Origin of the sequence: Pseudonocardia sp. NPDC049154, assembly GCF_040648315.1 — a bacterium.
Taxonomy (GTDB): domain Bacteria; phylum Actinomycetota; class Actinomycetes; order Mycobacteriales; family Pseudonocardiaceae; genus Pseudonocardia.
This window is the reverse complement of the sequence record NZ_JBEZDN010000069.1, coordinates 1-42,347: the sequence shown is the minus strand read 5'-3', so window position 1 is coordinate 42,347 and position 42,347 is coordinate 1. Positions and strand designations below refer to the sequence as shown.

The following is a 42,347-nucleotide window of genomic DNA, read 5'->3' as shown; positions in this document are numbered from 1 at the left end:
GAGCCCGAAGATCCCGAAGCCGGCCTCCTTGAGCTGGGCGAGCCCCTCCTCGGCGGTCGCCGAGCGGAGCACCGGCGCGGAGAACGCCACCCCCGCCGAGGCCTTGATCACCAGCGGGTCGATGGCGGGCACGCCCCGCCGGGGGAGGAGAACGCCGTCGAGACCCGCGCCCGTGGCCGTCCGGAGGATCATCCCGACGTTCGACGGGTTGGTGACCCGGTCGAGCACGAGCACCGACGCCGGGCGCCGGGAGCCGAGGTCGCGCAGGAACACCGGCACCGGCGCCATCCGCGGGGCGACGACGTCCGCCAGCACACCCTGGTCGTGCCGCCCGTTTCCCGCCAGCACCTTCACCCGGTGCGCACTCGCCCGCTGCACCGGCACGCCGCGGCGGCGGGCGGCGTCGGTGATGGCGCGCACCGAGTCGCCCCGCGTGCCTTCCGCGATGATCACCTTGTCGACGGCCAGCGAGTCGTCGTCGAGCGCCTCGAGGACGGGCTTGCGGCCGTAGACCGTGATGAAGGAGTCCTTCGGCGAGACCGGCGTTGCCACCCGTGCAGGGTCGCACGCGCACGTAGGATCACGACCATGCCGCCCCGGCTCTCCGCGCTCGACGCGTCGTTCCTGTACCTGGAGCAGGCGACCACGCCGATGCACGTGGGCGGCGTCGCCATCTTCAAGCGCGCCGGCAAGGGCGGGCTCGACTACGAGAAGCTGGTCGGGCTGGTCGAGCAGCGCATCGCGCTCGTGCCGCGCTACCGGCAGAAGGTCAAGCACGTGCCAGGCAACCTCGCCCGGCCGGTGTGGGTCGACGACACCGAGTTCGACGTCGCGTACCACGTCCGGCGCTCCGCCCTGCCCCGTCCGGGCACGGACGAGCAGCTCAGCGAGCTCGTCGCCCGGCTGATGTCCCGGCCGCTGGACCACACCCGGCCGCTGTGGGAGATGTACCTGGTCGAGGGCCTGGAGAAGAACCGGGTCGCCGTCGTCACCAAGACCCACCAGGCCATGGTCGACGGCATCTCGGCGATCGACCTGTCCCAGGTGATCCTGGACGTCTCGCCCGACGCGCGGCCCGGCGTCGAGGAGGTGTGGATGCCGCGGCCGGAGCCGAGCGACCTGCGGCTGATCGCCGAGGCCGTGGGCGACGCCGTCGCCCGCCCCGGCGAGATCGTGGACAACGTCCGCGCGGCCACCGGCGACGCCGTCGCGACCGCCACCAAGCTCGCGGGCATGGCCGGCAAGCTGCTCACCATGGCCCGGACGGCGTCGCGCCCGGCGCCCGGCACCCCGCTCAACGTGCACATCTCCACGCAGCGCCGGTTCGCGATCGCCCGCACGGACCTCGAGGCGTACCGGCGGATCCGCGCCGCCCACGGCTGCACGGTCAACGACGCGGTGCTCAGCGTGGTGTCCGGCGCCCTGCGGAACTGGCTGCTCTCCCGGGGCGAGCCGGTGACGTCCGGGGCGTCGGTGCGCGCGATGGTGCCGATGTCCGTGCGCGGCGAGGCGGACGTGCCCAGCTCGGCGACCTCGGGCTCGCTCGGCAACCGCGTGTCGTCGTTCCTGGTCGACCTGCCGGTGGGCGAGCCCAGCCCGGTCGTGCGGCTGCACCACGTCACGCACGCGATGCGCGAGCACACCTCGACCGGGCAGAACGTCGGCGCCGACACGCTGGTCCGCATCGGCGGCTTCGCCCCGCCGACCCTGCACGCGCTGGGCGCCCGCGCCGCGAGCGGGATCTCCAGGCGGATCTTCAACCTGGTCGTGACGAACGTCCCCGGCCCGCAGTTCCCCCTCTACGCCGCCGGAGCGCGCATGCTGGAGATGTTCCCGGTCGTGCCGCTCGCCAAGGGGCAGGCGCTCGCGATCGGGCTGACCAGTTACGACGGTGGCGTGTACTACGGGTTCAACGGCGACCGGGACGGTATGCCGGACGTCGACGTCCTCGCCGGGCTGGTCGACGAGGCGTTGGACGAGTTGCTGGCCGCGAGCCGCTGAGAGCAGGAGAGAGACCGTGCGGATCTACATCCCCGGGACCTGGCCGATGCTGCGGAAGCTGGTCAAGACCGGACGGTTCGACCCGATCGGGGGGACCGCGTTCGCGCTGACCCCCCGGTTGCGGGAGGCCTACGTGTCCGGCGACGACGAGGAGCTGGAGTACGCCGCGATGGGCGAGGCGGCGCGGGCGTCGCTGCGCCTGCTCGCCGTCGAGTTCGGGCTGGGCGAGGAGACCACCCCGGCCCGGAGGGTGGTGGTGGCCGCCGACCTCGACGACGTCACGCTGCGGCCGGACCTCGACGACGGCGCCGTCCGCATCTCCGGCGCCGTGCCGATGACCGCGATCGCCGCGGTGCACGTCGACGCCGAGGAGGCCGAGCACGCGGTGCGGGAGGCGGCGGCGGCCGTCGACAAGGCGGACCTGGGCGACCTCGACGCCGAGTTCCTCATCGGCGAGGCCGAGGACCACGAGCTCGCGTGGTACTCGCCGGAGGAGATCGCGTTCCTGGTGGACCTCGGCGACCTGTGAGCGGCAACTGCCCCTAGAGGGGCAGTTGCCACTCACGACCCCGGCTGAGCTGGGGAAATGCCGGCGGCGGTCCCGGGGTAGGCGTGAGTTCCAGCCTTTGCCCACGCAGGCGGAGGTTGGCGGCGCAACCGGCGGGGCGCTCTACATCCGGCGGTGCGGCCGGTCACACCCGAGAGCGCACTCGGCACCTCCGGTCGACGGTCTGTGAGGCGCTCGGGCGGGTGTGCCGGACCGTCGACCTCCCGACCGGCCGACGGGGCTCGGCGGCGGCCGGCACAGCCCGAGCTGTGCCGCACACCTCGTCGACGGCATGGACGAGAGTCGTCGAGAGTGTGCGAGGGCACCGCAACGGATGTGCGGCGCTCCGACGGATGTCCGAGCGGCCGGAGCGGGTGTGCCGGCCCCGCCCCCGACCGCTCTCGACCCCGGTCCACGACCCCGCCGACCCCGGCCCGCCGACCCTCGCCGACCCTCGCCGACCCTCGCCGACCTCGCCGACCTCGCCGACCTCGCCGACCTCGCCGACCTCGCCGACCCCGCCGACCCCGGCCCACGACCCCGCCGACCCCAGCCCGCCGACCCCAGCCCGCCGACCCCTGCCCGCGACCCCGGCCCGCGACCCCGCCGCCCCGCCGACCGCGAAGTCGTTGCACGACCCTGCCGACTGCACTCAGGCCCGAGCGCCCCACCCCAGCTCACCCGAGGTCGTGAGTGGCAACTGCCCCTCTAGGAGCAGTTGCCGCTCACGGGTCAGTCGGTGAACCTCGGGGCCCGCTTCTCGAAGGACGCGGTGACCGCCTCGACCTGGTTGGGGCTGCCGATGAGCGCGCCGATCTCGGTCTGCTCGGCGGCGAGCTGGGTGGCGGTGTCGACCCGGCCGGAGCTCTCCAGCAGCCGCTTGGCCGCGCGGACCGCGTGCGGGTTGCGCCCGGCGATCTCGCGGGCCAGCTCCAGGGCCGCCTTGCGCGGGTCGGGGTCGACCCGCGTGGCGAGGCCGAGCGCGACCGCCTCCTCGCCCCGCACCTTCCGGCCCGTGAACGTCAGCTCCTTGGCGACGTCGCGGCCCACCAGCTCGGGCAGCACGTGCGTGCCGGTCATGTCCGGGATCAGGCCCCACTTGACCTCGAGCACCGAGAGCGACGCGTCGGGCGCGACGATCCGGATGTCGGCGCCGAGCGCGACCTGCAGCCCGCCGCCCAGCGCGTTGCCGGTGATCGCGGCGATGACCGGGACCGGCACCTGTGCCCAGACGGCCGCCGCCCGCTGCCCGGTGGCCTTGGCCGGCCCGTCGCCGGGCGGGAGGTCGGCGGTGGCGGAGAGCCGCTGCCCGTCCCGCATCGCCTGGAAGGACCCGAAGTCGAGCCCGGCGCAGAAGTCCGGGCCCTCCCCGGACAGCACGACGGCCCGCAGCCCGGGCTCGGTCCGCAGCCGCTCGCCGGTGGTGACGAGGGCGGCGAACATCGCCGGGTCGAGGGCGTTGCGCTTCTCCGGCCGGGCCAGCCGGACGTCGGCCACCCCGTCCGTGATCTCGACGGTGACCCGCTGCGCGGACGTGTCGGACACCTCGGTCAACTCCTACCTCCCCGTGAACCGGGCCGGCCGCCGCTCGAGGAACGACGCGACCCCCTCGGCATGATCCTCCGACGCGAAGCACTCGGCGAGTGCCTCCCGCGTCGCGGCGACGTGGTCGGCCATCCCGATCCCGGCGCCGTCGAGCACGAGCTTCTTCGTCCGCGCGAGCGCGAACGGCGACGCCGTGGCGATCCGGACCGCCAGCGCCCGCGCCGCCTCCGGGAGCTCCTCGGGCGAGTGCGACGACACCGCGAAGCCCAGCGCGACGGCCTCGTCCGCGCCGAGGTCGTCCCCGGTGTAGAGCAGGCGCAGGGCGGCGGGCGTGCCGATCTGGCGCGGCAGCAGCCACGATCCCGCGCCCGTGTCCGAGACGAGCCCGCGGTGCACGAAGTTCCACCGGAACCGTGCCCGGGTGGAGACGAGCCGCAGGTCGGCCTGCGTGGCGAACTCCGCGCCCATCCCGACGGCCGTCCCGTCGACCGCACAGAGCACCGGTTTGGGGCACTCCATCAGGGCCGGAATCTCCCGGGAGCGGACGGCGCCGCGCTCGTCCGGCGAGCGACCTGCCAGATCGGCCAGGTCGATCCCCGCGCAGAAACTGCCCGGCACGCCCGTGACGAGCAGCACCGTGACCTCGGGATCGTGCCCGGCCTCGTCGATGCGGGCCGTGAACTCCTCCAGCATGGCGTAGGTCATCGCCCCGCGTTTCGCGGGCCGGTCGATCGTCAGCGTGGCGACCCGCTCCGCCACCTCGTACCGGATCTCCTGCATCCGACCCCTTCCCTCGGCGCCCCTGCCGATGCATCCTAGCTGAACGATCGTTAAGGAGGGCCCGTGGATTTCGCACTGCCGGTGGAGCTGACCCAGAAGCTCGACGAGCTCGACGCGTTCATCGAGCGGGAGATCGTCCCGCTGCAGGCGCAGGACGACAACGAGCGTTTCTTCGACCACCGCCGGGAGTGGGCGCGTACCGACTTCGAGGCCGGTGGCACCCCGCGACGGGAGTGGGAGGAGCTGCTGCGCGAGATGCGCCGCCGCGCCGACGCGGCGGGCTGGCTGCGCTACGCGCTGCCCAAGGAGGTGGGCGGGCAGGACGGCAGCAACTTCGACATGGCCGTGATCCGCGAGCATCTCGCGCGCAAGGGCCTCGGGTTGCACAACGACCTGCAGAACGAGTCGAGCGTGGTGGGGAACTTCCCGTTCGCGCACATGCTGCTGGGCTTCGCCACCCCCGAGCAGCTCGACGAGTACATGGAGCCGATGCTCACCGGGAAGGCCCGGATCGGGTTCGGGCTGACCGAGCCCGACCACGGCTCGGACGCGACCTGGATGGAGACCCGCGCGGTCCGCGACGGCGACGACTGGATCATCAACGGCGCCAAGCGGTGGAACTCCGGGATGCACTCGGCCACCCACGACGTCGTGTTCGCCCGCACCTCGGGCAAGGACGGCGACGCCCGCGGGATCACCGCGTTCTTCGTCCCCACGAACAGCCCGGGGTTCTCGGTGGACTTCCACTGGTGGACGCTGAACATGCCCACCGACCACGCCGAGGTGACCATCACCGACGTCCGGGTGCCGAACTCGGCGATCTTCGGCGAGGAGGGCATGGGGCTGGCGGTGGCGCAGACCTTCGTGCACGAGAACCGGATCCGCCAGGCCGCCTCCGGGGTCGGGGCGGGCCAGTTCTGCATCGACCGCGCCGTGGCCTACGCCCGCGAGCGGGTGACGTTCGGGGCGCCGCTGGCCACCCGCCAGGCCATCCAGTGGCCGCTGGTGGAGCTGCAGACCGAGGCCGAGATGCTGCGCGGGCTGGTCCGCAAAACCGCCTGGGAGCTCGACCGGGTGCCGCACATGGAGATCAGCGACAAGGTCTCGATGTGCAACTACCGGGCCAACCGGTTCGTCTGCGAGGCCGCCGACCGGGCCATGCAGGTGCACGGCGGGCTCGGCTACTCCCGGCACACCCCGTTCGAGCACATCTACCGCCACCACCGCCGCTACCGGATCACCGAGGGCGCCGAGGAGATCCAGATGCGCAAGGTCGCCGGCTACCTCTTCGGCTTCGCCGGACCCAACAAGGTGCGCTGATGACGAGGGACTTCAGGGAGCTGGGCAAGCGCCTGTCGAACTGGGGGAGATGGGACCGCGACGGCGTCCGCGACCAGCGCGGCACCACCAACCTCCTCACGCCCGAGCGGGTCGCCGCGGCGGCCGGGCTCGTGCGCGACGGGCGGATCTTCGACCTCGGCATCCCCTTCGGCCGCGGGGGCCCGCAGCCGGGGGGAGGCCGGATCAACCCGATGATCCTGGTGTCGGAGACGGGCGCGGACCAGAGCTACCCGGGCGCCTTCCACTACGCCGACGACTACGTGTTCATGCCGCTGCAGAGCGCCTCCCAGTGGGACGGGCTGGCCCACGTCTTCTACGACGACCAGCTCTACAACGGGTTCCCCGCCTCGTCGGTGAGCCCGCACGGCACCACCGCCAACTCGATCGAGCACCAGGCCAAGGGGATCGCGGGGCGCGGCGTGCTGGTCGACGTCGCCCGCCACCGCGGCGTCGAGTGGCTGGAGGCGGGCGAGGTGATCACCCCGGCCGAGCTCGACGCGGCGATGGCCGCCCAGGGTGTCGCGCTGCAGGGCGGGGACATCCTGCTGGTGCGCACGGGCTGGCGGCGGAAGTTCCTGGTGGAGTCCGACGCCGCCGCGTTCATGGCCGGCGAGCCCGGGCTCGGCCTGGACTGCTGCGAGTGGCTGCACGAGCACGAGGTCGCCGCGGTCTGCTCGGACAACTGGGCGATCGAGGTGCTCCCGGGCGAGCTGCCCGACGAGCAGCTGCCGGTGCACATGGTGCTGATCCGCGACATGGGCATGACGCTCGGCGAGATCCTGGACTTCGAGGAGCTCTCCGCGGACTGCGCCGAGGACGGCCGGTACGACTTCTTCCTCACCGCGCCGCCCATCAAGTTCCAGCGGGCCCTCGGCTCGCCCATCAACCCCCTGGCGATCAAGTGACGCGCGCGGACCTCCTGCGGCACAGCCCGGTAGCCTTCCCGGAACCGCCCGGGACCCCGGACGGACCGGTGAGCTGGGGAGAGATCGATGGCGCGAGCACACCAGCCCGCCACGCGGCCCCCGAACGCGCCGCCGGGCGACGCGGCGATCCTCGAGGCGTCGATCGCGACCATGGCCGAGCACGGCTACCACGGGACGTCGGTGCGGGACATCGCGCTGCGGGCCGGGCTGAGCCCCGCCGCGCTGTACCACCACTTCCCGTCGAAGCAGGCCGTCCTCGCAATGATCATGGAGCGCGGGATCGAGGCACTGCTGACCCGGACCCGCGAGGCGCTGGAACGTGCGGGGGACGAGCCGGTCGACCAGCTGAAGGCGCTGGTCGAGGTCCAGGTGCTCTTCCACCTCGAGGACCAGCGCGGCACCCTGCTGGGCACCAGCGAGCTGCGGGCCCTGGAGGAGCCGGTGCGCACCCCGCACCTGGCCAAGCGGCACGCGCAGCAGCGGATGTTCGACGAGGTGGTGGCCCGGGGCGTCGAGGTCGGGGCCTTCCGCACGCCGCTGCCCAACGAGGCGTCGCGGGCGATCGTCGTGATGTGCACGGGGGTCGCGAGCTGGTTCTCGCCGGAGGGTCCCGCCACGCGGGAGGAGATGGTGGGCCGCTACCAGCGCCTGTCGCTGGACATGGTCGACGCCGTGGACCCCGGTCCCTGGGACGGCCCGCCCGCCTGACGCGCGGGGGGGCGGGATGACCGCCGCGGCGGAGACGCGCCGGCCCACCGGCGACCCGGCCGACCCGGTCGTGCTCGCGGAGCTACTGGCGGCCCGCCTCACCACGGTGCTCGGCGAGCCGGTGGAGGTCGTCGGGCTGCACCGGCTGACCGGCGGGGCGAGCCGCGAGACCTGGTCCTTCACCGCCCGGACCGGCGACGGCGCGCACCGGCTGGTCCTGCGCCGCGACCCGCCCGGGCCGGGCCGGCCGGACGGCATGGCGATGGAGGCGCGCGCGATCGCGGCCGCCGAGCGGGCCGGGGTGCCGGTGCCGCCGCTGGTCGACCACGGCACGGACCCCGCCGTCGTGGGGGCGCCGTACCTGGTCACCCGGCACGTCGACGGGGAGACGCTCGCCCGCCGGCTGCTGCGCGACCCCGAGTACGCGCAGGTCCGCGGCAGCCTGGCGGCCGAGCTGGGCCGCGCGGTCGCCCGGGTGCACGCGATCCCGCCGGCCGACGTCCCGGGGCTGGAGCGCCGGGACCCGCTGGAGCACCTCCGGCAGACCTACGACGAGCTGGGCGAGCCGCTGCCGTCGATCGAGATCGCGCTGCACTGGCTGGAGAAGCACCGCCCGGTCGAGGTCCCCGAGTCGGTCGTGCACGGCGACTTCCGCAACGGGAACATGATCGTCGCGACGGACGGGCTCAAGGCCGTCCTGGACTGGGAGGTCGTGCACCTCGGCGACCCCCGCGAGGACCTCGGCTGGCTGTGCGTGAAGTGCTGGCGGTTCGGCGCCGCGCCCGCCGTGGGCGGGTTCGGCCCACTGGACCAGTTGCTCGACGGGTACGCCGAGGTCGCCGGGCACCGCCCGGATCCCGAGGCGGTGCGCTGGTGGCAGGTGTTCGGCACCGCGCGCTGGGCCGTCGGCTGCCGCGGCATGGCCGAGCGGCACCTCTCCGGTGACGTCCCGTCCGTGGAGCTGGCCGCGATCGGGCGGCGGGTGTGCGAGCAGGAGCACGACCTGTTCCTGGCGCTCGGCCTCCCGGCCGGGGACCTGCCGGGGACACCCGAGGCCCCGCCGTCGGACCTGCACGGCCGGCCCACGAGCCGCGAGCTGCTCGACGCCGTTGCGCTCTACCTGCGCGAGGACGTCATGCCCGGCACGCAGGGGCGGCTGAGCTTCAACGCCCGGGTCGCGGCCAACGTCGTCGACACCGTCGCGCGGGAGCTCGTCCTCGGGCCGGAGCAGGAGCGCCGGCATCGCGAGCGGCTCGCCCGCTTCGGCCGCGCCGACCAGGCCGACCTGGCCGCCGCGATCCGCGCCGGCGTCGTCGACCCGGAGGACCCGACGCTGCTCGCGGCGGTCCGGGCGGCGATCACGGACCGGCTCCTCGTGGCCAACCCGAAGTACCTGTCCCACCCGGGCGAGTGACCCGGCAGTTCCGGCCCGTGCAGTTCTGACCCGTGCAGTTCCCACCCCGTGCGAAGGAGCACGAATGCGGATCGGCGACATCCTGTCCTTCACGGCCGCGCGGCGCGCGGACGAACCGGCCCTGATCTTCGAGGACCGCACCTGGACGTTCGCGGAGCTGGACCGCGACGTCCGCAGGCTGGCGAACGGGCTCACCCGGTACGCCGTCCCCGGGGACCGCATCGCGATCCTCACCGAGAACAACCCGGAGTACATCCAGGCCTACTACGGCGTCCCGGCCGCGGGGATGGCGCTGGTGTTCCTCAACTACCGGCTCAGCCCGCGCGAGGTCGCCCTCAACCTGGACGACTCCACGCCCACGATGCTCATCACCGAGCAGAAGTACCTCGAGACGGCGCGGCAGGCGATGGCCGACGTGCCGTCGATCCGCACCCTGGTGTGCGTGGACGGACCTGCGGACGGGGCGCTGACCTGGGAGGACCTCCTCGGGGACCCGGAGGAACCCCCCGCGGTCGACGAGGACACCCCGGCCTGGTTGATCTACACCTCCGGCACCACCGGCCGGGCCAAGGGCGCGGTGCTGAGCCACCGCAACGTCGTCGCGGCAGTCATGAACTCGTTGATCAGCTGGGAGCACGACCACGACCCCGGGGTGTCGCTGATGCCGTGGCCGCTGTGCCACATCGCGGGCTACGGCGTGCCGATGGCCCACGTCAAGGGCGACTCGATGGTCCTGCTGCGCCGCTACGACGCCGTCGGGTTCCTGGAGGCCGTGCAGACCCACCGGGTCCGCCAGACGTCCGTGGCGCCGACGATGCTCGCGATGCTGCTGCGCCATCCCCGCTTCCGGGAGTTCGACGTCTCGTCCCTGCGGCGGATCAGCTACGGCTCGGCGCCGATGCCCGCCGCGGTGCTGCGCGAGGCGATGGCCGCGTTCCCGGACGTCAGGTGGCAGACCGGGTTCGGCATGACGGAGCTGGCGGGCAACGTCGTCGTGCACGGCTCCGCCGACCACGTGCGGGCGCTGGAGTCCGACGAGTCCCTGCTCACCAGCGTCGGGAAGCCGCAGTGGTTGTCGTCCGTGCGGATCGTCGACGCCGACGGCAACGACACGGCCGTCGACGAGGTCGGCGAGCTGCTCATCCGGGGAGACCAGGTCTGCACCGGGTACTGGAACCGGCCCGAGGCGACCGCGGAGGCCAACCGGGACGGCTGGTTCCACAGCGGCGACCTGGCCCGGCGGGACGCCCGCGGCTACTTCACCATCGTCGACCGCAAGAAGGACATGATCCTCACCGGTGGGGAGAACGTGTACTCCCGCGAGGTCGAGGAGGTCCTGTTCCAGCATCCCGACGTGGCCGCGGCGGCCGTCGTCGGGCAGCCGGACGAGGTGTGGGGCGAGATCGTCGTGGCCGTGCTGGAGGCGCGCGAGGGCCGCACCCCGACACAGGAGGACGTGCGCGAGTTCTGCCGCGGCCACCTGGCCGGGTACAAGATCCCGCGCCGGGTCCTGCTGGTCGACGAGCTGCCGCGGACGACCAGCGGGAAGGTGCGCAAGCCCGACCTGCGCACCCTGGTCCGCGAGTCCGTTGACACCGCGGCGAGCCCTTCCTAACGTGAGCTGAACGATCGTTCAGCGCGATCCGCTCCCGTCTTCCAGCGTCGGAAGGAGAACCGCATGGTCAGCGTCGACCCCACCGCCGACCCCGCTCCCGTGCTCCGCGAGGTGGCCTCCGGGCTGCGCTTCCCGGAGGGGCCGATCGCCCTCGCGGACGGCTCGGTGGTGCTCGTGGAGATCCGTCGGGGCACGCTCTCGCGGGTGTGGCCGGACGGGTCGGTCGACGTCGTCGCCGAGCTGGGCGGCGGCCCCAACGGCGCCGCCGTCGGTCCCGACGGGGCGATCTACGTGTGCAACAACGGCGGCTTCGAGTGGCACGACCGGCCGGAGGGCATCGTCGCGCCCGGGCACCAGCCGGCGGACTACAGCGGCGGCCGCATCCAGCGCGTCACGCTCGACGGCGAGGTGAAGGACCTCTACACCGAGGTCGACGGGCGGCCGCTGCGCGGGCCCAACGACATCGTCTTCGACTCCGCGGGCGGCTTCTGGTTCACCGACCTCGGCAAGAACCGCGGCCGGGAGATGGACGTCGGGCGGCTCTGCTACGCGCTGCCGGACGGGTCGTCGATCACCGAGGTCGTGCACCCGCTCATGACGCCGAACGGGGTCGGGCTGTCCCCGGACGGATCCCGGCTCTACGTCGCCGAGACCCAGACCGGGCGGGTCTGGGAGTGGGAGGTCCTCGGCCCGGCGCGCCTGGGCCCGGCCGGCGGCCCGCCGCGCGGACCGGGTGGGGCGCACCTGCTGCACGGCTTCCCCGGCTACCAGCTGCTCGACTCCCTGGCCGTCGACGGCGCCGGCAACGTCTGCGTCGCCACCCTGGTCACCGGCGCGGTGAGCGTCATCCGCCCGGACGGCACGCTCGAGCAGCAGGTGCCGGTGCCCGAGCCGGACCCGTTCGTCACGAACATCTGCTTCGCCGGCGCCGACTCCCGCACCGCCTACATCACCTCCTCCGGGCGCGGGAAGCTGTACGCGACGGACTGGCCCCACCCCGGCCTCGACCTGGCGTTCCGGGCATGACGATCACGTCGGGCGGGAGCGTGCGGGCCGAGCCCACCGCCGCCCTCACCGCGCCCGGGGCCGAGTTCGCGCTGGTCGACACCGAGGTCCGCGGGATCCCGTGGCGGGTCTACGAGCGCGGCCCCCACACCCTGCGGGAGCTGTTCGAGATCGGCCGGACCTGGGGCGACCGGGTGTTCACGGTGTACCGGGACGAGCACGTCACCTACGCCGAGCACGCCGGGACCGTCGCCGGGCTGGCCCGCCTGCTGCACGACGAGTACGGGCTGCGCCGGGGCGACCGGGTCGCCGTCACGATGCGGAACTACCCGGAGTGGGCGCCCTGGTTCTACGCCTGCGTGGTGTCCGGGCTGGTGTTCGTGCCGCTCAACGCCTGGTGGACCGGACCCGAGCTGCGCTACGCCCTCGGCAACTGCGAGGCCCGGCTCGTGGTCGCCGACGGCGAGCGGTCGGCGATCCTCGAGGGCATCGACCTCCCGATGATCGAGGTGCGGGGGGAGGGCAGGGGCCGGCCGTGGGCCGAGGTCCTGGCCGCCCTGGACCGGGACGCCGCGCTGCCGGACGTCACGATCTCCCCGGACGACGACGCCACGATCCTCTACACCTCCGGCACCACCGGGAAGCCGAAGGGCGCGGTCGGGACGCACCGCAACCACTGCACGAACATCCTCAACACGCTGCTCGGCGCCCGGGTCGCGGCGACGATCGCCAACGGCGGGACCCCGCCGGACCCGGATCCGGCGGCGCCGCAGCCGGGCGCGCTGTGCACGTTCCCGCTGTTCCACATCGCCGGGATCACCAGCCTGACCTACACCCCGCTGACCGGCGGGAAGCTCGTCACGCAGTACCGCTGGGACCCCGTCGAGGCGCTCGAGCTGGTCCGTCGCGAAGCGCTCACGGGCGTGTCGGGGGTGCCGACGGTCGGGCGGCAGCTGGTCGAGCAGGCCGCGCGCGAGGGCGGCGGGCTGCAGACGCTGGCCGCGCTCAGCATGGGCGGGGCGCCGATCCCGCCGGACCTCATCGGGCTGATCGACACCCAGTTCGCCTCGGTGGTGTCCCCGGCCAACGGCTACGGGCTCACCGAGACCACCAGCGCCGTCGTCTCCAACACCGGGCAGGACTACGTGACCCACCCGGACAGCGTCGGCCGGCTCGCGCCGGGCGCCGACATCCGCGTGGTCGACCCCGCGACCGGCGAGGACGCCGAGCCGGAGGGGGTGGGCGAGCTCTGGTTCCGCGGGCCGAACGTGGTGCGCGGGTACTGGAACAACCCGGAGGGCACGGCCGCCGCCTTCACCGACGGCTGGTTCCACACCGGTGACCTGGGGTTCTTCCGCGACGGCTGGGTGTACGTCGTGGACCGGATGAAGGACGTCGTCATCCGCGGCGGCGAGAACATCTACTGCGCGGAGGTCGAGGCCGCGCTGTTCGAGCACCCGGCGGTGGCCGACGTGGCGATCGTCGGCATCCCGCACGAGCGGCTCGGCGAGCAGGCCGTGGCCGTGGTGAACACCCGCACCGACGTCACCGCCGCGGAGCTGCAGCAGCACGTCCGCGAGCGGCTGGCCGAGTTCAAGGTGCCCGAGCACGTCGTGTTCCGCGCGGAGCCGCTGCCGCGCACACCCAGCGGCAAGGTCCTGAAGCGCGAGCTGCGCACGGAGGTGCAGGCATGACCGCGAGCCCGGGGACGGCGCTCACCGACATCCGGTACGAGGAGGACGGGCACGTCGGCGTGCTCACGATCGCCCGGCCGGAGGTGCACAACGCCCTGCGTCGCAGGACGTACGACGAGCTGGAGGACCTCGTCCGCACCACGACCGCCCGGGTCCTGGTGATCACCGGCGAGGGCCGGTCCTTCTGCTCGGGCGACGACGTCCGCGAGCTGATGGGCGGGGGCGACCCGGAGAAGCGTCCGCCCCGGCCCGCGCCGCGGCTCACCCCCGCGGCCGGAGCGCTGCTCACGTCGAACGTCCCGGTGATCGCCGCGGTCAACGGCGCCGCGGTCGGCTGGGGCATGGAGCTGGCGCTGATGGCGGACTTCCGGGTCGCGGCGCGGCGGGCGAAGTTCGGCGAGCTGTTCGTCAAGCGCGGGCTGTGCAGCGACGTCGCCGGCATCGCGCGGCTCGCCCAGCTCGTCGGCCGGGAGAAGGCGGCCGAGCTGCTGTTCACCGGCGAGATCATCGACGCCGAGGAGGCCGGCCGGATCGGGCTGGTCGGCCGCGTCGTCGACGACGAGCAGCTGCTGCCCACCGCCCTGGAGCTGGCCGGGCGGATCGCGGCGAACCCGCCGCTGGCCGTCGGCGCGCTCAAGGCCGGGTTGCGGGAGGCGCTCGACCCGGACTGGACCGATCTGGGCCGCTGGGTGAGCACGCGGCTCGGTGAGCTGTTCGCCACCGAGGACCACCGCGAGGGCGTGCGGTCCTTCCTGGAGAAGCGGGAGCCGAGGTACGTGGGGCGATGACGACGACGAGCACCCTGGCCGGCCTGGACGCGCCGGCCGTCGAGGCGTGGTTGGCCGGCCAGGTCGAGGGTTTCGCCTCGCCGGCGCGGTTCACCCTGGTCGCGGGCGGTCGGTCCAACCTCACCTACCGGATCGACGACGCCGCGGGGCACGCCTACGCGCTGCGCCGCCCACCCCTCGGGGGTGTGCTCAGCACCGCGCACGACATGAGCCGCGAGTGGCGGTTCGTCTCGGCGATGGCGCCGACCGCCGTCCCGGTGGCCCCGCCCCGCGCCTACTGCGCCGACCTGGCGGTCACCGGCGCGGAGTTCTACGTCATGGACTTCGTGGAGGGCACGGTCCTCGCCGACCCGGCCGCCGCGGAGTTCCTCGCACCCGCCGCCCGCGCCCGCGCGGGGGAGCACGTCGTCGAGGTGCTGGCGGCGCTGCACGCGCTCGACCCGGCCGAGGTGGGCCTGGAGGGCTCGCGCAAGGGGTACGCCGAACGGCAGCTCGCGCGGTGGCACCAGCAGATCCGCAACTCCGGGGTCGAGGGCGCCGAGCTGGCGCTGCTCGACGAGATCCACGCCGCCCTCGCCGCGCACGTGCCGCCGCAGTCCCGCGGCATCGTGCACGGCGACTTCCGGCCCGGGAACATGACCTTCGGCCCCGACGGGACGGTCCGGGCGGTCTTCGACTGGGAGCTGTCCACCCTCGGCGACCCGATGGCCGACCTCGGTTACCTGGTCTCGCTGTGGCAGGAACCCGGCGACGAGCTGCCCGAGGGCGCCGATCCCGGGCCCACCACGGTCCCCGGCTTCCCGACCCGGGACGAGCTGGTCGACCGCTACGCCCGGACCACCGGCCGGGACGTGTCGAACCTGCCGTACTGGATCGCCTTCAACCGCTGGCGCTCGGCATGCATCCTCGCTGGCGTGCAGGCCCGTTATCTCGCGGGCGTGATGGCCGACGACGGCTACGCGGACCAGGTCCGGGCCCGCGTCGCCACCGGCCGGCTGCTCGGCGAGTCCGCCAAGGAGGCACTGGTGGCGGCCGGGCTGGGCTGACGGGCCGCGGTCCCGGAAGGCGCTGGGCGGTGCGCCGAGGAGCTGCGTGAACATCGTGGTGAAGGCGCCCGGCCCGGCGTAGCCGAGGTCGGCGGCGATCTCGGCGACGCGGCGGCCCGACTCGCTGCCGACCATCGCGGTCGCCCGCCGGCTGCTGCCGCACGTGCCCCACCGCGTCCACGCCGTCGCCTACGTCGGGCTGCTGATGGTCGCGCTCGTCGCGGTCCCGGTCCGAGACTGGGCGCATGGGCATCGCCGAGGACGGGCAGCGGCTGCGCTTCGACATGTACGGCCGCGCCGTGATCGAGGTCGAGCGGCGGGACGGGCGCTGGGTCGCCACCTACGTGGGCGAGGGCCGCCGGCGCCCCGCCGAGGACGTGCGGATCCCGCCGGAGGCGCTCGCGGAGTCCCTCGCCGACCACCTCGACGTGCTCTTCCACGAGTACGCCCGCCCCGGGACGAGCGTGCGCCGCGTCGGCTGACACCCAGACCGACAGCGGGCCGACAGGAGCCTGACACCGCCCGCATGGACCCTCGTCGCGACCCAGTCACCGAGCCCGGGGAGACCCGATGACGACCGTCCAGCCCGACACCGTCCACGTCCGCAGGACCGCCGAGGGTGAGCACGTGGCCGTGGCCGCGACCCTCGCCGCGGCCTTCCGGGACGATCCGCTCTTCGCCTGGATCCACCCGGACCCGGCGGAGCGGGTGGACCGGACGCAGTTCTTCTTCGACCGCATCGTCGAGGTGCTCGCGCGGCACGACGACACCTGGGCGGCGGAGTCCTCCGGCGAGATCGAGGGGGCCGCCCTCTGGGTGCCGCACGGCAGCCCCCCGATGTCCGAGGCGGAGGGCGAGGCCCTGGGCGCGGCGCTGGCCGAGCGGGCCGGCGACGACGTAGAGCGGCTGTTCGCGCTGATGGCGCTCTCCGAGCAGCACCACCCGCACGAGCCGCACGAGTACCTGTGGTTCCTCGGCGTGCAGCCGGAGCGGCAGGGCCGCGGCGTCGGCGGCGCGACGATGGCGCCCGTCCTCGCCCGCGCCGACCGCGCCGGGCACCGGGTCTACCTGGAGGCCACCAGCACCCGCAGCAAGGCCCTCTACGAGCGGCACGGCTTCGTCGCCGGCACCCCGATCTCCGTCGACGACAGCCCCCCGCTCTGGCCGATGTGGCGCGACCCCCGCTGACCCGGACGAACGGCGCTCTCGTTCACACCGCTGAACGAGCGCGCCGCTCACCGCCTCAGGCCCGCCGGACCAGGATCATCTCCGCGGCGCGCCGGGCGTGCTCCAGCGTGAGCAGGCGCGCCCGTTCGCCCGCGCCCTCGCCGATCGCGGCGGCGATCGCGGCGTGGTCGTCGGCGTTGCGGCTGAGCAGGCGCGGGTCGCCGGAGAGGCCGGTCCACGTGAGGTTGCGCGGCAGCCGGTGGTGCAGGGCGTCGAGGCTGGCGGTGAGCTGCCGGTTGCCCGCCGCCTCGACGACCGTCGCGTGGAACAGCGTGTTCGTCCGGTACCAGAGCTCGCGGGCCTCGTCCTGCGCGCCGGGGTCGCGGGCCAGCGCGACGACCCGGCGGAAGGTCCCGTCCGTCCCGGTCAGGACGTCGAGCTGGGCCTGCGTGATCCGGTCCGCGGCGAGCTGGGCGGCGTGCCCCTCCAGCACCCCGCGGATCTCGAGGGCCTCCGCGATGTCCCGGGTGGACGGCAACGTCACGCGCGCGCCCCGGTGCGCCACCATCTCGACGACGCCGAGGGCCTCGAGCTGGCGCAGGGCCTCGCGGACCGGGGTCCGGCTGACCCCGTACTCCCGGGCCACCTGCTCCTGCCGGATCCAGTCCCCGATCGGGATCTCGCCGCTGCCGATCCGCTCCCGGAGGCGGTCGACGATGTCCCGCACGGAGGCGACGTCGGCGGAACCCCGGGCGGCCACGGCGCGATCGTAACCGCCGGCCGTTCACCGCCCGGCCGCGTAGCCCTGCGCCCCGCGCGGGTTCGCCGCCGCCCCGAGCTCGCCGGTCGCCGGGTCGCGCGTGACGACCGAGAGCCGCCCGAGGGTCCACGGCCCGGACACGGTGACCGCGTGCTCGCGCCTGCGCAGGTCCGCGAGCACCTCCGGTCCGAGCCGCTCCTCGGCGACCAGCCCGGCCGGCGTCCAGGTCCGCGGCCAGAACGATCCGGGGACGGCGGTGGTGTGGAAGGCGGGCGCGTCGATGGCCTCCTGCGGCGGGCGTCCGCCGACGAGCGTGTGCACCAGGTACAGCAGCTGCCACTGGTCCTGCTGGTCCCCGCCGGGCGTGCCCAGCGCGGCGACCGGCGCGCCGTCGCGCAGCAGGAGGGTCGGGCTGAGCGTGGTGCGCGGACGCCGGCCCGGCTCCAGCCGCGACGGCGAGCGCGGGTCCAGCCAGGACATCTGCAGCCGGGTGCCGAGGCAGAAGCCCAGCTCGGGGACGGTGGGGGAGGACTGCAGCCAGCCACCCGAGGGGGTCGCGGACACCATCGTCCCCCACCGGTCGACGACGTCGACGTGGCACGTGTCGCCCCGCGTCTCCCCGTCGCGGGCGACGGTCGGCTCGCCCGTGCCCGCCGCCGCGGCGCCGTCGGCGCGCAGCGGCGGGAGGAACGGCTCCCCGTCGAGCCGGCTCGGCCGGAGCTCGCGCGCGGCGGTCGTGCCGATCAGCGCCGCGCGGGTCCGGGCGTGGCCGGGGTCGAGCAGCCGGTCGAGGAGAGCCGGGTCGGCGGCGGCGCCGTAGTGCGCCTCGCGGTCGGCCAGCGCGAGCTTGAGCGTCTCGACGATCGTGTGCGCGCCCTCGGCCGTCGCCGGGTCCAGCCGGTCGTCGCCGACGTGGTCGAGGATCCCCAGCGCCTGCAGCAGCACCGGTCCCTGGCTCCACGGCCCCGCCTTCGCCACCGTGGTGCCGCGGAAGTCCCGGCACACGGGCTCCTCGGTCGTCGCCCGGAACGCGGCCAGGTCGGCGGCGCGCAGGACGCCGGCGTGGTCGCGGCCGTCGGAGTGCCGGTGCGGCTTCGCCGCGAACTCCTCGAGGGCCTGCGCCACCGTGCCCTCCTGCCAGGCGCGGCGGGCGAGGTCGATGCGACCGCGCCGATCCGGGGCCGTCCGGCCCGCGGCCAGCAGCCCGCGCAAGGTGGCGGCGTACGCCGGGTTGGTGTGCGTCGAGCCGGCCTCCGGTACCCGGCCCTCCGGGAACCAGAGCTCGGCGGACGTGGGCCAGTGCTCCCGGAACAGGTCCTCGACGGCCCCGATCGTCGTGGCCAGCCGCGGCACCACCGGGTAGCCGTGCTCGGCCAGGTCGAGGGCGTACTGCAGCACGTCGGCGAGCTCCCAGGTGCCGTGCTCGGCCAGCAGCCGGAGCCAGGCCACGACGGCGCCCGGCACTGCCGCGGCGAGCGCCCCGGCCCCGGGGACGTGGTCGAGGCCCTCCGCGGCGAAGTGCTCGCGGGTCGCGCCGGCGGGTGCCGGGCCCTGCCCGCACAGGACGAACGGGGCGCCGCCGGCGGGCGCGACGAGCGCGACGAGATCTCCGCCCGGGCCGTTGAGATGCGGCTCGACGACGTGGAGGACGAACGCCGCGGCCGTCGCCGCGTCGACGGCCGTGCCACCCCGTTCGAGGACGGACTGGGCGGCGCCGGTCGCGAGCCAGTGCGTGGAGGCCGACATCCCGAACCGGCCGCGCAGGGTCGGACGCGTGGTCACGCGGCGGGCTCCGTCGCGAGCGACCGCTCGGCGCGGTCGAGCGCGGCCCGGACGCTGCCGATTCCGCGGGCCCGGGCGTCGGCGAAGACCTCCGCGAGGGTGTCCTCGATCGCCGCGGCCCGGGCGAGGACCTGGGCGGCGGACCAGCCGAGCACCTCGCGGCCGACGAGGTGGATCGCCCCGCCCGCGTTGGCCACGAAGTCCGGCGCGACGACGACCCCGCGGGCGGCGAGCACGTCCGCGGCGGCGGGGTCGGCCAGCACGTTGTTGGCCGCGCCGACCACGATCCTGCAGGGCAGCTCCCGGGCCACCCCGAGGTCGATCAGCCCGCCGACGGCACCGGGCACGAGGACGTCGCACGGCGTGCGGGTGACCGCCTCGGGCGCCACGACCTCCACCGCGCCCGCGAGCCCGGCGGCCGCCGCGACCCGCGCCGGGTCGACGTCGGCGACGAGCAGCCGAGCCCCCGCCGCGACCACCAGCTCGGCCACCCGCAGCCCGACGGCGCCGAGCCCCTGCACCAGGATCCGCAGACCGGCGAGGCCCGGACGACCGGCCTCCCGCACGGCGGCGCGGACCGCGGCGACCACGCCGACCGCCGTGGCCTCGGCGCTCGACCCCGAACCGCCCGCGGTCTCCGCGCGGCCGAAGGCGTAGGTGGTGTGCTGCCGCAGCTCGTCCATGTCGGCGGAGCCGGTGCCGATGTCCGGCCCGGTCCAGTACGTGCCGTGGAGCAGCTCGATGTGCCGGCCGTGCGCCTCCAGCGCCCGCCGCCAGGTGGCGTCGTCGAGCCGGTGCCGCGGGGCCGGCAGGGCCAACACCGACTTGCCCCCGCCCATCGGCAGGCCGGCCACGGCCACCTTCGCGGTCATCGCGTCGGCGAGGCGGCGTGCGTCGGCGACCGCCTCGCGCAGCGACGGGTACGTCATCGCCCGGGTGCCGCCGACCGCCGGTCCGCGGCGGGTGGAGTGCACGGCGATCACCGACCAGGTCCCGGACGGCTCGTCGACGCGCAACGAGGTGAGCTCGCCCGGCCACGGCGGCAACGGGTGGGGGTCGAGGGACGTGACGGTCACGAGGTGCTCCCGGTGGGGACGGGGACCGCGACTCGGTCCCACACGGCGGACAGGAAGCCGACGACCCGGTCGGTCTCGGGTGCGGCGAAGAAGGCGGGGTCGGCGTGGTCCGCCCCGGGCAGCACGGCGAGCTCGGCCTCGACGCCGGCCGCCCGGAGGCCCGCGTGCAGCCAACGGCTCTGGGCGAGGCCGACGCGGTGGTCCGCGTCCCCGTGCACGATCAGGAACGGTGGCGAGCCCGGACCGGCGAGCCGCAGCGGGTTCGCCGGGTCGTCGGCGCCGTCGGGCTCGCGGCCGAGGAACCGGGCGACGACGGCGGCGGTGGCGGCCTGCCCCTCGGGCGTCGGCCCATGGGCGTCGTCGAGCAGCCGGCCGAGGTCGGCAGGCCCGTAGTGGTCGACGACGGCGGTGAGGCCGGCCGCGCCGCGCCCGTCGCCCACCGGTCGGCCGAGCGGACGCTCGCCGGACAGGGACGCCATCGTCATCAGGTAGGCGCCGGCCGAGCTGCCCCAGCCGGCGACCCGGTCGGGGTCGAGCCCGTACCGGACGCCGTGCGCGCGCGTCCACCGGACGGCGGCCCGGACGTCCTCTACCGGCTCCGGGAAGGGCACCTCGCCGGCCAGCCGGTAGCCGACCGAGGCGACGGCGATGCCTCGTGCGGGCAGGGTGTGCCAGGGTCCGTGCCCCGGCATCCCGCCCAGCCAGCTCCCGCCGTGCGCGTAGACGACCACGGGGTGCGGTCCCGGCCCGTCGGGCAGGTGCAGGTCCAGCCGCAGCGCGCGCCAGCCGGGCGGGACCGCGTAGGGGATCCCGAGCCGGCTGCGCGCGCCGGGCAGGACCCGTACCTCCGGCGGGTCGAGGAAGGGCGCCGGGACCAGGGCCGCGTAGTCCGGCACCGGCAGGATCTCCGACGGGTGCACGGTCACACCCGGATGTAGTCGGGGATCGCCGGCAGCGCGCCGGCCAGCTCGAACGCCCCGACGAACGCGTTCTTGGCGTCGATCGAGTCGTGGCTGCCGAAGGTGCGGGCGTTGCGCCAGAAGCGGTCCAGGCGGTAGCGGTTCGCGGTGCTGCGGGCCCCGGTGAGGTCGTGGATCCGGGCGGTGACGTCGAGCCCGGCCCGGGTGCTCGCGACCTTGGCGCGGAACCCCTTGATGGCCATCTCCTCGGGGCGGGTGACGAGCTCGGGGGCCTCCAGCTCGTCGGCCACGGAGAGCAGCAGCGCCCGGGCTGCCGCGAGCTCGCTCGACATCTCGCCGAGCTGCCGGTGCATCAGCGGGTCCTCGGCCGCGGTGCCGAACCGGGGCATGCTCGGCCGGTTCAGCTCCTGCACGTAGGCGACGGCCGCGGCGAACCCGCCCTCCCCGATGCCCTGCAGCAGGGCGCCGTGCATCAGCATCACGGCGCCGAAGAAGTACGGGTCGGCGACGTGCGCACGGAAGTGCCAGCCGTCGGGCACGAACACGTCGCGGTAGCGGATGGTCTGGCTGACGGTGCCGCGCTGGCCCATGTTGTCCCAGTCGCCGAGCAGCTCGAGCGCGGGATCGTCCAGCCGGACCAGCGCGTGCCAGCGCGGCGCCGTCTCCACGACCCCGTCGTCGCCGACCAGCGCGAAGCTCACGCTGGCGATGTCGCGGCCGCCCCCGCCGCTGTTGGTGTTGAAGGTCTTGGTGCCGGAGACGACCACGCCGCCCGGCACCCGCCGACCGACGACCCGTCCGGTCCCGCCGGTCTCGGCGTTCGAGGCCACGAACCGGCGTCCCTCGTGCAGCAGCTCGTCGGCCAGCTGCTGCCTGGTCGCGGCCGGCAGCTCGTCGGAGGTGAAGAGCTCGCGCGCGACCAGGGTGGTGGTGCTCCAGCACTGGCCGGTGGAGCCGTCCCCCGCGCAGATCTCGATCTGCGCCTCGATCAGCTCGCGCCATCCGCCGAACGCGGGCCCGTCCCACAGGCCGCCGAACTCGACGGGCACGTTGATCCGGTGCAGCCCGGCGTCGCCGAGCAGGGCGAGCGCGGCGGTCGGGTCCGCGCCGCCGGCGTCGATCTCCGGACCGGACTCCGCGAGGAGCGGCCGCAGGGCGCGGGCCCGCTCGACCACCTCGCGCCGGGTGGCCGGCAGGGACCGGGTGGGCAGCAGTTCGGTGGTCATGACTCGTCCTTCCGACTGAGGGTGGCGGCGACGACGCCGTACGCGGCGACGACGACCAGGGAGAGGGGCATCAGGGCGACGACGAGGGCGTCGCTGCCGGTGACCTCGGCGTAGTGGCCGACGATCAGCACGAGGACCGCGGCGAGGACCGCCCCGGCCACACCGGGTGCGACGACCGTGGCCCACCGCGTCTCGCCGACCCGGCCGCGCAGGGCGGCCACGATCAGGCTCACGCAGCAGCCGATCATCATCGCCACCAGGGCCAGCGAGGTGATCCCGGACAGCGCCGGGAAGAGGTTCACGATCGGGTCCGCGCCCACCACGGCGAACGGGACCAGCAGCAGCATCGCGACCACGGCCTGCGTCCGGCAGCCGACGAACGGCGTGTCGTGCCGGTGGTGCACCGCGGCCAGGGACCGGGGCAGCAACCCGGACCGACCGAGCGCGAAGAGGTACCGGCTGGCCAGGTTGTGGAACGCGACGGCGGCGGCGAGGAAGCTGATCGTCACCAGCCCGCTCAGCACCGGCCCGGACCAGCCGCCGAGGTAGCGGTCCGCGGCGGTGACGACGAGCGCGCCGGGGTCCTCGGCGGCGACCGCCCGGACGTCGTCGAACGCGGCGGCCAGGGTCCAGGTGCCGAGGGCGAAGACCACCACGAGGATCCCGAGCGCGGCGTAGGTCGCCACCGCGATGCTGCGCCGCGGGGCCCGCGCCTCCTCGCCGTAGGCGGCGGTGGCCTCGAAGCCGCCGAAGCAGAGCAGGCAGAACACGAGCGTCATCGCGAGGCCGGGCCCGAAGGCGGCGGTGGGCGAGAGCACGGGAACCGACCATCCGCCGGGGTTGCCGACCAGGATGGCGACCGCCAGCGCACCGATGATCGCGAACTGCAGCACCGAGATCCCGGTGGTGACGTGCTGCGCGATCTCCACCCCGCGCACGCCCAGCCCGTAGGTGACCACCAGCGCCACCGCGGCGAAGGCCCACCACGGGACGTCGGCGCCGGTCAGCGGGGACCAGGTGAGGGCGGCGAAGTAGCCCGTCGCGGCGACCATGCCCGCGGCGGCGATCGTGTAGGCCAGGGTGGCGACGAAGGCCGTCGCCGCTCCCGCCCGCCTGCCGAGCCCGAACTCCACGAAGGCCTGGTAGGCGCCGGCGCTGGTGACGTAGCGGCTGAGCACGACGTAGCCCGCGGCGAACACGGCCAGCACGAGCCCGACGAGGACGAGCAGCAGGACCGTCGAGGCGCCGGTGCCGAAGCCGAGGCTCAGCGAGATGTTCGACGAGAGCGCGGTCAGCGGGGCCGTCGCCGCGACCACCATGAAGATCATGCCCGGGACGCCGATGGCGTTGCGGCGCAACGCTCCCGCCCGGGCGGCGGGGGTGTCGGCGGCGTCGGCGGCGGGCAGGCCGACCGGTCCGGCGGCCTCCGGCGCGGTCACAGCGCGGACCCGTCGGCCCGGCCGATCCGGCCGCGGTCGTTGAACACCCAGGGCTCGGTCTCCTCCGACGGCGAGGGCTCCAGCAGCTCGACGACGTAGTGCGTGACCCGCTCGCCGCCGAGGTTGCGGATGCGGTGCGGCGGCAGCGGCCGGGCCCGGCCGACCGTGCGGTAGAGGACGAAGCCGGGCTCGGCGTGCTGCACCAGGCCCCAGTCGGGATCACCGAGCTCCTGTGCCTGCGCGTCGCCCGCGTCGGGCCAGAGCACGACGTGGTCGTGGTGGTGCTGGTGGAAGTCGAACATGCCCCCGGGCTCGAGGGTCATCGACCAGATACGGACCCGGTCGTTCTCGAAGATCAGCGTGTCCCCGGGGGCGGTGGGGACGTCCGTGCGGGTGGTCATGCGTCCTCCGTGAATGCAATTAGGAGCAGATTGGATCCAATCTGCGGATCGAGTGTGGTGTCGGTGGTTCGCCTGCGTCAACGGGCGCGGGTAACGGTGGCGTGACTTCTCGGGTCCTGATCGGACGGTCCGATCAGGAGTGCGACGTCGGGGTCAGGGGCGGGACACGGCGCGGACGAGGGCGTCCGTGAGCGCGTCGAGGTAGCCGGGCGTCAGCGGCACGTGCCGGACCGAGAGGCGCCAGTAGAGGGGTGCGCCCACCAGGTCGAGCGCCATCTCCACGTCCAGGGCCAGCTCGCCCCGGGCCGCGGCCCGCTCGAGCACCGATCTCGCCATGTCGCGGCGGGGGTCGCCCACGGTGCGCCGCAGCGCCTCGGCGAGGTCCGCGTTGCGGACGGCCTCCGAGCTGACGTCGGGCAGGATCCGCGCGATGAGCGGGTGGGTGAGCCAGGCGTGCATCGCCTCGACGAGCACGCCGAGATCGCCGCGCAGCGTGCCCGTGTCCGGCGTCGGCACCGCCGGGACGCTCAGTTCGGAGAGGGCGGCGGTGACCATCTCCGCCTTGCCCGGCCAGCGCCGGTACAGCGCGCTCTTCCCGACGCCGGCACGCCGGGCCACCGCCTCCATCGAGAGTCGCCCGTAGCCGGCCTCGGCGAGCTCGGCGAGCACGGCCTCGGTGATCGAGGCCGTCTTCTCCGGCTGCAGCACCGCCGCGCCGGTGGGTGTGCGCTTCACGGGCCACCTCCCGATGAGGACGGGACGGTACCGTTCCGTCCGGGTGTGGACGAGACGGTACCGTCCCGACGCGATGATCGGAAGGGGCTCTGCGCGCCGGATCAGGAGGCGGCGGCCTTGGTGACCCCGCGGAACTCCGGCCGGTCGGCGAGGAACGGGTGGTAGTCCAGCACGAGCGGGCCCGTCGCGATCGGTGGCGTGGGGAAGTAGAGGACGACCTCGAGGGCCTGCTCGACGACCGCGTTCATCATCCGGTGGAAGGCCGCGGCCCGGGTCGCCTCGTCGCTCGCCGCGACGACCTCCGCCTGCAGCCGTTCGAACTCGGGCGGGGCCGCGCCGCCGGGGTTGTTGAAGCCGTCGGCGGTGTAGCGCAGGGCGGTCGTCTGGGCGGGGTCGGCCCGGCCGCCGCCCACGGACGGCAGGCCGTCGCCCTCCTCGCGCACGAAGAAGACGTCCGCGATCTGCGCGCTGTCCATGATGCGGATGCGCATGTCGATCCCGACCGCGGCGTAGAAGTCCTGCAGCGCCTCGGCGTGCTTGCCCTGGTCGCTGCCCGCGGACGCGAAGACCTCGAAGCTGAAGCCGTCCGGGTAGCCCGCCTCCGCGAGCAGCCGCCGGGCCAGCGCCGGGTCGTAGGGGTACGGGTCCGGCCCGACGTCCGGCGAGTGCGCGAAGCTCCAGGCCGGCACCGGCTGGGCGGCGATCACGCCGAAGCCGCGGGCGAGCCCGTCGACGAGGGACTGCCGATCCACCGCGTGCCACAGGGCGCGGCGCACCCGGACGTCCGCGAAGAACGGCCGCGCCCGGTTGGGTTGCAGGTAGTAGAAGTTGTTCGTGCGGCCCGCGGCCACGGCGACGCCGGCGGCCTGCGCCTCGGCGACCTGGTCGGGGGACAGGACGGTGGCGTCGATCTCGCCGGTGCGCAGCGCGTTGAGCCTGGTCACCGCGTCGGTGTAGATCAGCATGTCGATCCCGGCCACCCGCACGGCGCCGGGGTCCCAGTAGCCCTCGGCGGGCCGGTAGGTGACGCTCGCCCCCGGGCGGTAGGCGGTCACCCGGTACATGCCGGCGCCCACCGGCGCCTGGTCCAGGTCGGGGTTGTCGAACGCCGCCGGGCTGACCATGGCGCCCGCCCGGTCGGAGAGGATCAACGGCAGGGCGGCGTTGGGGGCGGTGAGCCGCAGCCGGACCCGGAGCGGCCCGTCGACCTCGACCGCGGCGATGCTCGCGAGCTCGGCCCGGACCGCGGAGGCCTGCACGGTCTTGGCGCGCTCGATGTTGGCCCGCACCGCGGCGGAGTCGAAGGGCGTGCCGTCGTGGAAGCGCACGCCCTCGCGCAGGTCCAGCTCGAGCGTGCGCCCGTCGTCCGTGGGGCGCCAGGCCGTCGCGAGCCCCGGGACGGCCCGGCCCTCGGTGTCGGTGTGCACGAGCCGGTCGTAGGTGAGGAACAGCAGCGTGTTGTCCGTGCTCGACGAGGCGCGGTGGGGGTCGAAGCGGCTCACCCCGATGGTGTTGGCGTAGCGGAACACGGCGGCGGGATCGGCGGGGCCCGCGGCGGGCCGCGAGGCACCCGAGGAGCCGATCGGGGCGCAGGCGGCCAGCAGCGGCAGCGCGACGGCGCCAGCCAGCACCGACCGCCGGGACAGCCGGGCCGTCACTGGGCCGCCGCCTTGGCCACCCCGCGGAACTCCGGCCGGTCGGCGAGACCGGGGTGGAAGTCCAGGACCTGCGGCGACAACGCCACCGGCGGCGTCGCGTAGTAGAGGATCACCTCGAAGGCCTGGTCGACGAACTCGCGCATCTGGGCGTGCAGGGCGTCGGCGCGGGCGGCCGGGTCGACGGTGCGCAGCACGGTCTCCTGCAGGCGTTGCATCTCCGGCGTGGTGTGGCCGCCGGGGTTGTTGAAGCCGTCCGGCAGGTACCGCAGCCCGGTCGTCTGGGCCGGGTCCGGGCGGCCGCCGCCCGGGCCGAGCAGGAGGTCGCCCTGCTTGCGCACGAAGAACTCGTCGGTGATCTGCGCGCCCTCGAGGACCCGGCTCGTCATCGTGATCCCGACGGCGGCGAGGTCGGCCTGGATGGCCTCCGCCACCCGCTGCACGTCCGGGCTGGTCGCGACGAGCGCTTCGAACGTGAAGCCCGTCGGCAGCCCGGCCTCGGCCAGCAGCTGCCGCGCCCTCGCGGGGTCGTACGGGTACGGGTCGGGGCCGATCGACGGGTCGTGGCCCGGGCTCCACTCCGGCAGCGGCTGGGCGGCCAGCTCGCCGTAGCCACGGGCGAGGACGTCGACCAGCGCCTGCCGGTTGATCGCGTGCCAGATCGCCCGCCGCACGCGGACGTCGCCGAACGCCGACCGGGTCCGGTTCGGCTGGAAGTACCAGAAGTTGCTGGTCCGGCCCGGCTCCACGCGGACGCCCGACGCCTGCGCCTCGGCGACCTGCTCCGGCGACAGCACGGCCCCGTCGATCTGCCCGCCGCGCAGGGCGTTGAGCCGGGTCACGGAGTCGGTGTAGATCGGCATGTCGATGCCGGCGACGCGCACCGCCGCGGGGTCCCAGTAGTTCTGCGCCGCGCGGTACTCGATCCGCGCCCCGGGCTGGTAGGCGGTGACCCGGAACATACCGGCGCCGACCGGGTTCTGGTCCAGGTCCGGGTTGTCGAAGGCGCCCGGGCTGATCATCGCGCCGGCCCGGTCGGAGAGCACCAGGGGCAGCGACGCCGTGGGCGCGGTGAGCACGAACCGGACCCGGTCCGGGGCGAGCACCTCCACGGAGCGCACCGGCCGCAGCTCGGGCGCGACGGCGCTCCCGGTCACGGTCTTGGCGCGTTCGATGTTGGCCTTCACCGCCGCCGCGTCGAACGGGGTGCCGTCGTGGAACGTGACGCCCTGCCGCAGGGTCATGTCCATCGTGGTCCCGTCCGGGCCGAACTCCCAGGCGGTGGCGAGCCCGGGCACGGCGCGGCCGTCCGCGTCGGTGTGCACGAGCCGGTCGTAGGTGAGGAAGAGGTGGGTGTTGTCGTTGCTGGAGCTGGCCCGGTGCGGGTCGAACCGGCTGAGCCCCACGGCGTTGGCCCACCGCAGGATCGCGTTCGGGTCGGCCGGCCCGGAGGCCTGCTCGGCCCCGCCGCCGGAGGTGGGGATCGGGGCGCAGGCCGCCACGAGGACGAGCAGCAGGGCCGCGGTGACGACCCGGACGGCGCGGAGCATCCTCATCGGACCGTCACCCCGCGGAACTCGGGCCGGTGCATCAGCCGCGGCACGAGCCCGACGACCCGCTGCGACTGCACCACGACGTCCTCGGGGAACACCACGGGGATCTCCAGGACCTGGTCGACCACCTCGTCGACCAGGTCGTGCATCACGGCGGACCGCGCGGCCGGGTCGGTCGTCGCGAGCGCCTGCTTGTGCAGCTCCTCCAGCCGGGGCGTGGTCTGCCCGCCCGGGTTGCCGAAGCCGTTCGCGGTGTACCGGGTGGCGACGGTCATCGACGGGTCCGCCCGCGGGCCCCAGGAGGCGAGCATGGCGTCGTACCGCTCCTGCACGAACATCAGGTCCCCCATGGTGTCCGGCGCGGCCGGCGAGATCTCCATCGTGACGCCGACGGCGGCGAGCTGGGCCTGGATGGCCTCGGCCAGCGGCTGGTAGTCCGAGCCGGTCGGGATCACCGTCGAGAACCGCAGCCCCTCACCGACCCCGGCCTCGGCCAGCAGCCGGCGGGCGAGGTCGGGGTCGAACCGGATGGCGTCGTCGCCGAGGTCGGGGTCGTAGGCCCAGTAGCCCGGGACGAAGGGCTGCGCCGAGACCGTGGCCAGCCCGCGGTAGACGCCCTGCCGGATCGCCTCCCGATCGAGGGCATGGTTGAGCGCGCGCCGCACCCGCAGGTCGCCGAAGGCGGAGCGGGCGCGGTTGAGCACGAAGTAGTTGAAGTTCAGCGAGCCGGCCGTGCTGACCTCGAGCCCGGTCTGTTTCGCCTGGTCGAGCAGGGCGGGCGGCACCCGGCACGCGTCGACGACGCCGGTGCGCACGGCGTTGAGCCGGGTGGCGGCATCGGCGATGTGGTGGATCTCCAGCTTCTCCGTCGCGGCCGCCGCGGGGTCCCAGTACCCGGGGTGCCGCTCGAAGCGGGTGATCTGCCCACGATTGTGCTCGACCATCCGGTACATGCCCGCCCCGACCGCGACGGCGTCGAGGTCGACGCCGTCGGCGAGGGCCTTCGGGCTCACCATCGCCCCGGCCCGGTCGGACAGCACGGCGGGCAGCGACGCCGACGGGTACGACAGCCGCAGCACCGCCGTCAGCGGGTCGCGGACCTCGACCGAGGCGATCGGATCCAGCTCGGTCCGCACCGCCGAGCCCTGGACCGTCTTCGCCCGCTCGATGTTGGCCTTCACCGCGGCGGCGTCGAACGGCGTCCCGTCGTGGAACGTCACCCCGGGCCGCAGGTCCAGGCGCAGCGCGAGCGGGTCCTCCCAGGCCCACGCCCGGGCCAGGCCAGGTTCCGGCTCGCCGACGGGGGACTGGTGCACCAGCCGGTCGTAGGCCGGGAACAGGGTGACCCCGTCCTGGCTGATCGAGGCCCGGTGCGGGTCCAGCCGGCTCGGTGTGAGCTCGTAGGCGTACCGGAAGACGCCCGGCGGGCCCTGGGCCGCCGTGCCCGAGGACGGGATCGGGGCGCAGCCGGCGACCGTGACGAGCCCCGCGACCGGGACGAGGCCGAGGAACGTCCTGCGCTTCACTGCTGCTTCCTCACGGCCAGCTTCTGGAAGTCGACCTGGCCGGTCACCAGCAGCTCGAAGCCGGCGATCTTCGCGTTGGTCGCGATGACCGACTCGTCGAGCACGATCGGCACCTGGAAGGCCTGGTCGACGAGCTCGCCGACCTCCTGGTGGATGGTGTCGCGGCGCTTGTCGGGGTCGAGGGTGTCGAGGGCGGTGCGCTGCAGCTCCTCGAGCCGCGGGGTGGTGACGCGGCCGGGGTTGGAGAACCCGGTGGAGGTGAACTGCAGGTCGATGGTCATCGACGGGTCCGGCCGGCCGCCCCACTGCGAGACCAGGGCGTCGCCCTGCTGCTGGCGGTAGTAGACGTCCGCGGTCTGCGCCGCCTCGACGTTGCGGATGTTCGCCTTGATCCCGACCTCGGCCAGCATCTGCTGGATCGCCTCGCCGGCCTGGGTGTAGGTCGACAGCGCGGTCACCAGCATCTCGAACTCGAACCCGTTCGGCAGGCCGGCCTCGGCGAGCAGCTGCCGGGCCTTCGCCGGGTCGTGCGGGTAGAAGTCGCCGGGGTAGGCGGGGTTGTAGGCGTAGTAGTCCGGCGGGAAGGGCTGCACGGTCGGCTGCGCGGCGCCGAAGTAGATGCCCTGCGCGATCGCCTGGCGGTTCACCGCGTAGTTGAGGGCCTGGCGCACCTTGGGGTCGCCGAACTCGGAGCGGGCCCGGTTCAGGTACAGCACCAGGTAGGTCAGCGTGGTGTCGCGGTGCACCGTCATGCCCGGCAGCCCGCTCGCCTCGCCGGCCAGCCGGCCGGACAGCAGCGCGACGTCGACCTCGCCGGTCCGCAGCGCGTTCATCCGGGTCACGTCGTCCGGCAGGATGCGCAGCTCGATGCGCTTCGCGCCGACGACGTCGGGGTTCCAGTAGTCGGGGTTGCGCTCGTAGACGATCACGTCGTTGGGCCGGTACGAGGTCACCTTGTACATACCGGTGCCGACCGGGGCGAGGTCGAGATCGGGGTTGTCGAACGCCGTGGGGCTCACCATCGCGCCCGCGCGGTGGGACAGCAGGCCGAGCAGCATGCTGTTGCGCTGCGCCAGCCGCAGCAGCACCGTGTTCGGGTCCGGCGTCTCGACCGAGGTCACGCTCGCGAGGTCCGCCGCCACCGACGAGCCCTCGACGGTCTTCTCCCGCTCGATGTTGGCCTTGACCGCGGCGGCGTCGAACGGCGCGCCGTCGTGGAAGCGGACGTTCTCTCGCAACGTCATCCGCAGCGCGAGGCCGTCGTCCTGCCACTCCCAGGCCGTCGCCAGCCCCGGGATCGGGTCGCCGTTCGAGGACAGGTGCACGAGCCGGTCGTAGACGGGGGCGAGGTAGCGGATGTCCTGCCCGTTCGTGGAGCGGTGCGGGTCGAACCGGCTGGGGCCCACGGCGTCGGCGTAGCGGATGGTGGCCTCGGGATCGAGGTCCTCCCGGGCGACCGGCGCCTGGGAGGCGCCGCCGGAGCTGCCGGCGGGGGAGATCGGGGCGCAGCCGGCCAGGGCGACGGCGAGCAGCGCGGTGAGCAGGGCCGTGAACAGTGCCGGGACACGACGGATCGGCATGGGCGGTCCACCTTCTCCAGGCCCGCGACGATGCGGGACGCAAGAATACGAGGGATCGCCGGGGACGTGCCGGCGTGGCGCCATTCTGAGCACGAGTGGGCGCGATTCACAAGACGCCGTTTCTCCGCATTGCCGGTGGCGCCCAAGATGATCTTGCGGCGCCGCGAGGGTCAAGCGGAGGTCAAGGATGCGCGATACGCCCGAGTAGGTTCCCAGCTCAGACGTGTCTCCTGGTAAAGAGCCGGTTGACGGACGGTGTGACGCTTGCTACCTTTCTGAACGATCGTTTAGTGCGGAGGCGTCGCGCGACGGGGGCGTGCCCGTCCGCGGACGACGATTCTCCGTGTCCATTTCCCGACCGATCCCGAATCCTTCTTTCCCGCCACCCGGTCGCAGTTCCCCTCGCGACACCGCCGTCTGCTGGGAGGGTGCCCGCCCGTGCTCCGGTACACCGTCCGGCGCGTCCTGATGATGGTCCCGCTGCTCTTTCTCGTGTCCCTCGGCGTCTTCGCGCTGGTCCTGATGATCCCGGGCGATCCGGCCATCACGATCGCCGGCGAGAACGCCACCGAAGCGCAGATCGACGCCACCCGGGAACGCCTCGGCCTGAACGACCCCGTCCTCGTCCAGTACGCCGCCTGGGCCGGCAACGCCCTCACCGGCGACCTCGGCAGCTCGCTGTTCAGCAACGAGTCCGTGACCGGCGCGATCGCCGGCCGGTTCCCCGTCACGCTCGCGCTCACCCTGGCCGCCATGCTGATCGCGCTGCTGATCGCCGTGCCGGCCGGTGTGGTCGCGGCCCTGCGGCGCGGCCGCTGGCAGGACCGCGGGGCCACGCTCTTCGCCTCCGTCGGCATCTCCCTGCCCAACTTCTGGGTCGGGATCCTGCTGATCATGGCGTTCGCGCTGGCCTTCCCGATCTTCCCGGCGGTGGGCTACACGCCGATCTCCGAGGGCGTCGGGGCCTGGGCCCGCGGCCTGGTCCTGCCCGGCATCACCCTCGGCACCGCGGTGGCCGCCGAGATCACCCGCCAGCTGCGCGGGTCGCTCACCGACACCCTCCAGCAGGACTTCATCCGGACCGCCCGGGCCAACGGGCTCAGCGGCCGCGCCGTGGTCCTCAAGCACGGGATGAAGAACGCCGCCGTCCCGGTGGTCACGGTGATCGGCTTCCAGGTCGGCTTCCTGCTCGGCGGCTCCGTGATCGTCGAGCGGGTGTTCGGCCTGCCCGGGCTCGGCGACCTCGCGATCCGCGCCGTGCTGCAGCGGGACATCCCGATGATCCAGGGGATCGTCGTCGTCGCCGCCCTGATCGTGATGCTCGTGAACCTGGTCGTGGACCTGTCCTACGGCTGGCTCAACCCGAAGGTGAGGCAGGCGTGACGGCCACCGCCCTCGACCGGCGCGAGGCGCTCGCGCCGCCCGAACCCAGCGCCCGGGCGCGCTTCCTGCGCCGCTTCCGGCGGCAGCGGCTCGCCCTCGCCGCCCTGGTCTACCTGGTCCTCGTCGTCCTCGCGGCGGCGCTCGCCCCGCTCCTGGCCACGCACGACCCGCTGGCCCAGAACCTCGGCTCGGTGCTGCAGCAGCCCGGCGGCGGGCACGTCCTCGGCACGGACGACCTGGGCCGGGACGTGTTCAGCCGCGCCCTCTACGCCGGCCGGGTCTCGCTGGTCGCCGCGGCCCAGGCCGTGGGCGTCGCGGTGGTGCTCGGCGTGATCCCGGGGCTGATCGCGGGGTACGCCGGCCGCAAGGTCGACGCGGTGATCATGCGGCTCACCGACGCGCTGATGAGCTTCCCGCCGCTGATCCTCGCGATCGCCTTCGTCGGCGTGCTCGGCCCGAGCCTGACCAACGCGATGTTCGTGATCGGCGTGATCTTCGCGCCGCGGTTCGTCCGGCTGGTCCGCGGCACCGTGCTGTCGATCCGCGAGGAGACGTTCGTCGAGGCCTCGCGCTCGATCGGCACCCCGACGCCGCGGGTGATCGTCCGGCACGTGCTGCCCAACGCGCTCTCGCCGCTGATCGTGCAGATCTCGCTCACCGCGGCGATGGCGATGCTCGCCGAGGCGAGCCTGAGCTTCCTGGGGCTCGGCGTGCAGCCGCCCGACGCGAGCTGGGGCTCGATGATCGAGCGCGGCTTCCGCTACACCGCCACCGCGCCCTGGCTGACAGTGTTCCCGGGCCTGCTCATCGCCCTGACCGTGCTGGCGTTCAACATCCTCGGCGACGGCCTGCGGGACTCGCTCGGCCGAGAGATCCGGAGGGGGTCGTGACCGAACCGCTCCTCGTGGTGGAGGGCCTGGAGGTCGAGTTCGCCACCGACCGGGGCTGGGTGCAGGTGCTCGACGGCGTGTCGTTCACCGTCGACCGCGGCGAAACGGTCGGGCTGGTCGGCGAGTCCGGCTCCGGCAAGACCGTCACCAGCCTCACCGTGCTCGGATTGCTGCCCCCGGAGTCCGCGCGGATCACCGCCGGCAGCATCCGGCTCGACGGCCGCGAGCTCGTCGGGCTGCCGCGCCGGAAGATGGAGGCGCTCCGCGGCGACGAGCTGTCGATGATCTTCCAGGAGCCCATGACCAGCCTCGACCCGGCGTTCCGGGTCGGGGACCAGATCGCGGAGGTGGTGCGGCGGCACCGCGGCGGGTCGAAACGGGCCGCCTGGGCCCGGGCCGTCGAGGTGCTCTCGACCGTCGGGATCCCGCACGCGGAGCGCCGCGCCCGCAGCTACCCGCACGAGTTCTCGGGCGGCATGCGGCAGCGCGTGATGATCGCGATGGCGCTGTCCTGCGAGCCCAAGCTGGTGATCGCCGACGAGCCGACGACCGCCCTCGACGTGACGATCCAGGCCCAGGTGCTGGACCTGTTGCGCGCCATGCGGGACGAGTTCGGCACCGCGGTGGTGTTCGTGACCCACGACCTCGGGGTGGTCGCCGACATCTGCGACCGCGCCGTGGTCATGTACGCCGGGCAGGTCGTGGAGCGGGCCGGGGTCGACGCGCTCTACGAGCACCCGCGCCACCCCTACACCGAGGCGCTGCTGTCGGCGATGCCACAGCTCACGGCTCGTTCGGGGCGGCTGGCCACGATCCCCGGCTCCACCCCGCCGGCGGGTGCGATGCCGGCCGGCTGCCGGTTCCACCCGCGGTGCGGGCACGTCGTCGAGGCCTGCCGGGACACCGCCGTCGTCGAGCACCCGCTCGCCGAGGGCGGCACCAGCCGATGCCTGCGCGTGTCCGACCTGGCCCTGAAGGGGAGCGCATGACGAACGCGGTGAACGCGTCGGAATCCACGTCCGGGTCCGTGTCGCCGCGGGCCGACTCCGCCGGCCCGGTCGCCGAGGTCGAGGACCTGACTGTCGACTTCCGGCTGCGGGGCGGGATCCTCGGCCGCGCCGGCACCCTGCGCGCGGTGCGCGGGGTGAGCCTGGAGATCGGCGAGCGCGAGACGCTCGGGCTGGTCGGCGAGTCCGGATCGGGCAAGTCGACGACGGGGCGGGCCATGCTGCGGCTCGTCGAGCCGACGGCCGGCTCGGTCCGGCTCGACGGCGAGGAGATCACCGCCCTGGGCCGCGGCGACCTGCGGCTGGCCCGGCGGCGGATGCAGATGGTGTTCCAGGACCCGTACTCGTCGCTCGACCCCGCGATGGTGGTGGGGGAGAGCATCGGCGAGCCGCTCGACGTCCACGAGTCGCTCTCCCGGTCCGAGCGGACGACCCGAGTGGGGGACCTGCTCGAGCAAGTGGGGCTGTCGGCGACGTACGCCCAGCGCTATCCGTACGAGTTCTCCGGCGGGCAGCGGCAGCGGCTGGCGATCGCGCGGGCCATCGCCCTCAACCCGAGGCTACTGGTGTGCGACGAGGCGGTCAGCGCGCTCGACGTCTCCACCCAGAACCAGATCCTCAACCTGCTCGAGGACCTGCAGGCCGAGTTCGGGCTGTCGTACCTGTTCATCGCGCACGACCTCGCCGTCGTCCGGCATATCGCGCACCGCGTGGCGGTGATGTACCTCGGCGAGATCGTGGAGACGGCTCCGACCGACCGGCTCTTCGACCGGCCCGCGCACCCCTACACGGAGGCGTTGCTCTCGGCCGTGCCGGTGCCGAACCCGCGCCGGCAGCGGGAGCGGGAGCGGATCGTGCTGCGCGGCGAGGTGCCCGACGCCGCCAACCCGCCCTCGGGCTGCGCCTTCCATACGCGCTGCCCCCACGTGATGGACGTCTGCACGGTCGAGGCCCCGCCCGTCGTCGTCGCCCCCGGCGGCGGCACGGTGCGCTGCCACCTCCACACCTGAGAACGCTGCTGTGCGCGGTAAGTGGTGCTGGAGCACCACTTACCGCGCACGGGCGGCGGAGCCGCTAGACGCGCTCGAGGATGGTGGCGTTGGCCTGGCCGCCGCCCTCGCACATGGACTGCAGGCCGTAGCGGCCGCCGGTGCGGTGCAGCTCGTGGATCATCTTGGTGGCCAGGATGGCGCCGGTGCCGCCGAGCGGGTGGCCGAGGGCGATCGCGCCGCCGTTGGGGTTGGTCTTCGCGAGGTCGGCGCCGGTGTCCTGCGCCCACGCGAGCACGACGGGTGCGAAGGCCTCGTTGATCTCGAAGGTGTCGATGTCGTCGATGCCCAGCCCGGACCTCTTCAGCGCCGCCTGGGTGGCCGGGATCGGGCCGGTCAGCATGTAGACCGGGTCGTCGCCGACCACGGCGAGGGTGTGCACCCGGGCGAGCGGGGTGAGCGAGAAGCGGCGCACCGCGTCCTCCGACGCCACCAGCAGCGCGGCCGCGCCGATCGAGATCTGGCTCGCGACGCCGGCGGTGATCGCCCAGCCCTCGCGCAGCGGCTTCAGCCCGGCGAGCTTCTCCAGCGACGTGTCGCGGCGGGCGCCCTCGTCCGTGTCCAGCCCGGCGAGCGGGGCGATCTGGTCGCGGAAGCGGCCCTCGTCGATCGCGGCGATCGCCCGGCGGTGGCTCTCCAGCGAGAACCTCTCGAGGTCCTCGCGGGTGAATCCCCACTTCTCGGTGATCAGCTGGGCGCCGCGGAACTGCGAGATCTCCTGGTCGCCGTAGCGGTCGATCCAGCCCTGGCCCTTGGTGGAGGTACCCAACTCCTTGTTGACGATCCCGTTGGCCGTCATCGGCACCATGGCCATCTGCTCGACGCCGGCGGCGACGACCAGGTCCTGGGTCCCGGACATCACGCCCTGCGCGGCGAAGTGCAGCGCCTGCTGCGACGAGCCGCACTGCCGGTCGATCGTCACGCCGGGCACGCTCTGCGGCAGCCCGGCCGAGAGCCAGGCGGTGCGGGCGATGTCGCCCGCCTGGGCACCCGTCTGACTGACGCACCCCATGATCACGTCCTCGACGGCGGCCGGGTCCACACCCGTCCGCTCGACGAGCTCGCGCAGCACGTGTGCGCCGAGATCGGCCGGGTGCACCCCGGCGAGGGCTCCCTTGCGCGTCCCGACGGGTGTGCGGACGGCACCGACGATGAAGGCTTCTGCCACCGGATGACTCCCCTGCGCTGCGGATTCGGCGAACTGAACGATCGTACATTCAGTTCGCCGGTGATCGGCAGTCCCCGGAGCTGTGACGTCCTCGATGGACCGGGATCAGGCCGGGTGGTCGACGATCCGCATGACGATGAGGGTGTAGTGCTCGACGAGCTCCTCCATCGTCACCGGGCCCGCGGGGTCGTACCACTGGGCGATCGCGTTGCAGGCCGCCTGCGCGGCACGGCGGGCGTCGGCGGGGTGCTCGCAGCGGAAGGTGCCCTGCTCGACGCCGGCGTCGACGATGTCCGACCAGATCGTGCTGGCCTTGGTGCGCAGCCCGGCGAGCCGCTCCTCGTGGGCGGGCTCGAGGTTGCGCCACTCCCGGGAGGAGATGTTGCTCTCCGTCTGGCGCTGCACCCGGTACTCGACCGTGGCCTTGACCAGGGCACGCAGCCGCTCCGCCGGGTCGTCCCCCGCGGAGGCGAGCGCCTCGTCGCAGCGGCGGAAGTAGTCGAGGGTGTTCTCCTCGATCAGCGCCGCGAGCAGGTCCTGCTTGCTCGGGTGCCAGTAGTAGAGCGCCGACAGGGACAGCCCGGCGCGCTTGGCGATGTCCCGGATCGACGCGCCGTGGTAGCCGCGCTGCTCGAAGACCTCGCGCGCGGCCGCCGCGATCGCCTCGCGGCCGCCGCCACGGGGGATCGGTCCGCCCTCGGCCGACCGGTCTACTGCGGTGCTCACACCGGAGAGGATAAGGCCCGGATGCCCCTTCTGGCGGCACCACGGCGGTGTTAACTTAACGAGTGATCGTTCAAAGGTCCGCCAACGACGCCGGGAGGTAAGCGGATGACTGCGGCGACCACCATCGCGACGGGGAGTCCCCCCGATCTCGACGCGTTCCGCGAGCAGGCGCGCGCCTGGCTCCGCGAGCACGCGCCGGACCCGTCGCCGGTCACCGACATCGAGGCGGCGCGCGCCTTCCAGGCCGCGTTGTACGACGCCGGGTTCGCCGGCATCACCTGGCCGCAGGACGTGGGCGGCCGCGGCCTCTCCACGGCCCACCAGCAGGCCTTCTCCGACGAGGAGGCCGAGTACGAGCTGCCCACCTACCCGTTCACGATCGGGATGGGCATGTGCGGCCCCACGGTCAACGACCTGGGCACGCCCGAGCAGCGCACCCGCTACCTGCCGCGGCTGCTGCGCGGCGAGGACATCTGGTGCCAGCTGTTCTCGGAGCCGGGTGCGGGGTCGGACGTCGCTAGCCTGCAGACCCGCGCGGTCCTCGACGGCGACTCCTGGGTCGTCGACGGGCAGAAGGTGTGGACCACCAACGCCCAGTGGGCGGACTTCGGCGCGCTCCTCGCCCGCACCGACCCCGACCGGCCCAAGCACTCCGGGCTCACGATGTTCGTGGTCGACATGCACGCGCCGGGTGTCACCGTGCGGCCGCTCAAGGACATGTCCGGCCGGGCGCCGTTCAACGAGATCTACTTCGACTCCGTCCGGATCCCCGCCGACGCGGTGATCGGCGAGGTCAACGGCGGGTGGCACGCCGCCGTGACGATGCTGGGCCACGAGCGCGTCTCCATCGGGTCCCGGCGCCGGCCCAAGACCAACCCGCTCGACTTCACCGCGGTCGCCGCCCTGGCGCAGCGGCTGGGCGTGTCGGGCGAGCCGGCCACCCGGGAGCGGCTGGCCGAGCTGTACGCGCGCGAGCGCGTGCTGGAGCTGTTCAACGTCCGGCTGCGGCAGGAGGCCGCCGCGGGGATCGCGCCCGGGGCCCGCGGCTCCGTCGCGAAGCTGGCGGGCTCGATGCTCGCGCGGCTGGCCGTCGACACCGTCGGCGAGATCGCCGGGCCGGAGATCGTGGCCTGGGACCCGGAGGACACCACCGGGGCCGCGGTGGCGCTGGGGATCAACTCCACGCCGTCGTCGAGCATCGCGGGCGGGACCAACGAGATCCAGCGCGGGATCATCGGCGAGCGGGTCCTCGGCCTGCCGAAGGAGCCGTCGGTGGACAAGGGCGTGCCGTTCCGCGAGCTGAAGGTGGGGACGCAGAAGTGAGACTCGTGCTCACCGAGGAGCAGCAGGCCCTGCGCGCGGCGGTGCGCGACCTGTTGACGGACCGGGCCGCGTCGGCGCAGGTGCGCGCGGCGATGGAGTCGGAGACGGGGATCGACCGGGACCTGTGGACCCGGCTCGGCCGCGACCTGGACGTGCTCGGGCTCGTCGTGCCGGAGGAGTACGGCGGGGCCGGGGCCGGGCACGTCGAGCGGGCGGTGGTGCAGGAGGAGCTCGGCCGGGCGCTCGCGCCCACGCCGTTCCTCGGCTCGGCGGTCCTGGCCACGGACGCGCTGCTCGCGCTCGACGACGAGGAGGCCCGCCGCGAGTTGCTGCCGCGGCTGGTCTCCGGCGAGCTGATCGCGACCGTCGCCGTGGCCGAGCCCGGTGCGCCGTGGGGGCCGGGCGCCACCACCGCGATCGCGTCCGGGGACGGCTGGACCCTCGACGGGACCAAGACGCCGGTGGTCGCCGGCGACCTCGCCGACGTGCTGCTCGTCGTCGCGACCACGCCGGACGGGCCCGCCTGGTTCCGGGTCGACGCCGCGGACGTCGAGCGGACCACCCTGACCACGCTCGACCCGACGCGGCGGCTCGCGAAGGTCGTGCTGCGCGGCACGCCGGCGCGCAAGCTGGAGTCGGCCGATCCCGCGGGTGCGCTCGAGCGGGTCGCCGACCTCGCCACGATCGCGCTGGCCGCCGAGCAGCTCGGCGGGCTGCAGCGGGTCCTCGAGATGGCCACGGACTACGCCAAGGTGCGGGTGCAGTTCGGCCGCGCGATCGGCTCGTACCAGGCCGTGAAGCACGGGCTGGCCGACGTGCACTCCGACTGGGAGCTGGGCCTGTCCGGGCTGCGCTACGCGGCGTGGGCCGCCGACGAGGCCCCGGACGAGGTGCCGGTCGCGGCCGCGCTCGTGGCCACGTTCTTCGGGCCGGCCTATTTCAAGGCCGCCGAGGCGTGCGTGCAGTACCACGGCGGCATCGGCTACACCTGGGAGCACGACGCGCACCTCTACTACAAGCGTGCCAAGAGCACGGAACTGCTGTTCGGGGCGCCAGGGCGCGACCGGGCGCGGCTCGCCGACCGGCTCGGCGTCTGAGGAAGGGCGGCACATGACCGAGAGCACGACCGAGAACCCCGTACTCGTCGAGACGGCGGACGGGATCCGCACGGTGACCCTGAACCGGCCGCGGCGCAAGAACGCCCTGAACGCGGGGGCCTGGGACGGGCTGCAGACGGCCTTCGCCGACGCGGCGAGCGACCCGTCCGTCCGAGTGTTGGTGCTGACCGGCGCCGGCGGCGACTTCTGCGCCGGGGCGGACCTGTCCGGCGGACCGGCCGGCGGGCACCCGCTGAGCCGGATGCACCGCATCAACGAGGTCGCGATGGCCCTGCACAGCCTGCCGATGCCGACCGTCGCGAAGGTCAGCGGCGTGGCGGTCGGGGCCGGATGGAACCTGGCGCTGGGCTGCGACCTGGTGGTGGCCGAGCGCGACGCACGGTTCTCCCAGATCTTCGCCAAGCGTGGGCTGTCGGTGGACTTCGGCGGGTCCTGGCTGCTGCCCAAGATCGTGGGGCTGCAGCAGGCCAAGCGGCTGGCGCTGCTCGCCGAGATCATCGGCGCGGAGGAGGCGGAGCGGCTCGGCCTGGTGACCTACGTCGTCGAGCCCGGGACGGTCGACGCGTTCGTGGCCGACCTGGCCAAGACGCTCGCCGCCGGGGCGCCCATGGCGCTCGCCCAGTCGAAGCGGATGCTCAACGAGAACACCGACAAGACGCTGCGCGAGGCGCTCGAGAGCGAGGCCCGCGCGCAGACGATCAACTTCGCGGGCACGGACGCGCCGGCCGCCTTCGAGGCCTTCATGGCCAAGCGGGACCCGGTGTTCACGGGCGAGTGGGCGGTCAAGTGACCAGCACCCAGGATCCCGTGACCGAGCAGGCGTACACGGAGATCGCGTACGAGGTCTCCGACGGCGTCGCGACGATCACGCTCGACCGGCCGGACCGGCTCAACGCCTTCACCACCACGATGATGCGCGAGCTGGCCCGGGCCTACGGCGCGGCCGACGCCGACGACGCCGTGCGCGCCGTCGTCGTCACGGGGCGGGGGCGGGGCTTCTGCGCCGGCGCCGACCTGCAGCGGGGCGGGTCGACGTTCAACGCCGAGGACCCGGCCCGGGCCGCGGAGCGCCGCGACATCGGCACCATCGGCGGAGCCCCGCGGGACGGCGGCGGTGTCACGTCGCTGACCACGGCCGCGTGCCGCAAGCCGGTCATCGCCGCCATCAACGGGCCGGCTGTGGGCATCGGCGCCACGATGACCCTGCCGATGGACATCCGGCTGGCCTCGGAGACGGCGAAGTTCGGCTTCGTGTTCGCCCGCCGCGGCCTGGTGCCGGAGGCGGCGTCGAGCTGGTTCCTGCCGCGGATCGTCGGCATCTCGCAGGCCATGGAGTGGGTCGCCACCGGCCGGGTGTTCGGCGCCGAGGAAGCCCTCGCCGGCCGGCTGGTGTCGAAGGTCCTCCCGCCCGACGAGCTGCTGCCCCACGCCTACGGGATCGCCCAGGAGATCGCGGAGAACACCTCCGCGGTGTCGGTCGCGCTCAGCAAGCAGATGCTGTGGGCGATGCTCGGCGCGGACACGCCGTGGGAGGCGCACCGCGTCGACTCGCAGGCGATCTACCGGCTCGGGCAGAGCGCCGACGTGGTCGAGGGCGTGCAGTCCTTCCTGGAGAAGCGGTCGCCCGCCTTCCCGGACACGGTGAGCGCCGACTACCCGGACATCCTGGAGCGCTGGCCGAGCCGGCCGGCCGGGATGGACTGAGGGTTCGCGCCGGGGCGGGTCAGCCGTCCCGGCGCTGCTCCCGCTCGTCGCCCCGTCCTCCGGGCAGCTCGTGGCGGTGCTCGCGCTCCAGCTCCTGCTGGTCCTGCCGGTCCTTGGAGAACCCCAGGGCCCCGACCAGCGGGATCAGCAGGAAGGCGAGCCACGCCATCGGCACGCCGGCGGCGTTGAGCACGAAGAAGAGGATCAACGCGGCGATCGGGCTGGCCGCCGCGATCCGGGTGCCCCAGCTGCTGCCGAAGCGCCGCTGCGACACCGCGGCCTGCGGTCGGACGGCGGGTGTCGTGCCGGTTCCGCCCGCTCCGGGCAGCCGGGGGTGCGGCTCGGGCAGGTCCGTGAACAGGGCGGTCAGCTCGTCGGCGGTCACGGCGTTGGCCGCCACCGCGGAGCGGTCGGCGTACTCCTCGACGCCGAGGCGGCCGGCCTCCAGATGCGTGTTGAGCGCCGCCGCCGCGGCCTCGCGCTCGGCCGTGCCGATGCGCAGCTTCCCGTCGCCCCCCGTGGTCATGACCGCATTATGGATCCAGAGCGCACGGGGGCGGGGCTGTTACGCGCGTTGTGGATCCATGACGCGGGCTGCGGCCCGACTTCCGCGCGTTGTGGATTCACAACGCCGGCTCGAGGTGTCGGATCGCGGGGACGCTCCTATGGAGCGTCAAGCCGTGAGCGGCGGGTTTTCGAGCTGTCGGTAGAGCTGTCTGGTGATGTAGCGCTTGAGGCAGCGTTTGATC

39 protein-coding genes are annotated in these 42,347 nt (G+C 74.0%); 21 read left to right on the top strand and 18 right to left on the bottom strand.

Going from position 1 to position 42,347, the window contains the following annotated elements:
- Positions 1–552 (bottom strand): TrmH family RNA methyltransferase (locus AB0B41_RS27245; RefSeq protein ID WP_358208208.1); only part of this gene is annotated, 552 nt, incomplete at its 3' end.
- Between the two features lie 36 nt (positions 553–588).
- Between AB0B41_RS27245 and AB0B41_RS27240 the strand changes: the two genes are divergently transcribed.
- Positions 589–2,001 carry a wax ester/triacylglycerol synthase family O-acyltransferase gene (locus AB0B41_RS27240; RefSeq protein WP_358208206.1) on the top strand — a complete coding sequence of 471 codons (1,413 nt, stop codon included), beginning with the start codon at positions 589–591 and terminating at the stop codon, positions 1,999–2,001.
- A gap of 16 nt (positions 2,002–2,017) precedes the next feature.
- A complete protein-coding gene (locus AB0B41_RS27235; protein WP_358208204.1) occupies positions 2,018–2,530 on the top strand; it encodes a hypothetical protein in 513 nt (170 codons plus the stop codon).
- 750 nt (positions 2,531–3,280) lie between these two features.
- On the opposite strand, the gene AB0B41_RS27230 is transcribed toward AB0B41_RS27235, so the two are convergent.
- Both AB0B41_RS27230 and AB0B41_RS27225 read right to left on the bottom strand, forming a co-directional pair.
- A complete protein-coding gene (locus AB0B41_RS27230) occupies positions 3,281–4,093 on the bottom strand; it encodes a crotonase/enoyl-CoA hydratase family protein (protein ID WP_358208202.1) in 813 nt (270 codons plus the stop codon).
- A 12-nt stretch (positions 4,094–4,105) separates the two neighbouring features.
- Positions 4,106–4,873, bottom strand: coding sequence for an enoyl-CoA hydratase/isomerase family protein (locus AB0B41_RS27225; RefSeq protein WP_358208200.1), 768 nt, complete (start codon positions 4,871–4,873; stop codon positions 4,106–4,108).
- Positions 4,874–4,936: 63 nt separating this feature from the next.
- On the opposite strand from AB0B41_RS27225, the gene AB0B41_RS27220 reads away from it, so the two are divergent.
- The 11 genes from AB0B41_RS27220 to AB0B41_RS27170 all read left to right on the top strand — a co-directional run bounded on the left by AB0B41_RS27220 (position 4,937) and on the right by AB0B41_RS27170 (position 16,598).
- Positions 4,937–6,193, top strand: a complete 1,257-nt coding sequence (locus AB0B41_RS27220) for an acyl-CoA dehydrogenase family protein (protein WP_358208198.1) — start codon at positions 4,937–4,939, stop codon at positions 6,191–6,193.
- A complete protein-coding gene (locus tag AB0B41_RS27215; RefSeq protein ID WP_358208196.1) occupies positions 6,193–7,119 on the top strand; it encodes a cyclase family protein in 927 nt (308 codons plus the stop codon). Before AB0B41_RS27220 ends, AB0B41_RS27215 begins: the two co-directional genes overlap by 1 nt.
- A gap of 87 nt (positions 7,120–7,206) precedes the next feature.
- Positions 7,207–7,848 (top strand): TetR/AcrR family transcriptional regulator, encoded by a 642-nt coding sequence (locus AB0B41_RS27210; RefSeq protein WP_358208194.1) that lies wholly within the window; start codon positions 7,207–7,209, stop codon positions 7,846–7,848.
- Positions 7,849–7,864: 16 nt separating this feature from the next.
- Complete coding sequence (locus tag AB0B41_RS27205) at positions 7,865–9,262, top strand: phosphotransferase family protein (RefSeq protein WP_358208192.1); 1,398 nt, start codon at positions 7,865–7,867, stop codon at positions 9,260–9,262.
- 64 nt (positions 9,263–9,326) lie between these two features.
- A complete protein-coding gene (locus AB0B41_RS27200; RefSeq protein ID WP_358208190.1) occupies positions 9,327–10,877 on the top strand; it encodes an AMP-binding protein in 1,551 nt (516 codons plus the stop codon).
- Positions 10,878–10,940: 63 nt separating this feature from the next.
- Entirely contained in the window at positions 10,941–11,903 is a 963-nt protein-coding gene (locus tag AB0B41_RS27195; protein ID WP_358208188.1) for an SMP-30/gluconolactonase/LRE family protein, read from the top strand.
- On the top strand, positions 11,900–13,576 hold the full coding sequence (locus AB0B41_RS27190; protein WP_358208186.1) for a class I adenylate-forming enzyme family protein: 1,677 nt from the start codon (positions 11,900–11,902) through the stop codon (positions 13,574–13,576). The genes AB0B41_RS27195 and AB0B41_RS27190 overlap by 4 nt, the downstream gene beginning before the upstream one ends.
- Complete coding sequence (locus tag AB0B41_RS27185) at positions 13,573–14,364, top strand: enoyl-CoA hydratase/isomerase family protein (protein ID WP_358208184.1); 792 nt, start codon at positions 13,573–13,575, stop codon at positions 14,362–14,364. The genes AB0B41_RS27190 and AB0B41_RS27185 overlap by 4 nt, the downstream gene beginning before the upstream one ends.
- The gene (locus AB0B41_RS27180) at positions 14,361–15,410 is read left to right on the top strand and encodes a phosphotransferase family protein (protein WP_358208182.1); all 1,050 of its coding nucleotides are present in this window, start codon (positions 14,361–14,363) and stop codon (positions 15,408–15,410) included. Before AB0B41_RS27185 ends, AB0B41_RS27180 begins: the two co-directional genes overlap by 4 nt.
- Before the next feature lie 245 nt (positions 15,411–15,655).
- Entirely contained in the window at positions 15,656–15,892 is a 237-nt protein-coding gene (locus AB0B41_RS27175) for a hypothetical protein (protein ID WP_358208180.1), read from the top strand.
- 88 nt (positions 15,893–15,980) lie between these two features.
- Positions 15,981–16,598 carry a GNAT family N-acetyltransferase gene (locus tag AB0B41_RS27170; RefSeq protein WP_358208178.1) on the top strand — a complete coding sequence of 206 codons (618 nt, stop codon included), beginning with the start codon at positions 15,981–15,983 and terminating at the stop codon, positions 16,596–16,598.
- 55 nt (positions 16,599–16,653) lie between these two features.
- Here the strand turns inward: AB0B41_RS27170 and AB0B41_RS27165 are convergent, their stop codons facing one another.
- The 12 genes from AB0B41_RS27165 to AB0B41_RS27110 all read right to left on the bottom strand — a co-directional run bounded on the left by AB0B41_RS27165 (position 16,654) and on the right by AB0B41_RS27110 (position 31,230).
- Positions 16,654–17,337, bottom strand: coding sequence for a GntR family transcriptional regulator (locus AB0B41_RS27165; RefSeq protein WP_358208176.1), 684 nt, complete (start codon positions 17,335–17,337; stop codon positions 16,654–16,656).
- Positions 17,338–17,361: 24 nt separating this feature from the next.
- Positions 17,362–19,083, bottom strand: coding sequence for a gamma-glutamyltransferase (locus AB0B41_RS27160; protein WP_358208210.1), 1,722 nt, complete (start codon positions 19,081–19,083; stop codon positions 17,362–17,364).
- A gap of 32 nt (positions 19,084–19,115) precedes the next feature.
- Positions 19,116–20,195, bottom strand: a complete 1,080-nt coding sequence (locus tag AB0B41_RS27155) for a Glu/Leu/Phe/Val dehydrogenase dimerization domain-containing protein (protein WP_358208174.1) — start codon at positions 20,193–20,195, stop codon at positions 19,116–19,118.
- Complete coding sequence (locus AB0B41_RS27150) at positions 20,192–21,115, bottom strand: alpha/beta hydrolase (protein ID WP_358208172.1); 924 nt, start codon at positions 21,113–21,115, stop codon at positions 20,192–20,194. Before AB0B41_RS27150 ends, AB0B41_RS27155 begins: the two co-directional genes overlap by 4 nt.
- Before the next feature lie 2 nt (positions 21,116–21,117).
- Positions 21,118–22,341: an acyl-CoA dehydrogenase family protein gene (locus AB0B41_RS27145; RefSeq protein ID WP_358208170.1), complete on the bottom strand. Its 1,224-nt coding sequence runs from the start codon at positions 22,339–22,341 to the stop codon at positions 21,118–21,120.
- The gene (locus AB0B41_RS27140; protein ID WP_358208168.1) at positions 22,338–23,780 is read right to left on the bottom strand and encodes an APC family permease; all 1,443 of its coding nucleotides are present in this window, start codon (positions 23,778–23,780) and stop codon (positions 22,338–22,340) included. The genes AB0B41_RS27145 and AB0B41_RS27140 overlap by 4 nt, the downstream gene beginning before the upstream one ends.
- Positions 23,777–24,181, bottom strand: a complete 405-nt coding sequence (locus AB0B41_RS27135) for a hypothetical protein (protein ID WP_358208166.1) — start codon at positions 24,179–24,181, stop codon at positions 23,777–23,779. The genes AB0B41_RS27140 and AB0B41_RS27135 overlap by 4 nt, the downstream gene beginning before the upstream one ends.
- A gap of 153 nt (positions 24,182–24,334) precedes the next feature.
- Positions 24,335–24,916, bottom strand: a complete 582-nt coding sequence (locus AB0B41_RS27130; protein ID WP_358208164.1) for a TetR/AcrR family transcriptional regulator — start codon at positions 24,914–24,916, stop codon at positions 24,335–24,337.
- A gap of 101 nt (positions 24,917–25,017) precedes the next feature.
- Complete coding sequence (locus tag AB0B41_RS27125) at positions 25,018–26,574, bottom strand: ABC transporter substrate-binding protein (RefSeq protein ID WP_358208162.1); 1,557 nt, start codon at positions 26,572–26,574, stop codon at positions 25,018–25,020.
- On the bottom strand, positions 26,571–28,127 hold the full coding sequence (locus AB0B41_RS27120; protein WP_358208160.1) for an ABC transporter substrate-binding protein: 1,557 nt from the start codon (positions 28,125–28,127) through the stop codon (positions 26,571–26,573). The genes AB0B41_RS27125 and AB0B41_RS27120 overlap by 4 nt, the downstream gene beginning before the upstream one ends.
- On the bottom strand, positions 28,124–29,650 hold the full coding sequence (locus AB0B41_RS27115) for an ABC transporter substrate-binding protein (RefSeq protein ID WP_358208158.1): 1,527 nt from the start codon (positions 29,648–29,650) through the stop codon (positions 28,124–28,126). The genes AB0B41_RS27120 and AB0B41_RS27115 overlap by 4 nt, the downstream gene beginning before the upstream one ends.
- On the bottom strand, positions 29,647–31,230 hold the full coding sequence (locus tag AB0B41_RS27110; protein WP_358208156.1) for an ABC transporter substrate-binding protein: 1,584 nt from the start codon (positions 31,228–31,230) through the stop codon (positions 29,647–29,649). Before AB0B41_RS27110 ends, AB0B41_RS27115 begins: the two co-directional genes overlap by 4 nt.
- Positions 31,231–31,668: 438 nt before the next feature.
- Here AB0B41_RS27110 and AB0B41_RS27105 point away from each other — a divergent pair, with 438 nt between their 5' ends.
- From AB0B41_RS27105 to AB0B41_RS27090, 4 genes are read left to right on the top strand one after another with little or no spacing between them, the layout of a single operon-like run.
- A complete protein-coding gene (locus tag AB0B41_RS27105) occupies positions 31,669–32,613 on the top strand; it encodes an ABC transporter permease (RefSeq protein ID WP_037051794.1) in 945 nt (314 codons plus the stop codon).
- Positions 32,610–33,503 (top strand): ABC transporter permease, encoded by an 894-nt coding sequence (locus tag AB0B41_RS27100; RefSeq protein WP_358208154.1) that lies wholly within the window; start codon positions 32,610–32,612, stop codon positions 33,501–33,503. The genes AB0B41_RS27105 and AB0B41_RS27100 overlap by 4 nt, the downstream gene beginning before the upstream one ends.
- Complete coding sequence (locus tag AB0B41_RS27095) at positions 33,500–34,492, top strand: ABC transporter ATP-binding protein (RefSeq protein WP_358208152.1); 993 nt, start codon at positions 33,500–33,502, stop codon at positions 34,490–34,492. The genes AB0B41_RS27100 and AB0B41_RS27095 overlap by 4 nt, the downstream gene beginning before the upstream one ends.
- Positions 34,489–35,520, top strand: a complete 1,032-nt coding sequence (locus AB0B41_RS27090; protein WP_358208150.1) for an ABC transporter ATP-binding protein — start codon at positions 34,489–34,491, stop codon at positions 35,518–35,520. Before AB0B41_RS27095 ends, AB0B41_RS27090 begins: the two co-directional genes overlap by 4 nt.
- 64 nt (positions 35,521–35,584) lie before the next feature.
- Here the strand turns inward: AB0B41_RS27090 and AB0B41_RS27085 are convergent, their stop codons facing one another.
- Together AB0B41_RS27085 and AB0B41_RS27080 are read right to left on the bottom strand one after the other, a co-directional pair.
- Entirely contained in the window at positions 35,585–36,727 is a 1,143-nt protein-coding gene (locus AB0B41_RS27085; RefSeq protein ID WP_358208148.1) for an acetyl-CoA C-acetyltransferase, read from the bottom strand.
- A gap of 105 nt (positions 36,728–36,832) precedes the next feature.
- Entirely contained in the window at positions 36,833–37,453 is a 621-nt protein-coding gene (locus tag AB0B41_RS27080) for a TetR/AcrR family transcriptional regulator (RefSeq protein ID WP_358208146.1), read from the bottom strand.
- Positions 37,454–37,558: 105 nt separating this feature from the next.
- Here AB0B41_RS27080 and AB0B41_RS27075 point away from each other — a divergent pair, with 105 nt between their 5' ends.
- The 4 genes from AB0B41_RS27075 to AB0B41_RS27060 are packed head-to-tail and all read left to right on the top strand — an operon-like array spanning position 37,559 to position 41,598.
- Positions 37,559–38,776, top strand: a complete 1,218-nt coding sequence (locus tag AB0B41_RS27075; protein WP_358208144.1) for an acyl-CoA dehydrogenase family protein — start codon at positions 37,559–37,561, stop codon at positions 38,774–38,776.
- On the top strand, positions 38,773–39,873 hold the full coding sequence (locus tag AB0B41_RS27070) for an acyl-CoA dehydrogenase family protein (protein WP_358208142.1): 1,101 nt from the start codon (positions 38,773–38,775) through the stop codon (positions 39,871–39,873). The genes AB0B41_RS27075 and AB0B41_RS27070 overlap by 4 nt, the downstream gene beginning before the upstream one ends.
- A gap of 13 nt (positions 39,874–39,886) precedes the next feature.
- Positions 39,887–40,684 (top strand): enoyl-CoA hydratase-related protein, encoded by a 798-nt coding sequence (locus AB0B41_RS27065; protein WP_358208140.1) that lies wholly within the window; start codon positions 39,887–39,889, stop codon positions 40,682–40,684.
- Positions 40,685–40,701: 17 nt separating this feature from the next.
- Positions 40,702–41,598, top strand: a complete 897-nt coding sequence (locus AB0B41_RS27060; RefSeq protein WP_358208138.1) for a crotonase/enoyl-CoA hydratase family protein — start codon at positions 40,702–40,704, stop codon at positions 41,596–41,598.
- A gap of 19 nt (positions 41,599–41,617) precedes the next feature.
- On the opposite strand, the gene AB0B41_RS27055 is transcribed toward AB0B41_RS27060, so the two are convergent.
- Positions 41,618–42,124 carry a DUF1707 domain-containing protein gene (locus AB0B41_RS27055; protein WP_358208136.1) on the bottom strand — a complete coding sequence of 169 codons (507 nt, stop codon included), beginning with the start codon at positions 42,122–42,124 and terminating at the stop codon, positions 41,618–41,620.
- Positions 42,125–42,347: the final 223 nt, after the last annotated feature.

Coding starts and splice junctions, on each gene's coding strand:
- AB0B41_RS27180 (WP_358208182.1), top strand. CDS start 14,361: ATGACGACGACGAGCACCCTGGCCGGCCTGGACGCGCCGGCCGTCGAG.
- AB0B41_RS27145 (WP_358208170.1), bottom strand. CDS start 22,341: ATGACCACCGAACTGCTGCCCACCCGGTCCCTGCCGGCCACCCGGCGC.
- AB0B41_RS27110 (WP_358208156.1), bottom strand. CDS start 31,230: ATGCCGATCCGTCGTGTCCCGGCACTGTTCACGGCCCTGCTCACCGCG.
- AB0B41_RS27185 (WP_358208184.1), top strand. CDS start 13,573: ATGACCGCGAGCCCGGGGACGGCGCTCACCGACATCCGGTACGAGGAG.
- AB0B41_RS27190 (WP_358208186.1), top strand. CDS start 11,900: ATGACGATCACGTCGGGCGGGAGCGTGCGGGCCGAGCCCACCGCCGCC.
- AB0B41_RS27225 (WP_358208200.1), bottom strand. CDS start 4,873: ATGCAGGAGATCCGGTACGAGGTGGCGGAGCGGGTCGCCACGCTGACG.
- AB0B41_RS27210 (WP_358208194.1), top strand. CDS start 7,207: ATGGCGCGAGCACACCAGCCCGCCACGCGGCCCCCGAACGCGCCGCCG.
- AB0B41_RS27135 (WP_358208166.1), bottom strand. CDS start 24,181: ATGACCACCCGCACGGACGTCCCCACCGCCCCCGGGGACACGCTGATC.
- AB0B41_RS27120 (WP_358208160.1), bottom strand. CDS start 28,127: ATGAGGATGCTCCGCGCCGTCCGGGTCGTCACCGCGGCCCTGCTGCTC.
- AB0B41_RS27160 (WP_358208210.1), bottom strand. CDS start 19,083: ATGTCGGCCTCCACGCACTGGCTCGCGACCGGCGCCGCCCAGTCCGTC.
- AB0B41_RS27065 (WP_358208140.1), top strand. CDS start 39,887: ATGACCGAGAGCACGACCGAGAACCCCGTACTCGTCGAGACGGCGGAC.
- AB0B41_RS27215 (WP_358208196.1), top strand. CDS start 6,193: ATGACGAGGGACTTCAGGGAGCTGGGCAAGCGCCTGTCGAACTGGGGG.
- AB0B41_RS27075 (WP_358208144.1), top strand. CDS start 37,559: ATGACTGCGGCGACCACCATCGCGACGGGGAGTCCCCCCGATCTCGAC.
- AB0B41_RS27200 (WP_358208190.1), top strand. CDS start 9,327: ATGCGGATCGGCGACATCCTGTCCTTCACGGCCGCGCGGCGCGCGGAC.
- AB0B41_RS27090 (WP_358208150.1), top strand. CDS start 34,489: ATGACGAACGCGGTGAACGCGTCGGAATCCACGTCCGGGTCCGTGTCG.
- AB0B41_RS27205 (WP_358208192.1), top strand. CDS start 7,865: ATGACCGCCGCGGCGGAGACGCGCCGGCCCACCGGCGACCCGGCCGAC.
- AB0B41_RS27240 (WP_358208206.1), top strand. CDS start 589: ATGCCGCCCCGGCTCTCCGCGCTCGACGCGTCGTTCCTGTACCTGGAG.
- AB0B41_RS27055 (WP_358208136.1), bottom strand. CDS start 42,124: ATGACCACGGGGGGCGACGGGAAGCTGCGCATCGGCACGGCCGAGCGC.
- AB0B41_RS27195 (WP_358208188.1), top strand. CDS start 10,941: ATGGTCAGCGTCGACCCCACCGCCGACCCCGCTCCCGTGCTCCGCGAG.
- AB0B41_RS27175 (WP_358208180.1), top strand. CDS start 15,656: ATGGGCATCGCCGAGGACGGGCAGCGGCTGCGCTTCGACATGTACGGC.
- AB0B41_RS27170 (WP_358208178.1), top strand. CDS start 15,981: ATGACGACCGTCCAGCCCGACACCGTCCACGTCCGCAGGACCGCCGAG.